Raw genomic sequence first — 55,301 nt, 5'->3', positions numbered from 1 at the left:
AATTAAACTATACCAAAAGTTGAGGTGTTTTTCTTTTATTGTGATGTTGTCAAGGAACATAATTCAGCTGCCAATGAGTGATACTGCAGTTAAATTAAAGCCTATTTTTGATCTGCGAAAGTTGAGTAATTAAAAATTTACTATCAATTTTAGGCCTGATTTGTGCATAACCAGATGAAAAAACATAATTGGTGTGGGTTAAGGAAAACCTATAATTATTTTTTTGATAAGGACGTACTGTCTGGTAAAAAATATCCCCATGTTTTGCAAGCCTTTGTGCTCTAGAAGGTGCTGATAGTCTAGTTACGGTTCTATAACTAATAAGTTCCGTTCCAATTACTGACTCAAGATCAACATATTTAAAAACATCAGGTAACACACTTGGAGGATTTATATCAGCAATTTCATTCAGCTTTTTTATTTTCCATTCTTCATTAAAGCCATAGAACCTTCTCTTTGGCACTAACTTCTTTTCTTCCATCACTCTGTCACCACCAGTTCAGAAAGCATTTTTTCAAATTGTCTTTCGAGTGATTGACTTTCTTTTTCAATCGTCTCTAAAGTATCCGAATATTTTACTTTTAATTCTTTTAGTGTATCTAATTCATTTTTAAGTGGAATCTCTATCAACCCGGTTATATCGTCCGTTAAATTACCAAACCATTTTTTATACATGAGTTGATTAATTTCTTCATCCGTTAAATTTTCAATTCTATCCTCTACTTGGTCGTTTAACGTTTTTTCTTTTGCTTTAATATCTTTATTTAACGCAGATTTTTCTTCAAGTGACTTTTTAACTTTATTCAATAGTTCATATTCACTGGAATCTTTTTCAACATTTTTTATTTCTGCTTTAACTGCTGTAAGTGTAAAATCATCTTCTCTTGCATTTAAAGTGTCACCTAATGCTACCTCTTCATCGCTTTCTTCTACTTTTGCTGCTTCGATAAGTTCAGTCATTTCATCAGTAATGGATGCTAAAGCCTCTTTTTTCGCTTCAACTTCTTTTAATTCATCTGCGTATAGCTCTTTTAAAATAAGGTCATTCGGTACAATCGAACCGATCCAACCATGTTGTTCTGTCCGTTTTGTTTTTCCTGAACCTTTTGTCACCATATTCGGTTCACGTGTTCTAGCAACTGTATAGAAATCACTAATTGCAATTTTCTCCGTATCTTCCGCAAGCTTATTTTCCCATAACTCTGCAACAATCTGATAGCCAGCATATGTGCTTACATGATTAAACTCTTTTAATAACTGCTTAATTTCGGTTAACATCGCCTCTTTCAATGTACCGATGTCGTTCACATCATGAACAGTTGTTAATTTACCCCAATGCGTATGCATATAAGTTAGTAAAGCTTCTTTTAGAGATTCCATTTGTTTTTGAACCGTTTCATCGGCTAACACATCTTCGGTAAAATCATCGATGGATTTCGTTAACGTTACATAACCAGGACGCACTTCCTGAAAAGCCTCGTATAAAACGTCTTTTGTTATATCCTGCAACACAGTCAGTTGTTCAATTTGATGCAACGGTATGCCACCGTATAGATGCGCATCAACATCTTGGGCGAATTCTTCATCCAAGGCCTCGATATAACGCGGAATATTTAAATTATATTCATTTTCTTTGATTTCTTTTTGTGATGCTTGATGACTGTATCCTTTTTCATCTGTTCGTTCGATATATGTATCCACGATTTTGGCAATATCTTTTTCTTGAAGCACATTTTGCTTACCTTCTTTGACGAAAGATTTTGAAGCATCAATCATCAAAACAGGTTCATCTAATGCACGGTTTTTCTTTAAAATAATAACCGTTACAGGAATTCCTGTATTTGTAAATAATTTATCGGGTAGGCCAATCACTGCATCAATATAGTTTTTGTCTAATAAACGTTTACGAATCTCACCTTCTGCACCTCCACGGAATAACACGCCATGTGGAAGCACGATCGCCATTGTCCCTTCTTGACCTAAGTGGAATAACCCATGTAGAAGAAAGGCGTAATCACCTTTGGAATCAGGTGGTAATACACCCGCGATTTCAAAACGAGGATCGGTCACTTTTAAGCCTTCTTGATTCCAATTTTTAACCGAATAAGGCGGATTCATGACCACCGCATCAAATTGAACCCCTTCATTTGGTCGTTCAGGATCTTCTGGCCAGTCTTGCGCCAATGTATCGCCATTCTTTACCGTCATTTTCTCTGGACGGACACCATGTAGTAATAAGTTCATGCGTGTTAAATTATAGGTTGCTGTGTTTTTTTCTTGTCCATAATAATGAAGATCTTTCCTTCCATCTTCATTCAAATGTTTTCCTACCGTTAATAGTAAAGAACCCGATCCGACTGCAGGGTCATAAATGGAATCTACCTTGGTCGTCTTTGCGACAATTTGTGCCATCACTTCACTCACTTGACGTGGGGTGTAGAACTCGCCGGCTTTCTTCCCTGACTCCATAGCAAACTGGCCGATTAAATATTCATACGCATCGCCTAACACATCACCTTTTTGGAGTGCAATCATATTTAGATCAGCAAATAACTCGATTAATTGACGAATATTTTTACTGCGCGTATTTAAGTTACTTCCTAGAGCGGTATCAGTTAAGTCGATGGTTGAGCTTGAAAATAAACCTTTAAAGTCATCAATATCTCCTGTTGTCGCAACCGTTCGTTCAAAGCTTTGCAGGCTCTCCGAAACCTTTTCCAATTCAAATGAACCCTCACGAATATCCTTTAGCCATGTTTGGTATAGATGATGGGGCAAGACATAATAGCCAAGCACATTTTGAATCATTTTAATTAAATTATCGCCATAACTTTCATAAGCTTTCTGGTAGGCTTGAACAATTTCCGCCTCCGTACCTTTCGTACCACTCGTTTTTACAAACGTTTCCAGTGTTTTATCACTCAAGAATTTATAGAACATCAAACCGAGCATATAATCTTTGTATTGACTTGCATCCATGGAACCTCTAAGATTATTTGCACCGTCCCATAGCCTTCTTTTTATCTCATCTGATGTAATCATTTATATCCCCCTACCAGATTCATTTGTCTCTAAGTCTCTTTGTAAAACTCTTTACTTACATTAACATTCCTATTGTGTAAATCCTTTAAATATAAGTTTACCAAAAAACCCATACAAAAACATGACCATCGCCGAACAAATCACTAAAAATCCGATATTTTTCAGAATTCCACTTGACCTCTTACTGTATCTAAAAGATATATTTCATAATGATATGTGATCGATCATATGCTGGTGACTTCTGCGATTAGGACCGATAAAAAGCGGTTCAGGACAAGTATATGGCAATTGCACGTTATAATATTTCACTCTGCAGCCGAATCTAAATAATCATAAAATTTGAAGGGATGAATTCGTTCTATATTTCCTATTTTTGCAGGGAATCGTCTGCTGTTAGCGGTGACTATGTAATCACATTCTTCCTGAATGGCTGTTACCCACACATGAAAATCTTCTTGATCAAAGCGATAAAGTGGTTCACTCATTCCCAAAGAAGAGGTTATATGTTCCGCCATTTCATTACTGCAACCACTTAGTTCAGTTAGTACCGCTCCAATCGGACGATTTTCTATCATAATCGTTTCCACGCTATAACGGCCAACAAAATTGTTAACAGGAAGCTCCGCATAATGCGCTGTTATTGGACTTAGGAATTCGTTCAAAAAGAATTCAATCTCATGACCACCATATTTTAGCATACGATTGCCTTTTCCAAGTCCGTTTGAAGCATTTCGGATAAATTCAAACAAACACACTTTTGAAATGATAGGTCGGTAAAAATGGGGAAATTGCGCAGCTCTGAGGATTTTGCGGTTGATACCATCTTTTCGTAAAGCTCCACACAACACCGTGGTATCCAGAAAAACCCTCGGGGGGGGGGGGACTATTTCGCTTAGAGGTCGAACTTATCTACATCCCCCGCTTCTTTATTTTTTCTATCTATTTGTTCAAATAATTCATCAACTATTTTATCCTGTTGCTTTGATGTTATGAAGTTATCTTCAGGAATCCGCCAATGTCCACCTCCTGAACGATAAGCACCTTCAAACTTCCCATTTTCACACATTCTCCGTATTGTTTGATCACTAAGTCCTAATTTACGGGCTGCCTCACTGGTTGTATAGAATTGCTGATTTCTTTCTTTGTTCGTCTCTACTGCAGCTGATTTATCCAATGGTGCGTAAGCTCTTTTACTAACGCGGGCAGTTTCTTTTGTCTTTTTTTCAAGAATTGATGCCAACATTTTCTTGTTCGTTTCTTGAGGTTTTTGTGTCATTTTGCTGATCATATCGATATAATCCAGTACTTCTTCAAATGTTTGTTCAGACTGATATGTTTCCATTTTCCCCCGTATAGCTGCATCCAATTGTTTCAAATCCTCCAAATCGTTTTCACCTGGAATTGAGAAATGTAATTGTAATACTACAGGTGTATAAACATTCATCAGTCTCAATGATTTTTCAATCGTTGTTTTTAAAAGGATTTCAGCTTTTTCTTTATCGTGTAATTTGTTTAAAAATTTCACCGTATCCCATAATGTTTCTTGTTCACGGTCCATCGTAGTTGTCATTTGAATGCCCTCCCTCCTACTTATAGTTTACTATTTAATCTCAACATATTCAACAAAATCAACGTTATGGTTGTCATTTCACGAATAAGTTTACCAAAAAACCAATACATTGCCCATCTGGAAACATACAAACAAAAACTGCAGGATCGCTACCAGACGTACGAGGCGATTGAAGAAATGATCACTTCGCATGTACAGAACCAAGATGATGTACCTTATTGGCTGTTTACCCTGAATTATGGAAAACAGATGACTACAGCTGCGATTGAGTGGTGCAGCGATACCCTCCGTGAAATAAAGGATTGGGAGGAATAATCATGGGGAAGAACATTTATGAAGGTCGGTATACGACGGAAAATGATCGGGATCTTGTTGTGTTTCTGATTGGTATGCGGATTAATAAGCGGCTTGCCGTCCGGAAATGGCTGCCGGTGTTTACTGCGATGCCGGGAATGATAAGGGAACTGTGTGAGAATCAGGAGGAGCTTGGTTTTCTGTCGATTGAAAATTACTTCGGACTCCGCACAACGGTTATGATCACATACTGGCGGTCGGAAGAGGATCTGCTTGCCTATTCAAAAGGACAGAAACATCTAAAAGCCTGGAAAAATTTCAACCGAAAAATTGGCGATACCGAGGCGGTTGGGATTTATCATGAAACCTATGTCGTGCCAGCGGGAAGGTATGAGGCGATTTATGGGAATATGCCGGTTTATGGGCTTGCTAACGCTGCTGGGCATACACCGGTGACTGCTGCGAAGAGGTATGCGAAGAAGCGATTGCGAACAGGGACAGAATAATTGTATGGCAAGTATTTTCATATATTGCGGAGGGAGAACTTTTCCATATCCGCTAGGTAAATCAAGCAAAAGGACGGGGATCCCCGTCCTTTCACTATACCTGTTTTAATGCATCTTCAATTTGCGTATTGCCTGATACCATTTCAAATGCCTTGTGAAATGTGTTTGGTTCCTGTATTGCGGCAATCATGGTTTTGGCTACATCTTCACGCGGGATGTTTTCAAATTCCACTTCGTCCGCGACCTTAATTTTGCTTGTGCCGGGATCATGGGTTAGGCCGCCCGGGCGAACTATTGTGTAATCCAGTTCTGTCTGCATCAGGTATTCATCAGCTTCTTTTTTCATTTGCAAGTAATGTTTCATGTTTGGATTGTCTGTTGCCATCACTTCCGGGTCGCGTCCGGCACCAATACTGCTCATCATAATGAACTTTTTGATGCCAAAATTTTCAGTAGCTTTCACCAAATTGATCGCACCATCGCGGTCAACATCTGTTGTCTTGTCGGGGCCGGTGTTGCTTCCCGAGCCAGCAGCAAAAATCACAGCATTCATTCCTTTTGCTGCATGCCCGACATCCCCCTCTAAATCCGCCAATACAGGGGTGCCACCCAATTCGGATATCTTCTGTTTTTGTTCCTCTTTGCGAACCATGCCATAAGCTTCATATCCTGCTTCATGCAAAAATTGTATCAGCAAACGGCCGGTATTTCCGTTTGCTCCTGCGACTAGTACGTTCATTTTTTCATCGACTCCTTTATAATCATCATCGTGTGATATGACTATTGCCATGTGCGAGATGAGTTAAACATAGAAAAAGGGATGGCGACAACCACACCTATTGTAAAACGGCGCAAAAACAACTTGTCCCCTTGATTCTTTGGAATGAATTCAACAACCATGCCAAATGAATTAAGGATCTAGTTATGATATGTTAAAGTAAATGAAATAGGACAAGGAGGATTTTTACATGGATGTCAGATTTCCAATTGGTACATTACAAGTTCCGGAAAACGTAACCTTGGAGAATATTGGAGAATGGCTGAAGGAAATCGAGACTTATACGATTCGATTAAGAGAAACGGTTGACTCACTAAGTGATGAAGAATTAAGCAGAACATATCGTGATGGCAGCTGGACAGTACGTGAGCTTGTTCATCACATTGCAGATTCTCAGTTGAACATGTATCAACGTTTAAAGCTTGCTTTAACAGATGATAATCCAACAGTACCAGCTTTCGACCAGGATAAATGGGCCGTTCAGCCGGATACAAAACTCCCTGTCAAAAGTTCTATTAAACTGCTGGAAGGGATTAATGAGCGCATCGTATCTTTAGGAAATAGTTTAACAGAAGAGCAATTAACACGATCGTTTACGCTCCAGAATAGCGGTGAAATAACGGTTTCGACAAAAGTGGCAAAACTAGCTTGGCACGAGGAGCACCACCTCGCCCATATAAAAATCGCATTATCACAATAAAAAATATAGGAAGCCAACGGTTTAAGATGACTCAAGGATGGAGGAATGCAGTATGATAAACGATACCGATTTAAAACATTTGAGGCGTTGTGTTGAGCTTGCGAAACATGCCTTGGATACTGGTGATGAGCCATTTGGTTCTGTTCTTGTCGCAGCCGATGGTGAGGTGCTGGCAGAAGACCATAACCGCGTATCCAGTGGCGATCATACCCGGCACCCTGAGTTTGCTTTGGCGCGCTGGTCGGCTGAAAACATGACATCCGAAGAACGGAGCAAAGCGACAGTATATACCTCTGGTGAACATTGCCCAATGTGTGCTGCTGCTCACGGTTGGGTAGGATTGGGTCGAATTGTTTATGCCAGTTCATCCAAACAGCTGGCACAATGGCTGAGTGAATTAGGTGTCCCTGCATCGCGTGTCCGGAATCTTCCTATTCAGGATGTTGTTCGTGATATTCAAGTGGATGGACCTGCTCCCGAACTATCTGAGCAAGTTCGGGAGCTTCATCAGCAGCTTCACGGGGAGTGACGAGCGATGCCTGTCACTTCTCGGCATTCCTCGGATTTTGTCATATAATTTCCATATGAGGTTACACAGAAACGGACCCCGTGTAATCTATTTTTTAGAGAGCAGTTCCGCCTTTGCCAAACTTAACGTTTATTACTTGTTGGATGCGTGTATTCCGCATGATATAGCTATCTTCTAAAATCAGTAAAGGTCGTGAGGAAAATGGAGAATACATTAAAGATAAAAAACGAGATAAACGATCAGGAAGTTATTTTTAATGTTATGGTGAATGGCACAAATGACTATGTTATAAAAACAAACGAATCCGGTGATGAAATCATTGTTAGGGAACTATCAAGGGAACGCAATGCTATAACGTTTTTTAGACCCCGCCATATAGCTGGAATAATGGTTAAAGAAATTGGGATTACTGATGAGCAACTAAACACCATTGAACAAATCGAAAAAGACTTTAAACAAAAAGCCATTGACCGCGAAGCAAAACGAAAAGAGAATATCATTAATGGCGTTTCAACCATCAATGTCAGTTATCGCAATGGAAAAGCATTAAGCGGGTATATCATTTTTGGCCATGAAGCTGATTTACTAAGAGATCTGGGGGTAGCTAAAAGAGTCGGTGGATGGCGGACAGTCGTTGATGAAGCATTGATTGAAGCGTTGGGTGAGGAATTTACATACGAGCAAGCATCCGCTTATGCAAAACCGTTACTGGAGAGGCAACAGCAGCAGCAAGCGGAAAAGGAAGCCAAAATGAAAGAAGCAAAACAAACTGGTGAAAAGGTCGCCATCAGATACTGGCAAGAGGATTGTAACAACTCGAGGAAAAACTGTAATGTGGATCATATGACTGAGTATGCATTGCCTGATGGAAGAACAAAAATTGAAAGAAGGCATACAGAGTTAAAGGAGTAAGTGGGCCATAGAGGCAGTCCCTGGTTCATGAGTGGTTGTTGAAGCGTCCAAGCATGCACCAACTAAACGGAGGAGTTATTATGAAATTAATCTCCCTCCCCCAGCCTTTCAGCATTAAACAAGTGCCCCAAAACCATCACGGCTCCGGGACACTTGTTTCTTCCTCATATATTACTTTTCCATCAGCTCATTGAAATTCAATTTCTTGTTCAGCATGATCATAACCGGAATCCCGATAGCCATAATGCCGAATTCACCCACTGCTGTCGTCAACCAGGTCAGCAGAAATGGCAAGTCGGCAGCCATATACAGCTGAAACGCTATAATAAACATATTGAACGAAAATACAATCGTATTGATGACGAGCAGGGTTAATCGGTGTTTAATAAATATCGCCAGAAATATGACAAATCCAAGCGATAATACCGAATGCGCTACGCCGAATGTCAAGTCGTACATTCCGGTTGGTGAAAATAAATTGGTTAAAAAGACACCCAGCACAATCCCGTAAAAGTACTTTGTGTTAAAGATAACAAGGTGGTTAAAGATCTCCGGGATCCGAAACTGAATGTTCGAAAATGCGATCGGGGCAGCGATTAATGACAGCGCGACATAAGCAGCAGCTATAATCGCATTAACGGTAAGTGTTTTAATATTCAATGATACCACTCCTTAGTTTTTTTTCGTGGGATGGTTTCGAACCACGGTTTGGGTCTCGGTCCCCAAACAAATTCATTATACTCGGAAATGGATCATAAAGAAAGAGATTTTAGTTCACAAAAATAACCTGGTTGAATACATTTGACGAATGCCGGAAAATGGTAGATTACTGCTGTTACGATTTTAGGGATATATTGAGTGGGGGAATTTTTATGAAGGAAGTGCAGGATGGCAACAATACAATAGACGGATGTCTTGTTAACATGCAATGAGCCGCCTCGCGAATCATAAGCGAGGCGGCTCTTGTTTTTATCTTCAGTACCGTATTTACCGTTACCGGCTTTGTCTGTTAACGTTCGTCACTTTCCATCCCTCTTGGTCAACCCACTGAAGATTGACGACATACATCCAGCTTTGTTCGCCTTCAGGACTCACCTTTCCAACAGCTTTTTGCGGGCCTCCCCCGCTTTGCAGGCGCCAGAGTGTCATGCCGTCACCCATTCCTGTTGCCATTTGAATTGCTTTTATTTTTTCATTCCAGTCTACTGAACCTTTTTCATAGCTGGATGTATGCTCGCCGTTTTGCGAAGTACCGATGGGTTCGCCAATATTGTCCTCGTTTGGACCTTTCTCGCTCTCGTCGGATTCATTTTCTTTCTGATCTTCCTGTGAGTCGTCGTCGTTTTCATTGCTTTCGGATTGATTGTCATCTTTAACTTCCAGACGGTCAATTGCGTCCTCATTTTGGCTGGATTCACTTTCATCCTGATTGTCGCTGTCTTCCTGGTCAGAACTTGCTGCCTGTGATTGTTCCTTACCATTACCACTCTCAGTGATTTTAACTTCTTCCTGGCTGTTTTCTCCACCGCTGTTTGCATTACTGTTTTGATCATCTTCAGCTGTATCGCTGCCGCCAAATACAATGTTTGCTCCAACGATTACTATAAGCGCAAAGACTACAATAATAATCGTATTAAGGATAATATCACGTTTATTCTTCCGCTTACGCAGGTTCATGTCGGTTCTTCTGTTCATATTGAGCTCCTTTCCAACCCCCGAAGGACATTTCGAGTACCAAGTACCGTGCTGGAGAATTTTATTGTCGATTCCCTCATAGCATATATGCCAAACTACTACTTGAAGATATAACCTTAAAAAATGACTGCACTTATTTTGCAATTCAGCAATCATTTTCAGATTGATAGCTCCTTCAACCATAGTCTATTCGTAATATGAGTCACTTTTTCCGGGGTTGAACCTCAAGCTGCCAGTCGATTGGTGTACGACCTGCTTGTTTCAAAAAATCATTCGCACGTGAAAACGGCCGGCTGCCAAAGAATCCTTTATGTGCGGAAAATGGACTAGGGTGTGGCGATTTAATAATCAGGTGCTGTGGTTCCGTAATCAGCGATTCTTTTGCCTGAGCATGCCGTCCCCAAAGTAAGAACACAACTGGATCTTGTTTGGCATTCACCTGCCGGATCACTTCATTCGTAAAGTTTTCCCACCCTTTTCCTCTATGTGATGCTGGTTGTCCTGCTCTCACTGTCAGAACGGTGTTTAACAGGAGGACACCTTGTTTGGCCCAGTCCACCAGGTACCCATGATCAGGAACGGGAACACCAAGATCTTCATGCAGTTCTTTGTAGATATTTTGCAAAGAAGGCGGTGTGCTGACTTCTGGTCTAACGGAAAAACTCAAGCCGTGTGCCTGATTTGCTCCATGATACGGATCCTGCCCAAGTATGACTACTTTGGTCGTTTCATAGTCCGTATAGTGAAGTGCATTAAAAATATCATACATTCCCGGATAAACCGTTACACTGCCATATTCCTGTTTCAAAAATGTGCGTAGCTGCAAATAGTAGTCTTTTTGAAATTCCTTCTCTATGACTGGCAACCAGTCGTTCGTTAATATCGCCACATTCTCAGCTCCCAACATGCCAATAGATTCATATAAATTATCATATCATGCAAGCCCAGAACTGAAAACGGCTGTATGCTTACTTGGTTAAATAGCTCATAATCGCCTTTCCAATGCGGGCGATGGTCTGTTGGATAGCTATGTGGTCCGTGATCCTATCCGTCATCACGGCAGCTAAAACCGTTTTGTCCTGATACTTAAAAATACCCACGTCATGCTGGGCAATCGCAAGTTCACCGGTTTTATTGGCTATCACCACATCATTAGCTGTATGATAGGCGGGCAATTTTGATGTCAGCTGCTGGCCCGTCATGATGTCAAAAATGTGACCGGCAGATTTTTTCGTTAAGAGTTTGGGTGAAGCAATCTCCTCAAGAAATTTGACCATATCACCCGCTGTTGTCGTATTTTCAAAGCCGGACTCAGCTGCTTTCATATCCATGAAATAGCGCTGGACTTCGGTATGATGGCATTCAAGGTCCCGGCAAAGATTATTCACATTTTCAATGCCCGTCTGTTCAAGTGCCAGATTAGACGCTGTGTTATCTGACACGATGATCATCAGCGTCAAAAAGTCGAGTAGTGACATTGAAACCCGTTCGGACAGGAACTGCAAAACGCCAGAGCCGCCAACTATAGCATCAGTCGGGATCTCCATATTCTGCGACAAGTCCAGTAAGCCATTCTCTGCCTGCCGGAATGCTTCCATCATAATCGGTATCTTGATTACACTGGCAGCGGGCATTGGTACGTCTTCATTGATATTGATCGTGTCGTTACCCTCTTTGATGACCAGACCGACTGGTGAATCAAAATCTAACATAAGGCTGTGCACATCAGCTTCCAATTGTTCGATGGTCATCTGCATACCCCCTCATCTTCGGTAGGTTTTTAATTATCAGTGAAAAAAAGCAGCCTCTCAGACTGCAACGCTATTCATTCTATGCCTGTGGTGTTTTTTCACCCAATAGGGATCCCTTTTCATTGTTCCATGTTTTCTTCACCAGCAGATCCACACTTCCTGCACTCGATCTATTTTTTCATCCATTTGATCAAACCGTTTATCAACCCGTGCAAATCCACCGTTCATCTGATTCTGCAATTCCCTGATGGCTTGCAGTATTTCATCAGTGGATACATCACTCATGGGAGAACCCCGTCCTTTTTGATTCTATTAAAACTATTATAAAACATCACTTCAATGGCGTCTATAATTTATGCTATTTAAGTTCCACAGGAATCACAACCAATTCTTGAAAAAGAAAGGCTCATTCCTGTATTTGACCCCAAAGCAGAAAAAGCAGCCTATCAACCTAATAATAAACCGAATCCACCACCGTTCGTTTAAAAACAAACCCTTCTTTTGTTTTACCACTGATATCGATCGTTATATTATAAACCGTATCCGCCTGATCGAGCTGCATTGCCTGAGTCATATTAGCGCTTCCATTAACGGAAAAGGTTTTTGTGCTGGATTGATTTTTCGTATCTGTCACATGAAATACCGCGCTTAAAGAATCATTTGCTATTTGCGCCGAATCGACATCTAAATGATAAATGAGCTGATTTTTTTGTATGTCTTTTTGCACATGGTAAAGTTTTGGTTTTGTCTGGAAATCAGCTATTAGCAAATAGGCGTCGTCCTGTTCGGCCGAGATATGCAGCTTCCACTGACCGGGATTCGGATGATCAATAACAAGCCCTTTACTGTTAGCACCAGCAAAATATGCCTCTGTCTCTTTATGGTTTTTAAATTCCGGGTTGAGTACTTTTCCGGACGGATCTGTTAACTTAATCATTGAAAGCTGATCTGCAGTTAGCAATTGCAATTGCACCTTTTCGACGTTTTCCTCAACAGATAAACTTATCGTTTTCTCCTTTTCGTCGGTTAGTGGACCGCCATTAACCCAGTGATTGAAGGTGGACGAATTCTTACTCACCGAATCCTGTTTCAGCGCTAAATCACGCTGAACTCTTGTATCCGAAATATAGTCTTCAAATGTGCGGAAAGTTTCGCCTGTCCTTATGGTCGTATGATCCCAGTCACCTATCATAATCTCATGACCGCCGGGGAGACTGCTGCTAGTTGTTGTCACGACACCATCATTTTCACCAAATTGCGATAAATACGTCCCGCCAAACCAGGTGGAGGAAAATAATGATCCCCAACCCGTTCCGCCGAGTGTAAAATAGTCATTATGATATGCAAGTGGTTGAGCGTCTATCTTAGCACGAAAATTTTCCATATGACCCATTTGCATCGCATAAGTACCTTCTCCCTGCGAACCTATCAAATCTGCCAGCCAACCAGCCCATGCGCTGTACGCCAAATCAGCCAGCTGCGAACCATGATGCGGGCTTGATAATGTAATAACATTCTCGACGTAGTCCTCGGCACCATAATACGTCAGTGCTGACTGCGCATCCACACCACCTTTGCTGTGGCCGATAATAGTAATCGGCAAGGCATCAAAATGTGCGGAGATTTCCCGGATCTTTTCTGCAAGTAATTCTCCGTTGTCCCACATATCGGCAGATGCTCCCCCGGCGTCATGCAGTTGGACAAAAGCCGTTTGATAACCGGCATCATATGCTGTTTGGTACATATCATTATCTTCCCAAAAAACCTGAGCGATATTATTCAATCCGGGAACAAAAAGCAAAACAGGCGCGTTCGGAACCAAATTCGGCGGCTCAGCGCCAGCATACCACTCTCCGGGAGTTTCACTGTTTCCGTTACCTGCTTTTCCTGTTATCGTAACATCGCTTTTTTGTTCATCAACCAATATTGGTTCTGGGGTCTGGGGTTTTTCAGCAGAAGCCGCAACGACATGCGGAATACTAAAGGCAGCCATAAGGATCCCTCCGAAACAGAAAAATAACAAACGTTTCAAACTATCTTTCATTCTATACCCTCCATTAAAGAATTTTGCTCATAAGATTTTATTCTTATTGCAAGGGTATGATGAGGTCAGCGATAGGGTTTGGGTAATGATCATCTACACTTTTAATATTTTCAAATAGATCTGCGTCATGAATGTTCAGAGGCTCCTGTCCAACATTATTAATAAAAAAGGGAATGGCTGCAACCACCCCTTTTCATCCTTACTGTCGTTTTTTCGTTTTCTGATTGTTGGCCTTTTCCATTTCAGTTAATGGTTCATTGGCAAATTCATGGTCATATTTTCTCGTGAGGTTCTTCCGGATTGCCTGCTCATCACTGACATCATTCTTTTCTTTTTTGTCCTTAGCCATTTGATACACCTCCACGCGGTAGTTTGACCCAAATGGTGTTGATTAAACAATCATGCTGTTATTGACTATTCTGGCGCAGGAAACCTAATCGTTCAAGGAAGGACGAATATGACAAATGACTTTTCGGTGATACATTCCACCATAATTTATTAGTTTTTCAATAATTTGGATGATTTAACTTGTGCTCGCTGTGATAACAGCCTATATATCAATCCTTTATATTGAATATCAGCTGCAGCGGCAAGCAAAATAATCATAAAAAATAAAGCCATTTGGTTGTTATGGTTGGAACTTCGCATCATTATTAAACCTCCATCTCTATTGCAATAATTTAGCCCATCTTAATCCTCTAGTATATCATGCTCGGAAACACGGAAATTGTATTTGGGCACCAGCAAAACCGGATTCCTCGTATTTTTCAAGATACAGGTGGTACAATAGGGAATGCATTTTAATACTATTTTTGGAGGTAACATGCTTACATTTGACGAAAAACTCGCTATTATTGAATCATTTCCTGAACTTGTGCGAAGGGACATATCCCTTGGCCGTGTGAATTTTCACTTTGAAGAAAGTATCATGGATAAGAAAATCGTAGTATATCGCCTGCACCCAAACGGGAACGGGTTTGTATATGCTGAACAAATAGATGATAACTATGAAACTGATCAAAAAGGGATGGTGAACATCCGTGACTTTACGGAAGATGAACTTCGTAAAGTGGTTCAACAATCCATTGACTCCCTGTCCGAACCTGAACCGTTTGAAGAAACATGGATAAATGCGGAAAACGAAACACTTCAACTGGTTTATGATTTTGACTTATGGAATATTTATGCTGGAGATATGCTGGATGCAACCTATCCAACTTATAATGGTGCAGCAGACTATCTTCAACAGGAAGGGTTCAGACGTTTACAATGATTACGTTTATAAGCACGTACCACTAATGTCATCTTTTTTCCGAGTGATTGTCACAAGATTTACCAATGGGATAATATAATATTGAATGATAAAAGCAAAGACTTCATTCCTCCTTATTTATGCGAGCAATTAGGTCTTTGTTTTTCAACAGTCGCTCCCGGTTGAAAAGACCACCTTTTTGTTAATTTCTCCGCCTGCGTTAATGAACACTCGTTATCTTCCTATCTGCTCCCGACTTTATTCCGGTCACAATCAAAATAACACCTGTTATGCCCACTACCGCAATTGGGAAAATCCAAGCAGCTGTCACGTCGTGCATAAAACCTAATAAAACCGGCCCAATTGCAGCTATCAAATAGCCAAACGACTGGGCCATGCCGGATATGTTGGAAGCTTCGTGTCCATCGTTTGACCGCAGACTGAAAAACATCATCGACAGACTGAAGGCCGCTCCACAAGCACCACCGATACAAATAACAGCAACAATTATCATGAGGACAGTCCCCGTCAGAAGCCCGGCAGCACCGACCATGACCAAGATGCCCGTAATGGCTGCCAGTAACTTTTGATTCGACAATCTTTCAGCAATAACTGGAGTAATAAATGTGAATGGAATAAAGGCCAATTGCATCAGCGAAAGCATCCAGCCTGCAACGTCAGATGAATACCCGCTATTTTTCAAAATATCCGGGAGCCATGAAACCATCGCAAAAAAGACCATGGATTGTGTACCCATGTAAACGGTAATATTCCAGGCTAGAGGGGATTTCCAAATATTATTTTTTGCTGTGCCGGCTGCACCGTCCCTTTTTTGCACTTCGGCTTTTTTCCTGAGTTGTGGCAGCCACACAATTAGAGCCACAATCGACAGTATCGCCAGGGAGGCCAGTGAGCCCTGCCATCCCCAGCCGGAAATCCGTGACAGCGGTAGACTAACGCCTGATGCCAACGCGCCAAAGATATTCATAAATACTGCATACAGGCCTGTGAGCAATCCGATTTTTAACGGAAATTTCATCTTGATGACAGCCGGCAATAGAACATTTCCAAATGCGATAGCCAACCCGACAATGGTTGTCCCAATAAGTAAGAGTGTCACGCCGAATAACGTCCGTACAATTATGCCAAGCGTCAGTAGAATGAATGAATAAAAAATCGTCCGCTCCATACCGATACGCCTGGCCACAGCAGTAGCAAACGGCGAAACGACTGCAAAGGCCAATAGCGGTAATGTGGTCAGGCTCCCCGCCACAGTATTGCTGATTCCCAAGTCTTCACGAATATAAGGCAACAGCGACCCTACTGCCGTTATGGGAGCTCTCAAGTTAGAGGCGACTAACAGGACGCCGATCAAGAGCCCCCACCTGGCAATTTTACGTTGCTTCTCCACTGTCATTGTTCCTTGTTCCAAACACTCACCCCGATCTTAGTCTGCCCATGTTACTCAGGTCCACCCCACGTTTCTTTCTTGTACTGAATGATCATTTGACATTCCATTATATCAGACATGATTTGATTTAAAATGTCTTTTGCCTGTGTAAGGCATATCCAGCCAGGTGTTCCGGGAAAATGGTTGACTTATTCAACTGAGTGGTATATCTTAACATTAAGGGTATGATAACTGCCCTTTCCTCCTTGAGAAAGGGGGTGATAATAGTGAATCAGATTGGACTTCTGTCGGTTGTCATAAGTCTCGTTACGGCATTCGTTGGTTTTGTTACAGCAATCGTGACAACGTATCGGGATTTATACATCCGAAAAGAAAAGAATCCTTCTCCGCACCAACCGGAGAAAGATTCAAAAAACAACCAAAGAGGACAAGGGGTTAAACTCCCCTTTCCTCACCCACTATTATATGCTTATCATACCCTTAACATTCCATACCTGTCAAGGTGTTTATCCAATGCTGACGACTGCTTTCATTTGTTTCGATGCTTATCAGCCTGGCAGCACTCGTTACATTGTACAAAGGCAGACGGTGAAAGTTTGAATAAATTATGCGACCCGAGGTGTTGTAAATGGCGTCAAAAGAACCGGTCCAATACTACGGGCTGAAAGAAATGGCAGACCTTGCCAAAGAAGAAGGCATTCAGTACACAACGCGGCAGCTGTCCGTATATAAAGGGAGAGGTTTACTTCCCGAGCCAACCGTTATGATTGGTGACAAAGCCGGATGGACCAAAGACCAAATCGACGAATGGCTCGAACAGGCCAAAATGAAAAAAGGGCGTCATAAGTAAATGACAGGGGGGGCATCTAAAGCAGTATCGTATCCTGCATTTGGATATCCCCTCAAATCCTTTTCACCATATTATAACTTGCCGCTTCATAGCCCATTTTTTGATAAAGTGCGAGAGCACGTTTATTATGCGCAAACACATGCAGGCCGATTTGGCTGACGCCTTCAGCCCTGACAGATTCCTCAAGCCTTGTCATCGTCGCTTTTCCATACCCTTTGCCTTGCTGATTGTCATCTAACTCAATATCGTATATAAATGCCTGCTTATCACGATTGTTTGACTTGATATACACCCACAACATCCCGATAACCTCATGATCATCCATGATAGACCATAACTTATGGTCCTTCGTTTTCAGGCCATTAGGCAGCATTTTCCAGCGCATTCTCTTCGCTCCAGTTCCCTGCTTTGACATGTTCATGGGCGTATTCCTGTAGTTTTGTTTCATAATACCGGTTAAATTGTTCTTCACTCAAAGGTACAAATGTTATCTGCATGCTCCCCCTCCTTTACTTTGCTGTTAAAAATTCACTGCCTAATAATTGCTGAACAACTTGCAAATCGCTCATTTCACACCATTGTTCTGCAATCTTCCCGCCTTCAATCCGGAAAATGATGATCCTTGTTTTTTTAGGGTGGCTAAACACCTGCCTTCCTCAACCGTTTTTTCCTATGCTGGTCTTTATAACAGCTGACGCTGGCCTCTAACAGCTACATCCGGCCAGAGCGTATGATAATGACGACCATTAGAATAAACATCAGTAAGGCAATCACCGCGCCTATTTCAATGATTGGCAGCTCCCAGATGACGGTATTTTGACCAACAACAGCTAATCCGATAATCAGGCCGGCCATGATGATGCTAAACGCCAGCATTAGGATACTGAACGCAATCCGGTTGCTGATCCTATCCATCCGGCGCATAATTTCGTCGACGTGATTCACGTTGATATCTAAGCCTACCCTGCCTTTTTTCACGACGGACATGATTTCTTTTATATCTTTCGGCAAATCAGTCAAAATGTCAAGATTGTCCCCGATTCCCTGCAATGAGTTCCGAATAATCTCCCGGGGATGATAACGCCTCAGCAGTAATTTCCGGGCAAACGGTTCAGCGGCGCGTGATAAGCTGAATTCCGGGTCAAGTTTGCCGAGCACGCCTTCAAGCGTCAGGATGGTCTTGCTGATAATGACCAATTCAGTCGGAACCTTAATATGGTGTTGGTAAACAACATTGAAAATACCAATAATAATCCGTCCGAGACTAAGGTCTTTCATCTTCACATTTTCATACTGCTGATGGAGTTTATCAAGATCACGCTTCAGTTTCTCTAAATCGGTCTCTTCCTCAATCAGGTCCATCCTTGAAAAGGTTTTAATCATTGCTCTGGTATCACCTTGGTGCAAGTTGACAATGATTGAGGCGAAATGGCGTTTCAGATTGTCACTGATATGACCCGTTTCGCCAAAATCCAGAAACGCAATCGTATTTTTTGGCAAAATATGAATGTTCCCTGAGTGTGGATCCGCATGAAAAAAACCATTGTCAAGAATCTGCCGTAGCATAGCATCCGCCAGACGCCTGGCTATGATTGCCCGGTCATAGCCTGCTTCGTCAAGCTTCTCGCTATTGGAGACCTTAATACCGTTGATTTTTTCCATTGTAAGGACTTTCCGGGTCGTCTGTTCCCAGTAAATGTCCGGGAATTTAATAAAAGCCTCACTGTCAAGTTGCTGCGCGACCTGCTCTCCACTACGGCCTTCCATTATGTAATCCAGTTCATTCCTCAGTGTGTCGGAAACCTCATCGGTTATGTCGCCAAGCCGGTAACGCTGCGCCCAGAGTGTCCGCTCTTCCAGCATATGCCCAATACCATGAAGTATTTCCAGATCTGTTTCCATCTTGGGTTTAAGCCCTGGACGCTGCACTTTGACCACGACCTCTTCCCCGCTCAATAGACTTGCGGCATGCACCTGTCCAATTGAAGCTGTTGCCAGAGGATCGCGATTTACATGGGCAAATAAATTTTCAAGGGTATCATCCAATTCCGTCTCAATCGTATTCTGAACGTGATCAAAATCAAGAACGGGTGCATCATCCTGTAGTTTTTCCAGCTCTTCCGTAATCTCCGGCGGCAATGTATCATGGCGCGTACTTGCAATTTGCCCCAATTTAATAGCTGTGGGCCCCAATTCCTGCAAGGCGTGACGCAGCCGCTTACCCACACTTTTCATACTTGTATTGACGTCTGTGGATTCCTTGTTCCTTGCCAGCCCCCGGTCGATTAAACCGGCGCGAAACAGAAAGTGACTGAAACCATTCTTTACGAGTACATTCAGAATTTCCTGGTATCGTTTCGTATGCCTGATTCGTTTCCCAAGCATTCATTCGTCACCCCCTGTCTTATCGTATGGTTAAAATGTTCCACAGATTATTCGTTGTTCCTTTTCTTTTTTATGGTTAAACATAGATGTGCTTTGCCGAAGCATTTGCAAGGTGTCATTGTTTTAACTATAATAGTTAAAACTTCTGCTGACAAATTTATAGGTGGGTTTTCCAGCATCGGCTGGAAGTCAGGACAATGAAATTTTATACAATCGGACATTTATTCGGACATTTATTGTCGAGCTGTCATCTCTTTCAAGCTCTCCCCCCATCCCGATCAAAGAAGCGACTGCCTTATTTTGCAGTCGCTTCCATTAGTACAATAAAGTTCCTGGAGTTGCACACACTATATAGTCTCGTAGCTATTTGAGAAGGGCAAAAGGTTAAAGCCTCTACTCCAATTTATTAAACAAAGAAACTTATGATCAATGACACGCCGAATCCGACAAGTGCAATGATGGTTTCCATTACGGTCCAGGTTTTCAATGTGTCTTTTTCTGACAATCCCAAGAAACGGTTAACCAACCAGAATCCTGAATCGTTAACATGAGATGCAATCGTCGCACCTGATGCAATTGTAATAACAAGCAAGGCCAACATTGGTCCTTCAATTCCAAGTGTACCAATGACCGGTGTAATCAGACTTGCCGCAGTAACCATCGCAACCGTTGCCGAACCTTGTGCAATTCGGACGGCTGAAGCAACAAGAAACGCAAAAACAAGAATCGGCATATTCAAATTCGTCATTGTATCAGCTATAACGTCACCAATTCCAGTAGCGACCAGCACCTCACCGAACACACCACCGGCACCGGTGATCAAAATAATAATACCAGCAGGCTCCAATGCCTTTGTAGCAATTTCCTGTATATCTTCTTTCGAAAAACCGCGACGCGTACCCAAAAAGTAAAACGTCAGCAAAGCTGTAATTGTTAATGCCACACCTGGGTTACCAATAAAAGTTAAGATGCTTCTAGCCGTACTTTCCTCACCGAATATCGCACTCGAAAATGTATTTAGCAAAATCAGGAATAAAGGTAACAAAATCAGCGATGCAATCATTTTAAAGCTGGGAAGTTCCTTATCATATTCCTTGCCCCTGGCTTCTTCTGCCATGTTTTTAAGCATCTCTTTTGGCACTTCAACATGAATTTTCTTTGAAATATACGTCCCAAAAACCGGCCCGGCAATAATTGCCGCAGGAACACCTGCTAACAGTCCAAACAGGATAACCCATCCTAGATTGGCATCCAATAAGGAAGCAACAGCGATCGGCCCTGGGGTTGGCGGTACAAAACTATGTGTTACAGCTAAGCCTGCCAACAGTGGGATAGCAAAATACAGCAATGATTTCTTGGTCTTTTGAGCCAGACTATATAAAATAGGTATTAAAATGACGAATGCAACATCCAAAAACACCGGTATTGAAATGATAAATCCAGTGAGCATGAGAGCCCAGTTAACACGCTTTTCACCGAACTTATCCATTAGTGTCATAGCCAGACGTTCAGCACCGCCGGAAGCCTTCAGTATTTCTCCAAACATTGCCCCAACACCTATGATAACGGCTACTTCAGCCACCGTTCCGCCCATACCGTCATTGACAGCCTGTAGAACTTCCGATGGGCTCATTCCTGATAAAAGACCGATAATATAACTGACTACCAGTAATGCAAGAAACGCCTGAAGCTTTGTTCTGATAACCAGAAATAGCAGTAAAGCTACACCAAATGCGGCAAGTAAAATCAATCCTACAGTAGACATTTACAATTCTCCCTCCACTTATTTAAATCGTTATTCCCTTTGCTCTACAAAACTCTTACACTACCATTCAGCAAATGTGCCATCTTTATTGCGCCAGATGGGATTTTTCCACTGATGGCTCACTTTTGCCGCTTCGATTACACGTGCTTCATCGATTTCTACGCCAAGTCCCACACCCTTAGGGATTTTTACAGTTCCATCGGCATATTCGAATATTTGCGGATTCTGAAGATAGTCCAAAAGGTCACTGCCCTGGTTGTAGTGAATGCCGAGGCTCTGCTCCTGGATGATACAGTTTGGTGTACACGCATCAAGCTGAAGTGACGCAGCCAGATTAATCGGCCCAAGCGGCGCATGAGGAGCGACCGCTACGTCAAACGTTTCCGCCATCGCAGCAATCTTTTTACCTTCCAAAATGCCACCTGAGTGGGAGAGATCCGGCTGAATAATATCGACCACACCATCCGTCAACATTTTTTTGAATCCCCAGCGAGTATAGTTCCGCTCGCCAGCAGCAATCGGTGTTGCCGTATGATTTGCGATCTTCTGAAACGCTTCTATATTTTCCACAAGGACCGGTTCCTCGATAAACATCGGTCGGTATGGCTCCAATTCTTTGACCAAAATTTTGGCCATTGCTTTATGAACACGCCCATGAAAGTCAATTCCAATGCCAAAATCATTTCCAACCGTTTCACGAATAGCTGCTACCCTTTCAACAGCAGCATCCACTTTCGAATAACTATCGATATAGTCCATTTCCTCCGTGCCATTCATTTTGATGGCCGTAAATCCGGCATCAGCTTTTTCCTTCGCTGTAGCACCGACTTCCTGTGGCCGGTCACCGCCGATCCACGAATAAACCCGAATGTTATCACGGGCAGCTCCGCCCAGCATTTCATAAACCGGCATATTGTAGTATTTGCCTTTAATATCCCAAAGCACCTGTTCGATCCCGGAAATGGCACTCATCAGGATTGGACCGCCACGATAAAAGCCTCCGCGGTATAACACCTGAAAATGATCTTCAATGTTACGAGGATCCTTGCCAATAAGATAATCCATCAATTCGGTAACGCCGGTACTAACCGTATGAGCTCTGCCTTCAACAACCGGCTCACCCCACCCACTGATTCCTTCATCCGTTTCAATTTTTAAAAACAGCCAACGCGGTGGTATCTGATACAGTTTAAAATCCGTAATTTTCATATTTACACACCTTCAATCGCATCGATAAATCGTTTCGCGTTTGCCGTGATTGCTTGCAAATCAGCATCTGCTCCTGGTGAACCGGTCCTGACGAGCGCACCACCAAGTCCTGCTGCAACCGCACCTTTTTCAAAGTACTCCCGAACGTTTGAGAGGTCCACACCCCCGGTTGGCATTAATGGAATATATGGCAACGGTCCATGGACGTCTTTGATATAGCTTGGCCCCATCGTGCCTGCAGGGAATACTTTCACCAGGTCTGCACCATGTTCATATGCCGTTAAAATTTCAGTTGGCGTCATCGCACCAGGAATACTGACCACGCCATACCGTTTCGTCATCTTAATCGTTTCGGTGTTGACGGTCGGTGAAAAAATGAATTTCGCGCCTGCCATAATCGCATTTCTGGCTGATTCTACATCCAAAACCGTTCCAGCGCCAACAATCATTTCTCCATCAAAAGCGTTATTCAGTTCACTGATTACCGTTTCAACACGCGGTGTGTCCATCGTTATTTCCATAATGCGTATACCACCGGCATAAAGTGCCTCAGCTATTGGCATCACATCATCAGGGTTTGCCCCGCGTACAATCGCAACCAGCTTATAATCCATAATTTTTTGCAATGTATTGATCACGAAAATACTCTCCTTATCGTTTGACATCTCCCTGGACCTGATTATGCATAAAATCCAGGAGCCTATCTTTTTCCGGCAATCCTTCGACATCACCAGCTGCCATCGTCACCATCGCTCCAATGGCGTTTCCTCTTTGCACCGATTCTCTGAGCTCCAAGCCATCAAGTAATCCCGAAAGTACTCCGGCTGAAAATCCGTCCCCGGCACCAACCGGATCGACAACTTCCCAACCCTTAAACCCTTCCACATATCCTTCTGAATCGTTGGCTAAATAATACGCGCCTTTCTTGCCCAGTTTCATGATAACGGCTGATGAGCCCTGTTCATGAAACTGTCTTGCGAGTTCTTCTGGTGATCCACTACCAAACAAAAATTCCGCTTCATCAATTCCCGGAAGCACGATATCAGCTTTCGATGCCAGTTCAATCAAAACCTTCCTGGCCTTATCCTCCGACCATAGTTTGCGCCTTAGATTCGGGTCAAAAACCACTTTTACATGATGCTTTTTCGCGTACTCTATTGCGGTTAAAACGGTTTCATAGCAATCATCACTCAAAGCCGGCGTAATCCCCGTCACATGCAAAAATCTCGCGTCGGAGATATAGGATTCCTTGACATCCCCTGGTTTCATTCTGCTTGCTGCAGAGTCTTTCCGATAGTATTTCACCCGCCATTCCCCTGGCGCCAGCTTTTCTTTAAAAAAAAGACCGGTATCAGCTGTTTCATCGAGGATTATCTGGCTCGTATCAATGCCTTCACCACGAATAAACGCACGAATTTTTTTACCGAATTCATCATTACCAAGCCGACTTATCCACCCGGCATAATGCCCGAGACGTGCAAGGCCAATTGCCACGTTCGATTCAGCACCGGCAATCCGGGCTGAGAAACGGTCAGTGTACCGCATCGGTCCGGAGTTTTCCGGGGCGAAAAGCACCATGGTTTCGCCAAGTGTTACAACATCCATCCCCATCACCTCTTTCACTGGAATCGGGCGATCATCAATCCTGCCCTAAATGTTTTTGCTGAAAAGCTGATATGTTTTCATATTCGTCGGTCAACAACCGAGAAAGCCGGATATAAATTGGCAGCAATTCCCGGTAAACATTCGTTGTTTTCTCGTCCGGATAATGAGTGTTCGTCTGGCCGACCATATCCGAGACGGTGCTGAAGTCGTCAATTTCACCGGTCGCATACATGCCAAGTACCACGGCTCCGAGACAGGAACTTTCAAAGCTTTCCGGAACAATGACGGGCTTGTCGAATATATCCGCCATCATTTGCCGCCACGTTTCAGACCGGGCAAAACCGCCTGTAGCCTGAATACTTTTCGGCTCACCGGTCAATTCCTCAAGCGCTAAGAGCACCGAGTAAAGGTTGTAAAGCGTTCCTTCCAGTACCGCCCGAACCATATGCTCTTTCTTATGATGAATGCTCAACCCGAAAAACGATCCACGCGCATTGGCATCCCAGATTGGAGCACGCTCTCCTTTTAAGTATGGATGGAAAATCAAACCATCTGAGCCGGGACTAACACCGGAGGCAATCTTGGTCAATACATCATACGGGTCAATCGATAACCGTTTGGCCGTTTCCACTTCTGAGGCAGCGAACTCATCCCGAAGCCATCGTAAAATAATGCCGCCATTGTTGACCGGACCGCCAATCACCCAATGTTTTTCCGTCAGCGCATAGCAGAAAATCCGTCCTTTTGGATCCGTTTTTGGCTGATTATAAACGGTCCGGATGGCACCGCTCGTCCCAATGGTGACCGCAATGACTCCTTCTTCAATCGCGTTTACACCAAGATTTGACAGAACACCGTCACTTGCGCCGATAACAATCGGAACATTCGCATCAATCCCCATGTACGTCATATGTTCTTCGTTAACGCCATTCATCTGATGTGTCGTCGGAACAATTTCAGACAGTTGATCACGTGAAATGCCTGCCAATTTCAGTGCTTCTTCATCCCAATCAAGCGTTTTCAGGTTGAACAAACCGGTTGCAGACGCGATTGAGTAGTCGATAACATATGTCCCAAAAAGCTTATGAAAGATATACTCTTTTATAGAGATGAATTTTTCCGCCTTATTGAAGATATCCGGCTTTTCCGCTTTCATCCAAACCAGTTTCACTAATGGAGACATCGGATGAATCGGTGTTCCCGTTCGTAAATAGATGTCATGACCGTTATGTTCCTCTTTGATTTTCCGCGCATATTCAGCAGCCCGTGTGTCAGCCCACGTTACACTGTTTGTCAATAACCTGCCGTCAACATCCACAGCAATCAGACTGTGCATAGCGGAACTGAATGATATCAAACGGAGTTGATCTGACGAAATGTTACTTTTGCACACGGCCTCTCGGATAGCCGTGAGTACGGCATTAAAGATTTTTTTCGGATCCTGTTCCGCCACTAATGTATTTGGTGTATACAAGGGATAATGAACGGTATGATCTGCTTTTACTTCACCATTTTTTTGATAAAGTACTGCCTTTGTACTTGTTGTACCAATATCAACTCCCAGATAGAATCCCTGCTGATCCATCGTCCTTCCTCCTAATTTAAACAACTACTTCTTCACAACATCGTGGCCGCCAAATTCATTCCTTAGTGCTGCCACAACTTTGCCGGCAAACGTATCATCTTCCTGTGAGCGGTAGCGCATCATCAGTGACAATGCAATCACCGGAGCAGCTGCCTGCAAGTCCAGTGCCGTCTCTACCGTCCACTTTCCTTCACCGGAAGAGTTCATCACACCACGGATATCATCGAGATTGGCATCTTTTGCAAATGCAGCTTCAACCAATTCCATCAGCCAGGAGCGGATAACCGATCCATTGTTAAAAACTCTGGCAACCTGTTCATAGTCATAGTCAAATTCACTTTTTTCAAGGATATCGAACCCTTCTCCAATTGCCTGCATCATTCCATATTCCATACCATTATGGACCATTTTCAGAAAGTGTCCGCTTCCACATTTCCCGGTGTAAAGGTAACCATTATCGACTGAGACATCCTTAAACAGCTGCTCAATCTCCTTGAATTTAGCCCTGTCGCCGCCAATCATTGTACAAGCACCTGATCTGGCACCATCCACACCACCGCTCGTACCGCAATCAAAGAAATAAATTCCGTTCTCCTTCAATTTGTCGGCATGCTTAAGAGTATCTTTATAATTGGAATTACCACCATCAATTAATATATCTCCGGCATCGAGGAGCGGTGTCAATTCATCGATGACAGCTGTCGTAATCTCTCCTGCCGGGACCATCAGCCAAATTTTTCTCGGAACTGGCAAACTTTCCACTAAATCCGTAACTGATGCTGCTAGGTGAAAGTCACTACTGGTAACGCTTTCAGTTGAAGCAATATTTTTATCAAACCCGATCACCCTATGCTGATGATCCAATAAATTCAATGTTAAATTAAGACCCATCTTGCCGAGGCCTATCAACCCTATTTCCATGATGTCCTCCTAATTTTGTGAAATGAATTTCCGTCTCACAGTTATTATATCAAAAAAAATTCCGCATGCAATGTTTTTGAAAAAAATATTTTTCATTTATAATAGAACTACAGAAAATATAAGGAGAATTTCGAATGGACAATAACCAGCACTGTCTTGCCAGTATACGAAGTAACTATGGAAGGTTTAGCGTTAAAGAAAAATCGATCGCCGACTTAATTTTAGAGAATCCTCAAAGTATTATTCACCATACCATTAATCAGGTATCTGAAGAATTAGGGTTAGCCGAATCTACCGTATTCCGCTTTTGCCAACGTATCGGCTTTAAGGGTTTTCAGGCGATGAAAATTGCACTTGCTGCTGAGGTCGTCACCCCGATTAAAGATATTCATGAAAAAATAAATGAGGAAGACAGCATCGGGACTGTTTCGGAAAAAGTTTTCCGTTCCAATATCAAAACGATTGAAGACACCCTGCATGTCCAAGATGAGCATATTATCGAAGACGCAGTAGATGCGATTTTGAAAGCAAAAAAGGTTCAGTTTTTCGGAAGTGGCGGATCCGCTCTTGTGGCAATGGATGCCTACCACAAATTTATCCGCAGCGGGATTGACGTCAGTGCCAACCTTGATTCACATATGCAGATTATGTCCGCTTCTCAAATGACGAGTGATGACCTTGCTGTTCTTATTTCACACAGCGGTTCAACAAAAGATTTGCTTGATATTCTGGCAGTTTTAAAGGAAAATAAAGTCAAAACCATCGCTGTCACAAATTTTGCTAAATCACCGCTGACCAAAGAAGCAGATGTCTCGCTATACACTGTCGCTGAAGAAACGGATTTCCGATCAGAAGCCCTATCTTCCAGGATTGGCCAACTGTCAATTATTGACGCGCTTTACACAAATGTCATGATTATCAATAACGAGTCCGGTCAGGAAGCATTGCAGAAAATGCGGAAGAGCATCAGTCTGAAGCGGCTATAATATAAAAATTCATATCTTAACGTGCAGGTTGGCATATACATGGCGGGCAATAAAACGCATCCCGAGAAATAACTCCGAATGCGTCGAATCTTTAATATAGGGACCTATTAACTTTTACTGGAAGATCCTGATCCGGAAGACGATTTGGATTTTGGCTCTGAAATCTTCCCGAGGAAAAAGCTGAAATATCTCCAAGTTCATGGTTCATTTGCAGCTGCACCAATTTTTTGAATTGTCGTTTTATACGAATTTTACAATTATTTCAATTAGATTAAGTGATAATAACATTGGCCGAAACAGCTCCATTGTCCCCAATTTCTTTCAATTGTTCGCATAAAAAACGCACTCCGGTTAACCCAGAATGCGTTCATTTGTTGAATGCTATTAACTTTTACTGAGAAAAGCACAGGACACCCCGTCGTTTACATTGGATCCTCTAGTTCTGTCGCTTTTCTGTCTGAAGTTTTCTCTTCTCACTCGCATCAACAACAACACTTGCAGCGGCATCACCTGTCACATTAATAGATGTTCGCATCATATCCAATATACGGTCAATTCCGCCAACCAATGCGATGCCGGCCAGTGGCAGGTTAACTGCACTCAGTGCCATTGTCAACATAATGAGGCCTGCGCCGGGTACGCCGGCTGTCCCGATCGATGCGAGTGTACCGATCAGCACAACCGTCGCCATCTGTGAGAACGATAAATCTGTTCCAAAGTATTGGGCAACAAACATCGTACAAAGGCCGACATATAACGCCGTACCATCCATATTAATGGTCGCACCCAAGGGCAACACAAATGTGCTTGTGTCTTTGGATACGTCAAGGTTTTCCTGCGCACTTTTAATCGTCACCGGCAATGTCCCAGAACTGCTACTCGTACTGAAAGCAACGGCAGAGGCTGGAAAAACGCCTTTGAAAAAGCGGATCGGGCTCATTTTCCCGAGGGATTTGACAATCAGCGCGTAAACGACGAAAAGTTGAATAATACAGCCGACCACCATAGCCAGGATCAGCTTGATTAATGGAAGCAATACATCAATGCCGTATTCTCCTACCACGGGAGCAAGCAAGCCAAATACACCAATCGGAACAATGGTCATGACCATGCCGGTTATTTTGTACATTACTTCCGCAAATCCATCGAAAAACTGCTTTACGGGTTTTGCCTTTTCTCCCACAAGGGTAATCGCAATTCCGATTGCCAGTGCAAAAAAGATAATTTGCAAAATGTTGCCCGAGGATAGTGCTTCAAACGGGTTTGTCGGTATGATATTTAAGATAGTCTGCACAACACCCTCTGTCTCATTCGCTTCAGGAGCTTCTTTTCCTTCCAGTGAGACATCAATACCACTGCCCGGCGAGAAAGTTTTCCCGGCAATGATCCCGAGCGTGATTGCGAACATACTCGTAATTAGATAAAATCCTACTGTTTTTCCGCCCAGTCTTCCAAGTTTTTTTACATCACTTGTACTGGCAACGCCAACAACAAGGGTGGCAAGTACTAAGGGAGCGATAATGAATTTGATCAGACGCAGAAACAAATCTCCCAGCGGTTGAACAACTTGCGCTTTTTCACCAAAAATGACACCGATTACAATGGCTAAGATAAACGCAACGATCAACTGCCATATCAAACTTTTCTTCATACCAAAGGCTCCTATCCTATATGTATCTGTCTTCATTGGACAGTATCTCGTAAACTATTATATTTTAATAAAAGCGTACAAGCAACTGAATGATTTCTTTAAGAAAAGCGCGGGGCGCCTTGTTCACCCCCGAAAAGGTTAACAAGAATTTGCAGTGGTGGCAGTGGCAGGATTTGCCGTGTAAAATGATTCCTTAAGACCTCGAGGGGGAGGCGCCGGCCGGCTAAGATTCGGCACGTCCTGTGCCAGCGCCGGCACTAGTACGTCCTGTACGTCGAAGCTGGACATGGCTACATTGCTGACAAAGAACTTCATGTAGCCAAAAATTTTATACTTTCTATCTTTGAACAAACACCATCTAGGGTTATTGTGCAGTGGCATTCTCCAATTTACCTTTCTGCTTTTCGTCCAGAATTTCCCTTATCATCTCCCCACCTTTCCTGCAATTGCTTTATCTCGTCCTTATGCGAAATCTCCTCTTTGGGCGTTTCCAGAATAAACGGTATATCCCTTAATGGAGGTGTGTGCAGCAATTGATCAAATTGGTCTGTGGTTATATAGCCATGATCAAAAATATTGGCATGACGGTCCTTACCTGACTCTGGGGAATACTTGGAATTGTTGAAGTGGATGGCTAATAAATGGTCAAAATATCCTAATTCTATCCCGTTGTCCAACACTTCATTCCAGTTATTACCGTTCCATAAACCACTCGCAAACGCGTGACACGTGTCCAAACAAAACCCAATTTTCTCCGGGTGTTCACATAAGTTGCGCACTTGAATGAGCTCTTCCAGCGTCGTTCCAATCGTACCGGGCTTTCCTGCAGTATTTTCCAGCAGTATTTTGCAATTTCCTTTCCATTCACGTAGAACGTCGTTAAGCATGTCTATCATGAGCCGATAACTTGCCAGCGGATCGTCAGGGCTAATCTGCTTTCCGAAGTGTACCACAATACCAAGCGATCCACACGCATTGGCAATTTCCAAATCATTATGCAGCGAATCAACAACAGTCTCCCTTTTCGGAGCAGTTTTAGGTGTCAAGGTTGTCGGATATGGCGTATGTGCAATCGATTCAAGACCATTTCCGGCGCAATAATGTTTACATGCTGCTGCATCATCCCTGTTGAAATCTTTAATGGATAAACTTCTAGGGTTCTTCGGAAAATATTGAAAAGCTGACGCATTCATGGACGCTGCTAATTTTGCTGCTCCTGAATAGCCATCTCTTATCGATACATGACTGCCAAATTTCATATGATCTCCACCTACTGTTGACATTCTGAGCAATAAAACGTCTTCCGGGATAACAGGTATTCCTTGCGCCACATCGCTTGCATGTTTCGCCTTCACGGTCGTAAACATATGTATTCCCAATATAGCCGCCTGTTTTCGTATCTCCTGGAAACGTCGCCGCCCCGTCATATTTGAAATGCTTCCGGTTTTCTATTAATTGACTTTTCCCGATTAATCACTGCTTCGGTTATCGTTTGTCCGCCCATCTTTTATGTCAGTAACTGTTTATAGATTTCCACTCCTGACAATTCCGGCATGTGTGCTCCTCCGCAAAAATGATTTGTCCTTATTGTTACCGGTTTTAGTGGTTTGTATCAAAAGGTGAGAAATACGAATAGAACGCTCATGTCCTAAACAAAAAATCGCATTCACACTTCGAATACGATTTTCGTTAACAAGCAGTGTTCAATCCTGCAAATGCTCTTCTTTAGCCCCCTCTTTCACACGAATGTCCCCCTTCAGAAATGACCTTACCTCTTCAACACTTAATCCCAGTTCCCTTGCTTCCTTGATAAGAGTAATCCATTCTTCATCATGTCTCAAACGAGGTTACCCAATCATACGTTCTCCCATCTGGTACGATACGTACCGCAGGCAGTCCAGCCGTCATCATGTTGCCATGGAAGACCTGTGACTTTGCGCCCCCACCTTTCGATGAGTTTGCCTTTTCTGACCATATGGTTGTTTTGTTGACACGCGCAATCGTTGCATCGTTATTCTTTATATAGAACATTAGCAAAATCTTCATTACTGATCCATTACAGATTGAAAAAGATGGCATTTTTTAAAAGATATCGTCTATCCACTGATCAAGCGCCTTTCCAATGCATCAAGTCGCTCAATTAAATGCGGGTCATCACTGTAATAATCGATTGCCAACTTCATAAAATCGAGGCACTTATGGTCGTCATGTTGTTTTTCATAATTATCTGCCAGGAACAGAGCCATTGTTCCTAAGTCTTTTTCCAGGTGTTCGCGCAAATCCAGAAACCATTCTTCATACAACCCTGGAAGCGGATTTGTCGGTACATTCCGTATTAATTGCTCATATGCAACAGCTCTTAATTCATCGCTTTCCTGTTGATGGGCAAGCGCAATCTCTTTCATAAAGTCCTGCAAATCAGACTTGGTCTCACCTTGTAAAAAGACAAATTCCTTATCACCGTAGAGGATAGGTGTTTTGCTTACCTCTGCAAATATTTTCTTCAAATGGTGCAATGCGACGCGCAGGCTGTTTTTGGCACTTTTTAGATCCGTATCCGGCCAGAATGCGTCACACAGTTCCTCACGAGTTGCTGACTGTTGTAAAGTCAGGTAGATGAGCAGCTGCTTTGCTTTTCGTTTGCCCCACAAGCCGTGCACCCGCTGACCATTCAGATAAACACTAAAACCGTCCAGAATTGTCACATCAAGTTTGGTCACCTTATTCTGCCGGCTCAACTCATACATCTCGGTATACATTTCGGTGTTCAATGCTTGTCGGTACGTGTCATTGGTGTATCCAGGCTGAGCGGTACTTTTTCCGATAAATTGATGAATCCAGTCCGCTGTCAGCTTCGGCTGGTCCATCTGCATCATAAACGATGCATTCGGGATTGTATAATGTCTGGCATTCCGATAAAACTGCAAACTGGCACCGAAAAGTTCCGGCGGGTATACATCATCTTCAGCCCCCGATAAAAGCAGGGTTGGCACCTGGATACGATTTAATTGCTCTGCCGCGTTGTCTGCAAAGTGGTTCCGAAACAATTCAAAGTAGACTTGCGTCGAAACCTGATTGTACGCATGAAACAGGATGGAAGCCTTCTCTTCGGTGAGCGGATAACAGTTTTGTTTAATAATCTGGTTGGCCAACGGGTAAAACGATCCTTCCCTCTCCACAAATTCCTTCCGTTCCTGAATAACTTTATTCCCAAGCTGCTTCGGAAAATAAACGGGCGCCGTCATGAGTGTCAATGTTAGGAGATTGTCGTCATGATGGTCCGTGGCATGCTTCACCCCGATAAATCCTGAAAAACCCTGTGCAATCACATGATAGTTTCCGATGTTCAGTTCCTGTATGAGAAAGGCTAAATCTTCGGTCAGCAGAGACAGTGTCACCTTCTCTTCACCGGCATGGCTTTCCCCAAACCCGCGAAGATCATACAATAACACATGATAATTCTGCCGAAAAAATGGAAGGGCAAAATTCCAGCTGTTCATATCAGGTCCCAGCCCATGCAAAAGGATGAGTGTATCCGTCACCGCCGGGTTATCCGAATCGATGAAGCGGTAATGAATCGATGCATCATCACGTCTCATGTACGGAATAGGAATCACCTCCAGAGCAAACGTTTTGTCATTTAAACAGTGCAATGGGAAATAATCAAATCAACTTCCATTTCATTATAAAATATAGGGAGGACAAATAATTGCGTACCATCGGCTATTGTTAGAGAAAACCATAAATTTATACGATTGGGTCTATGTACTTATATTAACAGAATTTTTTGAAATATTTTTGTTCGATAAAGGGGACACGGGGTCTGACCCCGTGTCCCACTCACGTCACAAATTCCGTCCTGCTCGATCCTTCTTTTGTTTTCACAACGTCCAGTCTTGCCGGGAGCATCGCTTTCAGATCCTGCACATGGGAGATAACACCGATCATACGGCCCGATTGCTGTAAATCAATTAATGTATCGACCGACTTATTCAATGTTTCCTCGTCCAGTGACCCGAATCCTTCATCGATGAACATCGTGTCAATTGAGATATTCCCTTGAAAGCTCTGAATCACGTCAGACATGCCAAGAGCCAGGCACAATGAGGCGTTAAATTTTTCACCACCCGATAATGTCTTCACATCGCGTGTCTGGCCAGTGTAGGCATCGTATACATCGAGGGCAAGGCCACTCTGTCTGCCGTGCGACTCCTGACGGTCACTGCGCATTAAGTAAAATTGACCATTGGACAGATCTTTCAGGCGTCCATTGGCTGCCTCAATGATCCGCTCCAAATATTCAATCTGTAAATAGCGTTCAAAAGAAATTTTTTGATCGTTCTGGCCGCGTAAAACATCATACAAATCCGTAATGGTTGCCAGCTCTTTTTCAAGCACAACGACCCGCTCGTTTGTCTCCATTATATTGACTTTTAAATCGGACGCATCCTGATGATATTCTTTCGACAGGTTTAATTGTTTCAATGCCTGTTCATAGGCTTGTTTTAATTGGTCGAGCTGTGTTTGGATGGCGGTCAGGTCCATTTTTTGTTTGTCGTTTAATGCTGCTCGTAAATCGGTCACGACCTGGGTCAATGCTGAACGGCTTTCATTGAATTGCTGAATCGACGCTTTCAGTCTATCCCGTTCGGATGGAGGCGTTTTGGCCTGTTGGTAGGCTTCTTCTGATTCAAATCCTGCCTGTTCAAGGGCTGTTTTAAACGTGGTCTCCGATTTTTCCCGTTTGTTGCTTGTTTCTGCCAATTGTTTTTCCGCATTTGCCTTTTCAGCAGTTGCTTTGGCCTGCTCTTCTTTCGCCTGTTGCAGCTTCACCTGAGCGTCTTCCCACGCTTTTTCCAGCTGGGACTTTTGCTCTGTCGTTTGTTTAATTTGCTTTTCCAATTCTGCTAATACGCGCACTTCTTCGGGAATGTTACGCAGACGTTCGTCGTAAACGGCCTTGGCTTTTTCATACGATGTATGCTGGTCCTGATATGTTTTATTGAGCCGGTCTTTGGCTGTTTCCAATTGTTTTAATGCTTCTGTAGCTTGTACATGCGCTTCCTTGGTCTTTTTAAGGTCCTCACTCTGTTTCTTCAAGGTCTCAACATCTTCATTCAACTGTTTTCCTTTTTGGGTGAGTTGTTCCTTAAGAGTTTCCGCATCCTCAGACTGAATTTGATACTGCATGAGTTCTTCCTTTTTCTCTTCCAGCTGCGAAGCGTTTGATTTCTGAGTGGCAGCAGCATCCCGGTAACGACGATCTTTTACATCCAATTCTTTTTTGCATGCTTCAAGCTGCTCTTTTGTCAGATCCTTTTCGTGGTCACCGGCCTTGTGCGGATGTTCAAAGCTACCGCATACCGGGCAACGTTCACCGTCATGCAAGTGAGCAGCCAAAACACTTGCCTGATTGTGCATCCAGTCTTGTTCCAATTCATCATATTTTCGTTTTGCATCCAGAAAGGCCGTTTCGTTTGTTTGCAGATCCTGGTCAACTTGTGTCTGTTTCTGCTTCAATTCAAGAAACTTCATCAACACTCGCACCTGTTCTCGCATATCATTCAGTGCTTGCTGTTTTTCAGGCAATTGACTAACCGCCTGATCCATTGTATTCATCTGCTTATTAAGGTTATCCGCCGCTTCACTTTTCTCACGCAGTTGAACGGTTGCTTTTTCCAGGTCATGGTGCGCTTGACTCGTCTGTTGTTTTAATTTATCCAAGTAGCGCTTTCGTTCCTCGATATCTTTGACGGTTGGCAGAAATTCCTGCAGCCGGTCCAGTTGTTTGCTTGTCTCATCTCGTTTGCCCTGGTTGCTTTCTTCCTGCTTATAGGTTGACTGCGCATTTTCCAATTTGGTCGCAGCTTGTTGGCTGGCAGTTTGTGCTTGCTTAAGGTTACTGGCTTTTGTTTGTTCTTCCTTCCGCCAGTCGGCTGCCTGACTTTCATAGACATCCATTTTGCTTGCCCGTTCTGCTGCTTCCAGCTGTTTTTCCTTTTGCGTAAAGGCCGGAACCTGTTTCTGCAGCTTTTTCAGCTGCTTTTCTTTCTGTTCCAACTCCTGAAAACGGTCATTCAATGCTTTTGCCTCGTGAAATTCGGATTGTTTTTGGCCATGTTTGTTATACGCTTGTTCATAGGTTTGCTGATCAGCGGCGATTTGATCATGGTAAAACTGAATTTCATCATCCAGTCCGGTGATAACCTGATGGACATTATAATACGCCTCATCCAGAATCTGAAACAGTGGAGACTCTTCACGTTTCGGCAATGTGGCAAAAATCGTTTGAATGTAATGGTCACGCATTTGTGCTTCGCGGTCAAACTTCTTCCGGACATCATCTTTCTTTTGTTTCAGCAGCTCATTCAACTGCTTATACGATTCTGTTTTAAAAATCCGTCTTAAAATCGCTTCTTTATTTTCCGTTTCTGACGTTAATAGTTTGCGAAACTCGCCCTGAGGCAACATAACAATCTGCTTAAACTGATCCTGCGTGAGACCAATGAGCGCCTCTGCCTTTTTATTAATCTCAGAAACCATTTGCCTGTCAACACAAGGGATATCTTTCCCATCCACTTCTTCATAAAACTCATAACGTTCGCCGGTCTTGGTTTTGTTTCCCTGCTTTACATGCCCCAGCTGACGGAAAACACGGTAAAAATGCCCATTCAGTTCAAATTCCAGTTCAACCGATGTATGGGTATCATCATCGGCAAAATCACTGCGCAGCATCCGATTATCCTCTCGATCCGTTCCACTGGCACTTCCATACAATGCAAAACAGATGCCATCAAAGATCGTTGTTTTTCCCGCCCCCGTATTGCCGGAAATGACAAACAGTTTATTCCCTTCAAGTTCTGTGAAGTCTATTATTTCGGTATTTTTATACGGGCCAAATGCCGTCATCGTCAATTTAAGAGGTTTCAAGGTATTTTCTCTCCTTTCTTCCCTGGCGTGTTATTTCGATACCGCTTTTTCTTCTCCGGAATCAACCGTTTCCTGTTCATCCTTTAAACGTTTATCGAGAACCTCTTTGAAAATTGCTTCCGTTTCCTCCGAGGCATCGGTCCCCTTGACTTCCTTGTAAAAAGCTTTAAAAAGATCCAAATCACTCATGCTGCTACGGTCCACTTTTGGTTTATCCCTGGTCGGCCCTGTGAAAAATCCGGGCGTTTCGCGTTCGACATGCATCGCATTTGGATAGACCGACCGGATCCGTTCCATTGGTGACAAAACAGGTGCATCATCAAGCAGCCGGACAAATACATAATCATCACACACCGGATGGGGCAATAAATCTTCCATTGTCGCTTCAACCGTTCGCATATCTCTTATTGGCGTCAATGCGCGTTTCTCAATCGAGACATCCCCGCTGGCATCCATCTCGACAACAGAAAAGCCTTTTTGATGGTGTTCCTCGGAAATGGAATATTTAAGGATAGATCCTGAGTACCGGACCGTTTCGTTGCTGACATGGTGTGGCTGATGCAAGTGTCCCAATGCGGTATAGTGGAATGGCGCGAAATGATGCGCATCAACATATTCTGCTCCGCCAATGGAAAGCGGCCGCTCCGAATCACTCGTATTCTCCTCTTCCTCGCCAAACGGCGTCACAAAAGCATGACCGATGTAGATATGGCGGGCCTCCGGATCCATTTGCCGGTAAAGATGCTCCACAACTTTTCCCGCTGCTTCATTGTGACTGCGGATGTCTTCATCTTCCAATGTTGTCCGCACAACACTTGGATCACAATAGGGCACAAGATGAAAATGGACGGGACCATGTTCATCATTTAGGACTACCGGCTGCAGGTTATCGCTGAAATTTCCCACGATATGAAAACCGTTTTGTTTCATAATATTACTGCCAAAATTGAGACGGCCGGGGCTGTCATGATTCCCCGCCACCGCAAGCACCGGCGTTTTCAATTCAAGCACGATCCTGCTCAAGACCTCGTCCAACAGGTGTACCGCTTCCGTCGGCGGCACCGCGCGATCATACAAATCCCCGGCAATGATCACTGCATCCGGTTTTTCCTCTTCAACGGCTTTCGTGAATTGTTCCAGCACATAACGCTGATCCTCCGTCATATATACGCCCTGAACGAGTTTTCCCAAATGCCAGTCCGCTGTATGAAATAATTTCATGGGCTTGTCTCCTTTCCGTTCCATTCTATTTATCTATTATAATACAAAACAAGTCTACCGTGTGAAGATGGTCGAGAAAAAGGATAATATTCGCCCTTCTGCTGATTCTTTCGCTCTTCTGCTGATATTTCCGCTCTTCTGCCGATATTTCCGCTCTTCTGCCGATTCTTTCGCTCTTCTGCCGATATTTCCGCTCTTCTGCCGATATTTCCGCTCTTCTGCCGATATTTCCGCTCTTCTGCTGATATTTCCGTTCTTCTGCCGATTCTTTCGCTCTTCTGCCGATTCTTTTGCTCTTCTGCCGATTCTTTTGCTCTTCTGCCGATTCTTTATCTACCAACAGATAATTCAAATAAACCCACATTCCCCATTCAAAAAGCTGCAAACCTCCTTCAAGGCTTACAGCTCGTACTGCCCTTTCAATCCCATTCAAACGGTGTCGCCTGATAAACATAATAATTCAGCCAGTTGGAAAATAACAGATGACTGTGTGAACGCCATCTGTGCGGTGGCTCCCTATTGACATCGTCGTTTGGAAAATAGTTTTCCGGAACCGCGGTTGCCACCCCTCTGCTGTGGTCACGTTCATATTCCTCAGCAAGAGTGCCGGCGTCGTATTCCATATGGCCGGTAATCATGATGTTTTTGCCATCGCCCGACATAATGATAAACGGTGCACCCTGTTCAGAAACCGACAACAGCGTTAAATCCGGATTGGCATCGATTGCTTCCCTCGACACGCTAGTATACCGTGAGTGCGGGGCATGGAAAACATCATCAAAGCCGTGCACAAGTTTGACGGTCGGGTCGGAAATGTGATGTTCATAGATGCCGAAGTACTTTTCAGGAAGCTCATATTTATCCACACCATAATGATAATACAAGCCTGCCTGTGCTCCCCAGCAAATGTGCAAAGTCGAGGTGACATTCGCGGCAGCCCAGTCCATAATTTCCGTCAGCTCATCCCAATAAGTGACATCCTCAAAGTCCAGATGTTCAATTGGGGCCCCCGTGATAATCAGCCCGTCAAAGCGGCGGTTTTTGGCCTCTTCAAAGGTTGTATAAAAATTATCCAGATGGTGGGGGCTGACATGTGACGGCCGGTGTGTCGCGGTCCTGAGAAAACTGATATTCACCTGCAGCGGTGTGTTTCCAAGCAGGCGCAGCAGTTGCAATTCTGTACGTTCTTTTTCCGGCATCAGATTCAAGATTAATATATTAAGAGGCCGGATATCCTGCGTCCGGGCCCTGTCCTCATCCATGACGAAGATTTTTTCCTGCTTTAAGGCATCACTGGCAGGCAATTCTTTAGGTACATTAATTGGCAACTGACACCACTCCTTTTTTGATTGATAAAGTGAAACTTCAATCAGTGGGACGCTTTTTCCCCACTGAAAAATAGGAACGCAGACTAAGACCGCCACATCCTGTGACAACGTCTGCGTGACGTGCATCCTGCAGCCCGAAAGAATCGGACATTTAGGGACAGTTAGCCGCCGTTTTTTAGCGGTTTACTGTCCATTACATGCGGGATAACTACCATTATAGAACGCAGTCTGATGCATGGCAACCACCTTGCAGAAAATTTCGTTATCAACCAAAAATTTCACGTCAGCACGATCGCGTGGTAACCTATTACATGAGAAAATATTCAGGGAGTGTGTGACATATGGAGAAGGCCATCCGAATGCTGCAAAGTAACGACTACCCATATTTGGAAGCGATGGATACTGGAATTGAATTTGATTATATTACAAGTATATTTGATAGACTTGTAGCAGGAAATAACCGTTTATATGGATTATTTCTTGATGGCCAACTCGTTAGTATGTGCGGATACTCGATTTATGCGGACAGTTACGCCATGCTCGGCCGGTTAAGAAGCGATCGGCGTTTTGTAGGCAGTGGTTTTGCAACGGAATTGGTGTCTTATGTAATGAATGAAGTTTTTCAGCTTAATGGTATTCAATGGGTGGGGGCCAATACACAGGAACATAACATTTCTGCACAGCGGGTCCTGAAGAAAATAGGCCTCACCCCATACATTACCCTGCACGGGGCATTAACAAAAGATACGTCCACACTTGAATCAGGCGCAAAGCCATGGCAGCCTGTTACAGACCTGAAGCGCAAAAAAGAATGGGTCAACAAGAAGTATATCCAAACAGGCGCCATTTTTCCATATGAATGCTATTACCCATTTCCGGCTTCAGCGGATTTATTTCAGGAACCCGATCTCGAGACGTGGTCTTTTTTTGAAAACGACGATCAAACGCGATTCCTGATCACAAAGTACGATCAAAAAAAGCATCATTATTTGCATGCTGTCTATCCATGGCATGACATAACATCGCAGCCAGGCCTATGGGAGACAATTGCAAATAATTATCGGAAATTGAGGCGACAGACTGACGGTGAGACATACATATGGATGGATTTAACCAGGGAAGAAGCTCAAATGCTTCCAGCTGATCATCAATTTGAACTGCCTTCCCCATGGATTTTATATGGAACGGACAAATCAAGGTAACCGAAGATTGGATATGGAAGAATACTCAGGTTTTTCGTTAAACATCTAAATTCCGGGGGGCCTGTCTAACGATTCATTGCGTTTAATTTTCTTTTATATTCGTCGTACAGCTCAATAAGCTCTTTCATATCCATTTCTTCAAAATTCGTGTTATTTTTAGCAGGAGGGATCGAATTTGACCTTTTTACTACCTCTGACCTATAGTGTTTCTTTTGCTTTTTTACAGGGGATCCCATAGTATTAGACATATTGGCTCCTCCTTTAATCTACTTTTCATACATTCTTCCCTTCCATTCACATAATTCCTGCAACCCAGAAAAGCAGGCTATCGAAAGCTTTTTAAACATAGCAATCCGGTTCACCAGGTATCTCCCCCGCATGGTGGCGGCCACTCCCCTGTCATGCGGCGGATTAATGCTACCTGTCAGATATGATAACTGTTATGCATGATCAGCGTACTTAACAATTCTTCACGGGTACTGCACTGACCAGAAAATTTTGGTTCCTTCCAATCATTATTGGCTTCCTTCTCACCCGCCTTTAATCCACTGAAATATGTGTTCCCCCCCTGTTTAATTCATTTTACACTCCCTGACTTTGCAGGAAATAACGTATACGACCACGAATACAAAAAGTCAGCCGCGAAGGCAATTCCCCAAACCATCCCAATGCCATATACCGTTTCATTCGCATATGGTGAATCAGCTGCAGTGCCTGATTCAATCCACGACAAATCCGTCACATAACCTATCATGTCTTCAATACTGTCCGTTCCGTAAGACCAAAAAATACCCTGTACGACGATAAACACCAGTAAATGCGCAATCGAACTCCAGCGATACTTTTTAGCAATAAATTTGGGATCCTTATTCTTTTTCATGATGCGATAATCTTTGTCAGTCATCAGCTCCACACCGCGCCACCGGCCAATTGTTTTCCGCATCCATCGGTCAAGTTTCATAAAATCAAAGATTCCAAACGTACAAGCATAAACCACAAAAACCGTGATGATAATCTGGAAGGTCGAAATCTCCCCCGTTTCCTGATAAATCAGGATCGCCAGGAAAGCCTCGGCTGCCAGTAAAATAAGAAATGCCAGCAGAAACATTAAACTGGACGTGCGCTTCCCCAGTAAATAACGGACGACCCCAAAAAGCAGCAGAGCCGCCATTGAAAGCACTTCAGCCGTGACAAAAATCTCCCACTGGTAATCAACGATCCATTCCATCCGTTCAACCCCTAAAAGTCATCTACACTCAGTGTCTATATATTCATGATGAAAGTCAATACAATTTTTGGGTACGGGAAATTTCCCGCAAAAAAACCCGAATCATGGATAATCACCATGACCCGGGGCACACAAATCCGTTCGCTCTATTCCGTCAGCAGCGGATAATAGCCTTCTTCATTGTGCGTTTCTTTTCCAACGAGCGGCGGATTGAACACACATACCATGCGCATCTGCGTTTTCGCCCGCAAAGTGTGCTTGTCATGATCATTTAACAGATACATCGTACCGGCCTTGATGTCATACACATCACCGGTTTCCACCTTTTCGATGGTCCCTTCCCCTTCGATGCAGTATACAGCTTCGATGTGGTTTTTATACCAGAAATAATTTTCGGTTCCGGCCTTGATAATCGTATCGTTCATACTAAAGCCAACGCCGTCCTTTTTCAGAATGAATCGGCGGCTTGACCAATTTTCTTCATATGTTTCGTCCTCTGTTCCAACTAAATCTTCAAGTGATTTGACAATCATTTGCTGTCCCCTCTTTCATTTTTTACTACTATTTTTCTTGCATGTTATTGACGCGTCTTGTTCATCGTTCGTTTTTATTTTTCAAGGACGGTCTTAATGCTTTCATCCAATATCGCAAGCCCCTCGTTGATACCTTCTTTATCTATAATAAGTGGAGGGAGAAATTTGACAACTTCATCCTCGGGACCGGATGTTTCCACAATCAGACCGCGCTGGAATGCTTCCGAACAAATGGCATCTGTCAGTTCCGGTTTCGCGGTTGCGATTCCCTGCATCAATCCCCTGCCGCGATGGTGTGCATCAAATTCGGGATATTTCGTGACCAGGGCTTCAATACCTTCTCGCAAAACAACACCTTTTTCCTGAATGGATTTGCTGAAGTCATCATTTTCCCAATAGCTCAGAGCTTCAGCTGCACCAATGAACGCCAGATTGTTACCGCGGAAAGTCCCGTTATGTTCACCCGGACCCCACTGGTCGTATTCAGGTTTGATCAATGTCAGGGCCATTGGCAATCCGGCACCGCCGATTGATTTTGACAGGCAGACAATATCCGGATCAATTCCCGCCGGCTCAAAGCTGAAGAATGTACCAGTCCGGCCGCATCCTGCCTGGACATCATCGACAATCAACAAAATGTCCCAGCGCTTGCAAAGGTCAGCCACTTTTTTCAGCCATTCCATACTGGCCGCGTTAATGCCGCCTTCACCCTGAACCGTTTCCAGGATGATCGCGGCCGGCAAGGCAACACCGCTTCCTCTGTCTTCCAAAAATCTTTCGAGATAAGCGAGCGTATTCTGACCTTCCACATAATCATCAAATGGCATTGACACGGAGTGGTGCAATGGAACGCCCGCACCATGCCGTTTAAAGGAATTAGCTGTTACGGAAAGTGAACCGATTGTCATGCCATGAAATGCATTTGTGAAACTGATGACCGTATCACGTCCGGTTACTTTTCGGGCAATTTTCAGGGCACTTTCTACCGAATTCGTTCCGGTCGGTCCCGGAAACATGACTTTATAATCAAGATCCCGAGGCTCAAGGATAACCTCCTTAAACCGTTCAAGAAACATTTTCCTCGATGTTGTTCCCATATCAAGACTATGAAGGATGCCATTATTTTGGATGTAATCAATCATTTTTTCCTGCATGGTGTCGTCATTATGGCCATAATTCAGAGCACCGGCACCTGCAAAGAAATCAATATATTCGTTTCCGTCTGTATCCCAGATTTTATATCCTTTTGCCTTTTCGAAAACGGTCGGCCAGCCACGGCTGTAACTTCTCACGGTTGATTCCAGTTCCTCAAATGTTTTCATTTTGTCAACTTCAATTACGGTTGTTGTCAAAATTTCACCCTTCCACTAAAATTTTTTCTTTTTGAATAGGACCGATCTTAAACAATAGTTCGTCCTCATGACCTTCTTTCGGAAAGTCATTGGAAGTAAAATAGTCATGGATAACACATTTTGTACGCAGTTTTTTCGCAAGTCCTTTAAACAATTGCTGTGATGCTGTATTTGATGGGGAAACGGTCGCCTCCACATGATTCACTTCCCCGCAGCCCTCGCGTTTCAGCAAATGATAGAGCATCCTGGTTGCGAGCCCACTTCCGCGTTCTGACTCGTTGACAGCCACCTGCCAGATAAATAATGTCTCCGGCTGATCAGGATGGATAAATCCCGAAATGAAACCTACTGTATTCCCCTCTCGTTCAACCACGATGGACGTTTCGGAAAATATTTCACACCACATAAGGTAGCTATAGGATGAGTTAAGATCCAGGACGCCGGTATGCTTAATCAATTCCCATACTTCTGCTCCATCATCTTTTGTCGGCTTGCTAAACCTTAGTTCCCCTTCTTGCTCCTTTGTTTTCGTCATGACACCATTACTGCTGTTTAAGATGATTCCACCTCCCAGAGTTCTTAAAAAAACATTCTTTATAGAAGTTGTTCAAAAAAGTCCGGTAAAAATGACGCATCGAATTTCTTCGTTGGCTTGTTTTTGCGCTACTCATGTATCTAAATGCATACATTCCGTTGCTCAAAACTACACCGCCTCGAACTTCTCGGTCCTTTTCATCCTCCTTTTTGAACACGCACTTATAAGAATAAATAGAAAAATCATTTTAGTCAAAACGGATTAAATGGCATTTCGTATCGTTAAACATGCTTAATCACGTTCTGCTCATAATGAACCGGGATATATTAAAAAAAGCTTCCAAATAAGTGGAAATTGATGGACATTCACAAATAAAGGGGGATGAACCAGCTTGATTTTTGACCTTAAAGAGGTTATTTAAAAATACCACAGTGAACGACACCGTGGTATGCCTCAGACTATATACTTTCCTGCCTATTCAAAAAGACAGGCTGAATACGCCTGCCTCCTTGCAATGTAAAATGAGTACTATAAAATTTTATTCAAAAATTCTTTCGTCCGCTCTGATTGCGGATTGGAAAAAATTTGATCCGGAACACCTTCTTCAACGATCACGCCTTCATCCATAAACAGAACCCGGTCACCGACCTCACGGGCAAAGCCCATCTCATGTGTGACCACAAACATCGTCATCCCTTCATTGGCCAGTTGTTTCATGACTTCCAGCACTTCGCCAACGAGTTCAGGGTCCAATGCAGACGTCGGCTCGTCAAACAGCATCATCTTCGGTTCCATTGCCAGCGCACGGGCAATCGCTACCCGCTGTTGCTGTCCGCCCGACAATGATTGAGGGTACTGATCGGCTTTATCAGCCAAGCCGACCTTTTCCAACAATTTCAGACAACGTTCGTGCGCTTCATCATCCGAAATTTTGCGTACTTTTTGCGGTGCAAGCATCAAATTTTCGATTACTTTCTTATGTGGAAACAGATTAAACTGCTGGAAAACCATTCCTACTTCTGTCCGCACCATATTAATATCCGTCTTTGGGTCATTCAGATTATACCCATCAACAATGACTTCACCGCCCGTGACCGGTTCCAGCATGTTTAAACAGCGAAGGAATGTGCTTTTCCCGGAGCCGCTTGGACCGATAACACAGACCACTTCAGACGGTTCAATCTCACAGTCAATTCCTTTCAAAACCTCATTATCGCCAAACGTTTTGTGCAAATCCTTAACGGTAATCATCAGGTTTCCAGTCTCCTTTCCATTCGCTGCAGAACAAAGGATAACGTCAGTGTTATAGCGAGATAGAAAACAGCAACCGTCGTGTAGATTTCAACGGCATTAAAATGATTGGCTGCAATCAGACGTCCCTGGAAAATGAGCTCCGGAACAAGTATAACGGATAACAGTGACGTATCCTTAATGCTAATGATAAACTGGTTGCCGAGCGGCGGGATCATCCGTTTGAATGCCTGTGGCCAAATAATATAGCGCATAGTCTGTCCATGATTAAGTCCGAGCGAACGGCCTGCTTCCATCTGGCCCTTGTCAATTGATTGGACGGCGCCCCGCACGATCTCCGCAATGTATGCGCCTGAGTTCAGGGCAATCACAATGATCCCGGCTGTGACTGATCCCAGCTCAGTTCCAATGATAAGCGGGAGCGCATAATAGATCCAGATGGCCTGCACCAGGACGGGCGTACCGCGGATGATTTCAATATACACAACAGAAATACTGCTAATCACTTTACTTTGAGCAATACGTCCCAATCCAAAGATTCCGCCAAGGATAAAGCCAATCACAAGTCCGACAATAGATATCAATAATGTATAGTATAAACCAGTCATTAATTGCGGCAAAAAGTCAATAACTCCTGCCCAATTAAATCGTCCTATCATCCAATCACTCCATGAACCAAAAAAACTAAGACCTATCAATACTAATGGCGATAAAGTGAAACTTCAATCAGTGGGGAGCTCTTTACTTCCCACTGAAAGTAAGGAACAAAGGCTAAAAACGCCACATCCTGTGGCAACACCTTTGTGACCTGCATCGTGCAGGCCCAAACAGAAGCGGGCATTTACTGACAGTTTGATCCCCGTCTGTCCTATCTGGTTTTACCTCTTAGTCCTGAAACGGTGGTCTTACTGTCAGTTAGATGCGGGATAAGCCTTAGTTCTTCCAGGTTTTTGATTTTCATACATGCTGCCCGTTATGACTATTCAGGTTTTTTACCGAACCACTCTTCATAGATTTCGTCATATGTGCCATTTTCCTTCAATGTTGCTAAAGCATCGTCAATGGCTGTCACCAATTCATCCTGGCCCTTGGAGATGGCAATACCGTAATCCTCGGCCTGATAGAGATCACCAACCACTTTCAGGTTGTCACCAGTAGTCTGGATATAATAGTTAACGTTCGGTGCATCATACAAGACAGCATCCGTGCTGCCATTTTCCACTGACAAATAAGCCTGGTCGAGCTGCTCATACTGATTAGCCTCAGCATTCTCGATATTTTCATCGATAAAGGCTGCACTTGTTGAACCAAGTCTGGTGGCAATTGTCTTGCCTTCGAGATCCTCGATGTCTTTAATTTCGTCATTATCCTTTTGAACCCCAATTGCCAAACCGGATTCATAATAAGGTTCACTATAATCAATCTTCTTCGCCCGTTCTTCAGTTATACTAATTCCGGCTAGCGCAATATCAAATGAACCTGTCTGTAAACCTGGTATAATACCGTCAAAATTGGTGACTTCGAGTTCAATGTCAAACCCGACTTCATCTGCAATAGCATTGATCAGATCGATATCAAACCCGACATACTCACCATCTTCCTTGAATTCAAATGGTACAAAAGATGAGTCAGTGGCAACCGTATAGGTGTCTTTCAGATTGCTTCCTTCTTCTGAACCGCTTTCTGAATCACCCGAAGTCTCTGCATCTCCCCCGGATCCGCAAGCAGCCAGCAAGCTAATCAAACTAAAAAAAATTAAAAAAGCACTCCATTGTTTCCATTTTTGGCGAATCACACAAATCCCCTCCCAAAGTTTCTACTATTCTACCATAAGACAATGTTACCAGTAAACGCACTTTTTCGAAAATTGATTATCCACTGATATTCAGGCCGCAGTTTTAAATTAGGCCGTTTACAGGCGGTTATACAAGCGTATAATAAGAATTACGGCGAAATGCTGGGGATTTGTTACTCCCAACGCGTCCATTAAGCACCTGGTTTTCCTACCCTAACAGGTCCGATTGATAATATATTATCCTTTTTAAATGTTCTTATTTGCCTGCGCGTGAAACAATACGCTGTCACTGTATGCGCATTAACCCCCGTCACACGAATCACTCGATAGCTCGTTTGATTATCGGCACTAAGGTATATCATTTCAAGCTTCCGCCGGGTCTGTATCGACCTGAAAAGCAAACGATCCATACCAAACACCACCATTCGGAACTTTTGTTCGCATTATACCACATCAACCCACGAAAAGAAACTGGTGTTCGTTTTTGTGGGATAAAAAAACCGCGCCCCCTTACGCAGGTTTGCGGCTTCTCGACTCTTTCCTATGATTCATCAGCATCCGTATCAAGAAGAATCTTCCCGATATTTTGATTATCCTCCATATGTTGGTGGGCTTCGGTTACCTGTTCAAGCGGATACACGCTGTCAATAATCGGCCGAATTGTTCCGTCATTCATATGCGGCAGAACGACCCCCGCAAATTCATTGCTCAAGTCTGCTTTATAGGCATCACTTCTTGGGGTCAATAATGTGCCGGTCAGCTGAATGTATTTGGCCATGATCGCCATCAGGTTTACGTCCGATACTTCACCACCACCGAGTACACCAATCAACACCCAGCGCCCGCCTTGTGTAATGCTGGCAAGATTTTTATCCCAGTAATCCGCACCGATAAAATCAAGGATCAGGTCAACCCCTCTATCGTCAGTCGCTTTTAACACCTCTTCATCGAATGATTGCTCTTTATAGTTAATCAGAACATCAGCCCCAAGCTCCTGACAGAAATTGAGTTTTCTTTCTGATCCGGCAGTTACAATCACTTTGGCATCTGAAAGCTGTTTAGCCATTTGAATAGCAGCCGTTCCGACGCCACTGGCACCGGCATGAATTAAGACGGTCTCCTGTTTTTGCAGTTTGCCGAGCCAATAGAGTGTCTGATAGGCTGTCAGAAAAACTTCAGGAATGGCAGCCGCTTCTGCAAACGACAAATTTTCCGGAATACGCATCGCGCGCTCAGCCGGCATAATCGCATACTCAGCATACCCGCCACCATTGACGAGCCCCATAACCCTGTCACCGGCTGAAAAAGTTCCGCTGCCATTTGCATCAACAACAGTGCCGGCCACTTCAATTCCTATGACCGGACTCTTGGCATAGCCTGACTTGCCTTCCCTTGTCATGATATCTGTCCGGTTCACGGCGGCGTTATGAACCTTTATGAGCAAATCCCCCTGTTCGGATTCTGGAGCGATTAGTTCAGTCACATGCAACTGTTCCGGACCGCCTGGCTGTTCAACGATAACACCTTTCATGAACACGTCCCCCTTCATAAATCAACCGTTTTTCAATTATTAAGCATGTCATAATCTCATGCGGTCAGCAATCTACTTGTTTTTATCGATTATTCCTCAGTATTGGTATTATCCTCTTCTTCCTCCTCTGTTTCAACATCATCAAGGTCAAGCCAGGAAAGCATTTCGTGTACGACGGTATTGATTTTTTCATCGACTATATCACTGCCATACTTTCGTTTAGCACGTTCAATATTTTCAAGGACCCCCGTGTCAAACTGAATAACCGGTTTATCTTCCTCAAGATTATTGAATAAATCAAGAATTTCATCCAGCGCTTTGTCAAACCGCTTTGTTTCCATTTCGCTTGCTTTCATCGTTGCATCACCTGTTCATAGCGTGTCCAAAAACCGGTAAACAAATGACACCTTTTCTGCAATCAACTCATGGCCACTAAATGGTAAGCCGGTTAACAATTCGAAAAATTGCTGACCACAGGAAAGCCGCCAGTTTTTATTTAGCTGACGGCTGCAAAGTCCTCATCCGTTTGACTTATTCACATACTGCCGTTTATGCGCGGTCACACCTGCAAGACAGATTTCTGCCGGGTCATTTTTGACGTCCAGTTCGACTCTGGCTCCGTCCGTTGGCAGTGTTTCTTCAAAAATAGCCTCATATTCTTCAACCGTTACTTCTCTTCTTGATGCAAACAACGCACTATGCTGTTTGATGCACAGATAGTTCCGATAGTCATTTTGCAGAATGCCTGTAAAGAATTCGCCCACTGCTCCAGAACCATAACTGAACATACCAATCCGCGCACTCGCCTGCAGGTCATCTTTTTGTTCAAGCAGCGAAAGCAGGCTTAAATAAAGTGAACCGGTATAAATATTGCCGACATTCCGGTTATAGCCGGTACTGATTTGATAATTCGATTTCAGCCGTTCCTGCACGTCTTCTGTCGTTTCATCCAAAACGGGGTTAAGAGCCTTTTTGCCCATTTTCGTATACGGCAGATGGAACGTCATCGCTTCAAAGTCTTCAAAACCCAGACCGGATTTCGCCTTGTATTGTTCCCAGACTTTGGAAAAAAACGCGATATACTGCTCGTTGGAAAGCTTGCCGTCTGCAAAAGCTTTATCGGAATAGACCGGACGCCAGAAATCCATCACGTCAGCGGTGAAATAAACGCTTTGATCTTCTAGGGCCATAATATGCGGATCCGCACTGATCAATAAAGCAACCGCTCCTGCTCCTTGTGTTGCCTCACCGGATGTATGCAGACCATAGCGGGCAATGTCCGAACCCAGTACAAGCACCTTGCTGTCCGTGTTCATGGCGATATGCGCTTTTGCCATTTGAATGCCTGCTGTCGCCCCATAGCATGCTTGTTTCACTTCGATCGCCCGGGCATATGGATTCAAGCCAAGCAGCTCATGCACATAAACCGCCGCCGACTTGGAACTGTCGACCCCTGTCTCAGTACCGAATATGACAAAGTCAATCGCCTGTTTATCAGCATCGTCAAGAATGTCTGATGCAGCATTGGCTGCCATCGTGACAGCGTCTTGTGTGATTGGAGCGACTGCCATCTTATCCTGTCCGATGCCGATTGTAAATTTATCCGGATCCACGCCCCTCTTCTCAGCCAGTTCGATCATATCTACATATAAATGTGGTGCATAAAAACCTATTTTATCAATTCCTATTTTCAAGATACTTCTCCTTTTCCTTAACAAATTCATCATTTTCACCGTAAATCATGCAGTTTTTAAAGATGTTTTTTCAAACAATGGTTCATTCAGTAAAAATTTCTCCTGAAAATAATCATCTTCCATCGCTAGGCAGTCTGTATAGGTATAGATTTTACTATCCGGCATAACCGCAAAATTACCTCATTCATGATTCACGCTTGAAAAAGATTTTGAGTGTTTTATCGTTTGAATATCATCCATCACATTATAACATAAACTTACTTTTCTCCATTAACATAGAATGAATTTGTATTCGTTTTAAGTAGATGCATTGGCTATATGGATAGCAAAAGCGTTATAATAGGGTTTAGAGGATATTTCCTGTTGCCCTGATATGGAAGCAGGTGAGGGCATTTGTCATTTATCATTGAACAAACGGGGTAACAAGCGAAAATATCCAGCATGTACAAAAGATAAACATCCACGGCAAAACAAATGATAGGAGTGAGATTTTGCCGAAAATCAGAACGATTCTTTTGTTAATACTTGTTGCCGGCCTGTTATGGTTCGTCTATGCCGATGATTATAAACAGGATGGTGCAAGCGGTGTATGGGATGAAATGAAGCAGGATGTTCATGACATACGTAACAGCGAATCCGTTGATACGCTAATCACATATATTGGTCATTCAATCGAATACGTCGCAGGTTTCATTTCTGACCAGTTTGAAGGCGCTGAAGAAAGTCCATCTGTCCCATCCCCTGAATTAGCTGAACCAACAGAACAATCCTTTTCCATCCATAATATTGAAGTGACAGATGAAAAAAAAGATGTAGAATCAGTGCTCGGTGAACCAGCCAGAGTTACGCCAAATGAATACCATACAGAATGGCATACGTACCATGACCATTACCAAAACTTTGTAATGGTGGCCTTTAATAACAATGATCAAGTCACTGGTTTGTATACAAATCAGGATCTGCTTCGTTCAAAAGGAGGCATCACACTTGATAATACGAAGCAAGAGGTAAGAAAGGCTTATGGTGAGCCGATTCAATCGATTCAGAAAGGGCTGACCCGTTATCAGATCAACAATAACCAGGAACAGGATACGTTCAAGCTGGATGGCAATTATATCACCTTCTTTTATGATGAACATCGAAATGAGCAGATCGCGGCCATTCAAATTATATCTGAAGAAATGGAAAAGCAGAAAGAAGCATTTTTTGCAGAGCCAAGCGATCAATTGAGACAGGGATTGGAATACCAATTATTTGATCTAACCAACGCTGCCCGGGCAAAGTTCGAACAACCGATTCTCGATTGGCATGATCCAGCCCAGTCAACTGCGCTCAACCACAGTCAGGATATGGCCGAGCAAAATTATTTCAGTCATACAAATCCGGAGGGCGAATCACCGTTCGACCGCCTGGAAGCTGATGGCGTTCAATTTCGAATGGCTGGCGAAAATTTAGCTGCTGGTCAGCCAAGCAGCATCTATGCGCATCAAGGGCTGATGAATTCAAAAGGGCACCGGAAAAACATTTTGCATGATGATTTTCGACTAATGGCGGTTGGTGTGGCACTGCAGGATGATGGACAGCCTTTTTATACGGAGACTTATTTGACACAATGATCGAATTTTGTCGATGATTCAGCGCATAACCCGAATCATTTGTACCATCCATATCCGTTGACACTAATTTAATCATGTAGGCTCCTCCTCCACCTCTTATTACTTATCCGATTTTAAGTAAAAATGAAGTCATAAAATAGGAGGCGCCCTAAATTTATTTTAGGACGCCTCTATATATGGAATTACGTTTTTAGTTCAAAGTTCCGGCCACTTCATCTGCAACGGTAACACCAGCAGCTTCCAATTCCGCAATTTTCCCCGCAAACTGTGGTAAATATTTCTTATGGGCAATTAACAGTTCATCCAATACGCGTTTTGCCGTTTCACCACTTGGGATTAACGGATTGATGGTAAATGCTTGTAAAGCCAAACCGTAATCACCGGTTACTGCTGCTTCTTCCACACACAGTTCCATGTTCTTCATTAATTGCAACCAACCTCTTTCAGCCGATTGAAAAGAACCGAAAGCAATTGGCCTTGCACCTGTAGCCCCGATATAGGCAGAAACTTCGACAACATCATCCGGAGCAAGATCAGGAACAGCACCATTATTCTTGGTTGAAACGACAATGTGGGTATTTTTATTTGCATAGATGGAAGCAATGGTTTCACAAGCGGCATCCGAGTAATGGGCACCACCGCGTTTTGCTAATTGTTCCGGTTTATAATTTAAATCGGGATTTTTATACAACTCAAACAATTCCGCTTCCGTCTGTTTCACTTGTTGGGCCCTTGTACCAACATTCGGATCATTGTATTCCTCGAGCATGTACTGCAGCATTTCTTCAGTTCGGTAATAATAACGATGATAACCGCACGGAATCATATTCATCTGTTTCAGCTGTTCGATAAAGAATGGTATATCATGGATATTTGCTGGTATTCCCGAATCGTTACTGTACATTTTATCGATGATTTCGGAAGTCACATCATTCCCTTGTAAATCTTTGACACGATGCCAATGGAAATGGTTTATACCGGCAAAAGCATAAACGAGTTCATCCTGGGATTTTCCAATTAATTCCGATTCAGCCATCATGGCACCAACCGGAACATTGCACAAACCAAGAACTTTTTCCCATTCACCATAGCGTATAATGGCGTCCGTAACCATTCCAGCCGGGTTCGTGAAGTTGATTAACCAGGCATTCGGGCATAATTCTTTCATATCTTCCACAATGCTTAAAATAACCGGAATCGTTCTGAACGCTTTGAAAATTCCCCCGGCTCCATTGGTTTCCTGTCCCACCATACCATGGGACAAAGGGATTCGTTCGTCTTTTACCCGGGCATCTAATAAACCAACCCTGAATTGCGTTGTTACAAAGTCAGCATCTTTCAATGCCTCACGTCGGTCTAATGTTAAATGGACTTTTACATCATAAGGGGAGGCATCCCACATTCTTTGGGCCATTTTGCCAACTTTTTCAAGTTTTTCCTTGCCATCTTCAATATCAACAAGCCAAATTTCGCTTATTGGAAGTTCTTCATATCTGTTAATAAATCCTTCCATCAATTCCGGAGTATAGCTGCTTCCTCCGCCAATGGTTGCAATCTTTACACCTTTTGACATACATCATTCCTCCTCTACTTCTATTGTAAAACAACAGAAGCAACAAACAAGGGAACGGAGCCATTATCATTTACTGTTTACAAATCATTTACAAAAAAACGTTATTTTTGTAAATGCGATTTACAACGGATATACTATAGGTGGTGATTGATATGTTATTAACGGAAAAAATGAAAGACGATATGTTCTCTCCATCTGAAAAAGCAATCATTCATTATATGTTTGATGAGCGGGAGAATATTAAAGATAAAACAGCCAAACAAATAGCTGAGCAGACGTACACCCATCCCTCTACGCTAATACGAATTGCCAAAAAACTTGGCTATCATGGCTGGATTGAGCTAAAAAATATATTTTTGGAGGAAATTGACTATCTAAACAGTCACTTTAATGATATCGATGCGAATTTCCCATTTAATGAACGCGACAATGAAATAACCATTGCGAACAAAATGGCTTTATTGAATCAAATGACCATTAGTGACACATTATCTCTCATAAACAATGATGAATTACAAAAGGCAACAGACCTTCTGAATCAGGCAGAAGAAATAAAAATATTTTCTTTGAACAACAACCTGCTCATCTGTCATGATTTTAAATCACAGATGATTCGAATTGGCAAAAAGGTCAATCTCGTTTCGGTTGATCCTGGACATGAAGCGGCCAACTGCAATTCAAATACATGTGCGATTGTTATCTCCTATACCGGGGAAACATCAACCATTACTAGCTTATTACCAATGTTAAAGAAAAGAAAAACGCCGATCATTGCTTTAACAAGTATTGGAAACAATACCTTAACAAAACATGCCGACTGTATTTTTAGAATAACCACTCGGGAAAAATTGTTTTCAAAAATAGGCAGTTTCAGCTCGAATGGTTCGATCTCTTTCCTGTTGGATGTACTCTATGCAACTGTATTTTCCAAAGACTATAAAAATAATCTCGAATATAAAATCCGCATTTCCCAATATTACGATCACCGAACTAGCTCTAATAAAGTGATGGAAGAAGGCGGTCACGATAACGTATAAACGGTTATAAAATGTGGCTAACTAAGAATTAACATTCGGTTGATATGTCCACTTATCCCACCAAAACAGCCCATCACAGATTCCAATAATCCGATTGAACCTCAATCGCCCACTGAACAGCTTCCGTTTGGTGGCGGATAAATCGGCCCTTCATGGAATCCCAGATCAAACGGGTCTTCCACAGCACTGTGCTTCTCGCGCAATGCTTCAATCACCCGTAGTGTGCAAAACGGCACATAAGCTGTGCTGTATCCACCTTCATGACAGGCGACCAATCGGCCGTTGCAATGTTTGTCGGCATATTTGGTTGATATTTAATAATGTATATGTCACTTACGTATACCCTTCAGTTGTATATTTGTTTTACGTATACAATTAATCGTTTCGTTCCCATCAAGAGTTAATTCCCACCCGTAAGAAACAATCTTTTCTGAAACAAATGCCCCCAAACCCGACTTTCTTTCGATTATAGGGTAAAGAGACATCGTTCTATTTTCAAAAAATAAGGTGTCTCACTATTATAATCGAAAGAAATGATCGTTTGGGGGCGTATGAGGGTGAAATTTTTGAAGACCGTATGACAAAAAATATGACACCACTTCTGAACAAGTGATGTCATACCTGGTAGGATGATTCCGAGTGGGCTCGAACCACCGACCTCATGCCTGTCAAGCAAAAGCATAAGATTAATTTATTATCATGAAGTGATGAAAACATTGATTTAACAAGGTTTTTGTTTTGTGATAACTCATGATAACTAATAATAAATATTTTTGATGTGGTCAAATTGTGGTCAAATTGTGGTCAAAGTGGTCAATATTTCTTGACCACTTTTTATTATAGAAGTTAAAGAGAAACGTATCCAGTTTCCATGATTCCGTAACCACTATGATGTTGTCCGTTCCATTGATTACGGTCAACAAAATGTACCACTAGTGACATGTTATTTACCACCGAATGACAAGAAATGTACCATCAAATGACAAATAAATGTACCACTTACGCGATACCTTCTATATAATTAATGAGCACGC

54 protein-coding genes and 2 riboswitches are annotated in these 55,301 nt (G+C 43.1%); of the genes, 11 read left to right on the top strand and 43 right to left on the bottom strand.

The genetic code is table 11. The features are described from left to right. Positions 1 to 94: 94 nt before the first annotated feature. The 4 genes from E4U82_RS11995 to E4U82_RS11980 form a co-directional block, all read right to left on the bottom strand. Entirely contained in the window at positions 95 to 484 is a 390-nt protein-coding gene (locus E4U82_RS11995; RefSeq protein WP_135110424.1) for a hypothetical protein, read from the bottom strand. Next, positions 481 to 3,042, bottom strand: coding sequence for a type I restriction-modification system subunit M (locus E4U82_RS11990; RefSeq protein ID WP_135110423.1), 2,562 nt, complete (start codon positions 3,040 to 3,042; stop codon positions 481 to 483). The genes E4U82_RS11995 and E4U82_RS11990 overlap by 4 nt, the downstream gene beginning before the upstream one ends. 305 nt (positions 3,043 to 3,347) lie before the next feature. After that, the gene (locus tag E4U82_RS11985; protein WP_245183568.1) at positions 3,348 to 3,890 is read right to left on the bottom strand and encodes a PIN domain-containing protein; all 543 of its coding nucleotides are present in this window, start codon (positions 3,888 to 3,890) and stop codon (positions 3,348 to 3,350) included. Positions 3,891 to 3,934: 44 nt separating this feature from the next. Further along, a complete protein-coding gene (locus E4U82_RS11980) occupies positions 3,935 to 4,612 on the bottom strand; it encodes a helix-turn-helix domain-containing protein (protein WP_135110421.1) in 678 nt (225 codons plus the stop codon). Between the two features lie 66 nt (positions 4,613 to 4,678). Here E4U82_RS11980 and E4U82_RS11975 point away from each other — a divergent pair, with 66 nt between their 5' ends. Together E4U82_RS11975 and E4U82_RS11970 are read left to right on the top strand one after the other, a co-directional pair. Next, on the top strand, positions 4,679 to 4,927 hold the full coding sequence (locus tag E4U82_RS11975) for a virulence activator alpha C-terminal domain-containing protein (protein WP_135110420.1): 249 nt from the start codon (positions 4,679 to 4,681) through the stop codon (positions 4,925 to 4,927). 2 nt (positions 4,928 to 4,929) lie between these two features. Next, the gene (locus tag E4U82_RS11970; RefSeq protein WP_135110419.1) at positions 4,930 to 5,412 is read left to right on the top strand and encodes a DUF4188 domain-containing protein; all 483 of its coding nucleotides are present in this window, start codon (positions 4,930 to 4,932) and stop codon (positions 5,410 to 5,412) included. 94 nt (positions 5,413 to 5,506) lie between these two features. On the opposite strand, the gene E4U82_RS11965 is transcribed toward E4U82_RS11970, so the two are convergent. Then, positions 5,507 to 6,151, bottom strand: a complete 645-nt coding sequence (locus E4U82_RS11965; protein WP_135110418.1) for an SDR family oxidoreductase — start codon at positions 6,149 to 6,151, stop codon at positions 5,507 to 5,509. Between the two features lie 229 nt (positions 6,152 to 6,380). On the opposite strand from E4U82_RS11965, the gene E4U82_RS11960 reads away from it, so the two are divergent. The 3 genes from E4U82_RS11960 to E4U82_RS11950 all read left to right on the top strand — a co-directional run bounded on the left by E4U82_RS11960 (position 6,381) and on the right by E4U82_RS11950 (position 8,331). Continuing rightward, positions 6,381 to 6,890 carry a YfiT family bacillithiol transferase gene (locus E4U82_RS11960; protein ID WP_135110417.1) on the top strand — a complete coding sequence of 170 codons (510 nt, stop codon included), beginning with the start codon at positions 6,381 to 6,383 and terminating at the stop codon, positions 6,888 to 6,890. Positions 6,891 to 6,942: 52 nt separating this feature from the next. Next, positions 6,943 to 7,419 (top strand): nucleoside deaminase, encoded by a 477-nt coding sequence (locus E4U82_RS11955; RefSeq protein ID WP_135110416.1) that lies wholly within the window; start codon positions 6,943 to 6,945, stop codon positions 7,417 to 7,419. 201 nt (positions 7,420 to 7,620) lie between these two features. After that, a complete protein-coding gene (locus tag E4U82_RS11950) occupies positions 7,621 to 8,331 on the top strand; it encodes a hypothetical protein (RefSeq protein WP_135110415.1) in 711 nt (236 codons plus the stop codon). A gap of 171 nt (positions 8,332 to 8,502) precedes the next feature. On the opposite strand, the gene E4U82_RS11945 is transcribed toward E4U82_RS11950, so the two are convergent. From E4U82_RS11945 to E4U82_RS19900, 8 genes are all read right to left on the bottom strand, one after another. Continuing rightward, the gene (locus tag E4U82_RS11945) at positions 8,503 to 8,991 is read right to left on the bottom strand and encodes a QueT transporter family protein (RefSeq protein WP_135110414.1); all 489 of its coding nucleotides are present in this window, start codon (positions 8,989 to 8,991) and stop codon (positions 8,503 to 8,505) included. Positions 8,992 to 8,997: 6 nt separating this feature from the next. Continuing rightward, a riboswitch (PreQ1 riboswitch) is annotated at positions 8,998 to 9,042 on the bottom strand. Between the two features lie 282 nt (positions 9,043 to 9,324). Further along, complete coding sequence (locus E4U82_RS11940) at positions 9,325 to 10,026, bottom strand: YrrS family protein (protein WP_167751400.1); 702 nt, start codon at positions 10,024 to 10,026, stop codon at positions 9,325 to 9,327. A 202-nt stretch (positions 10,027 to 10,228) separates the two neighbouring features. Further along, positions 10,229 to 10,915 carry a uracil-DNA glycosylase gene (locus E4U82_RS11935; protein WP_135110412.1) on the bottom strand — a complete coding sequence of 229 codons (687 nt, stop codon included), beginning with the start codon at positions 10,913 to 10,915 and terminating at the stop codon, positions 10,229 to 10,231. 79 nt (positions 10,916 to 10,994) lie between these two features. Next, the gene (locus E4U82_RS11930) at positions 10,995 to 11,777 is read right to left on the bottom strand and encodes a serine hydrolase (protein ID WP_167751399.1); all 783 of its coding nucleotides are present in this window, start codon (positions 11,775 to 11,777) and stop codon (positions 10,995 to 10,997) included. A 138-nt stretch (positions 11,778 to 11,915) separates the two neighbouring features. After that, positions 11,916 to 12,062 carry a hypothetical protein gene (locus E4U82_RS19905; protein ID WP_167751398.1) on the bottom strand — a complete coding sequence of 49 codons (147 nt, stop codon included), beginning with the start codon at positions 12,060 to 12,062 and terminating at the stop codon, positions 11,916 to 11,918. A gap of 166 nt (positions 12,063 to 12,228) precedes the next feature. Next, on the bottom strand, positions 12,229 to 13,821 hold the full coding sequence (locus E4U82_RS11925) for an esterase/lipase family protein (RefSeq protein ID WP_135110410.1): 1,593 nt from the start codon (positions 13,819 to 13,821) through the stop codon (positions 12,229 to 12,231). Between the two features lie 199 nt (positions 13,822 to 14,020). Then, positions 14,021 to 14,170: a small acid-soluble spore protein O gene (gene sspO, locus E4U82_RS11920; protein ID WP_135110409.1), complete on the bottom strand. Its 150-nt coding sequence runs from the start codon at positions 14,168 to 14,170 to the stop codon at positions 14,021 to 14,023. A 149-nt stretch (positions 14,171 to 14,319) separates the two neighbouring features. After that, on the bottom strand, positions 14,320 to 14,472 hold the full coding sequence (locus tag E4U82_RS19900) for a hypothetical protein (protein WP_167751397.1): 153 nt from the start codon (positions 14,470 to 14,472) through the stop codon (positions 14,320 to 14,322). 172 nt (positions 14,473 to 14,644) lie between these two features. Between E4U82_RS19900 and E4U82_RS11915 the strand changes: the two genes are divergently transcribed. Continuing rightward, the gene (locus tag E4U82_RS11915; protein ID WP_135110427.1) at positions 14,645 to 15,094 is read left to right on the top strand and encodes a hypothetical protein; all 450 of its coding nucleotides are present in this window, start codon (positions 14,645 to 14,647) and stop codon (positions 15,092 to 15,094) included. Positions 15,095 to 15,293: 199 nt separating this feature from the next. On the opposite strand, the gene E4U82_RS11910 is transcribed toward E4U82_RS11915, so the two are convergent. Beyond that, a complete protein-coding gene (locus E4U82_RS11910) occupies positions 15,294 to 16,505 on the bottom strand; it encodes a CynX/NimT family MFS transporter (protein ID WP_245183567.1) in 1,212 nt (403 codons plus the stop codon). 607 nt (positions 16,506 to 17,112) lie between these two features. On the opposite strand from E4U82_RS11910, the gene E4U82_RS11905 reads away from it, so the two are divergent. Next, entirely contained in the window at positions 17,113 to 17,334 is a 222-nt protein-coding gene (locus tag E4U82_RS11905; RefSeq protein WP_135110408.1) for a hypothetical protein, read from the top strand. 52 nt (positions 17,335 to 17,386) lie between these two features. Here the strand turns inward: E4U82_RS11905 and E4U82_RS11900 are convergent, their stop codons facing one another. The 9 genes from E4U82_RS11900 to gnd all read right to left on the bottom strand — a co-directional run bounded on the left by E4U82_RS11900 (position 17,387) and on the right by gnd (position 26,804). Beyond that, a complete protein-coding gene (locus E4U82_RS11900; RefSeq protein WP_167751396.1) occupies positions 17,387 to 17,719 on the bottom strand; it encodes a GNAT family N-acetyltransferase in 333 nt (110 codons plus the stop codon). After that, positions 17,697 to 17,831, bottom strand: coding sequence for a hypothetical protein (locus tag E4U82_RS20470; RefSeq protein ID WP_280688975.1), 135 nt, complete (start codon positions 17,829 to 17,831; stop codon positions 17,697 to 17,699). Before E4U82_RS20470 ends, E4U82_RS11900 begins: the two co-directional genes overlap by 23 nt. Positions 17,832 to 18,045: 214 nt before the next feature. Further along, the gene (locus E4U82_RS11895; protein WP_135110406.1) at positions 18,046 to 19,719 is read right to left on the bottom strand and encodes an ABC1 kinase family protein; all 1,674 of its coding nucleotides are present in this window, start codon (positions 19,717 to 19,719) and stop codon (positions 18,046 to 18,048) included. A gap of 406 nt (positions 19,720 to 20,125) precedes the next feature. Next, complete coding sequence (locus E4U82_RS11890; protein WP_135110405.1) at positions 20,126 to 21,484, bottom strand: GntP family permease; 1,359 nt, start codon at positions 21,482 to 21,484, stop codon at positions 20,126 to 20,128. Positions 21,485 to 21,544: 60 nt separating this feature from the next. Then, positions 21,545 to 22,693 (bottom strand): galactonate dehydratase, encoded by a 1,149-nt coding sequence (gene dgoD / locus E4U82_RS11885; RefSeq protein ID WP_135110404.1) that lies wholly within the window; start codon positions 22,691 to 22,693, stop codon positions 21,545 to 21,547. Positions 22,694 to 22,695: 2 nt separating this feature from the next. After that, positions 22,696 to 23,328: a bifunctional 4-hydroxy-2-oxoglutarate aldolase/2-dehydro-3-deoxy-phosphogluconate aldolase gene (locus E4U82_RS11880; RefSeq protein WP_245183569.1), complete on the bottom strand. Its 633-nt coding sequence runs from the start codon at positions 23,326 to 23,328 to the stop codon at positions 22,696 to 22,698. A gap of 16 nt (positions 23,329 to 23,344) precedes the next feature. Beyond that, the gene (locus E4U82_RS11875) at positions 23,345 to 24,298 is read right to left on the bottom strand and encodes a sugar kinase (protein ID WP_135110402.1); all 954 of its coding nucleotides are present in this window, start codon (positions 24,296 to 24,298) and stop codon (positions 23,345 to 23,347) included. A 34-nt stretch (positions 24,299 to 24,332) separates the two neighbouring features. Then, positions 24,333 to 25,883 (bottom strand): gluconokinase, encoded by a 1,551-nt coding sequence (gene gntK, locus E4U82_RS11870; RefSeq protein ID WP_135110401.1) that lies wholly within the window; start codon positions 25,881 to 25,883, stop codon positions 24,333 to 24,335. 24 nt (positions 25,884 to 25,907) lie between these two features. After that, positions 25,908 to 26,804, bottom strand: coding sequence for a phosphogluconate dehydrogenase (NAD(+)-dependent, decarboxylating) (gene gnd / locus E4U82_RS11865; protein WP_135110400.1), 897 nt, complete (start codon positions 26,802 to 26,804; stop codon positions 25,908 to 25,910). A gap of 134 nt (positions 26,805 to 26,938) precedes the next feature. Here gnd and E4U82_RS11860 point away from each other — a divergent pair, with 134 nt between their 5' ends. Beyond that, positions 26,939 to 27,790, top strand: coding sequence for a MurR/RpiR family transcriptional regulator (locus tag E4U82_RS11860; RefSeq protein WP_135110399.1), 852 nt, complete (start codon positions 26,939 to 26,941; stop codon positions 27,788 to 27,790). Positions 27,791 to 28,226: 436 nt separating this feature from the next. Here the strand turns inward: E4U82_RS11860 and E4U82_RS11855 are convergent, their stop codons facing one another. From E4U82_RS11855 to metA, 8 genes are all read right to left on the bottom strand, one after another. After that, positions 28,227 to 29,441, bottom strand: a complete 1,215-nt coding sequence (locus E4U82_RS11855; RefSeq protein WP_135110398.1) for a dicarboxylate/amino acid:cation symporter — start codon at positions 29,439 to 29,441, stop codon at positions 28,227 to 28,229. A gap of 389 nt (positions 29,442 to 29,830) precedes the next feature. Next, a complete protein-coding gene (locus E4U82_RS11850; protein ID WP_135110397.1) occupies positions 29,831 to 30,700 on the bottom strand; it encodes a deoxyribonuclease IV in 870 nt (289 codons plus the stop codon). A 444-nt stretch (positions 30,701 to 31,144) separates the two neighbouring features. Then, positions 31,145 to 31,282, bottom strand: coding sequence for an anti-repressor SinI family protein (locus tag E4U82_RS11840; RefSeq protein WP_135110396.1), 138 nt, complete (start codon positions 31,280 to 31,282; stop codon positions 31,145 to 31,147). A 47-nt stretch (positions 31,283 to 31,329) separates the two neighbouring features. Then, positions 31,330 to 31,414: riboswitch (cyclic di-GMP riboswitch) on the bottom strand. Between the two features lie 123 nt (positions 31,415 to 31,537). Then, a complete protein-coding gene (locus E4U82_RS11835) occupies positions 31,538 to 33,040 on the bottom strand; it encodes an alpha/beta hydrolase (protein WP_135110395.1) in 1,503 nt (500 codons plus the stop codon). 241 nt (positions 33,041 to 33,281) lie between these two features. Further along, positions 33,282 to 36,371 (bottom strand): SbcC/MukB-like Walker B domain-containing protein, encoded by a 3,090-nt coding sequence (locus E4U82_RS11830; RefSeq protein WP_135110394.1) that lies wholly within the window; start codon positions 36,369 to 36,371, stop codon positions 33,282 to 33,284. Between the two features lie 30 nt (positions 36,372 to 36,401). Next, positions 36,402 to 37,592, bottom strand: a complete 1,191-nt coding sequence (locus E4U82_RS11825; protein WP_135110393.1) for an exonuclease SbcCD subunit D — start codon at positions 37,590 to 37,592, stop codon at positions 36,402 to 36,404. Positions 37,593 to 37,617: 25 nt separating this feature from the next. Beyond that, positions 37,618 to 37,977: a hypothetical protein gene (locus tag E4U82_RS11820; RefSeq protein WP_135110392.1), complete on the bottom strand. Its 360-nt coding sequence runs from the start codon at positions 37,975 to 37,977 to the stop codon at positions 37,618 to 37,620. 34 nt (positions 37,978 to 38,011) lie between these two features. Then, positions 38,012 to 38,920: a homoserine O-acetyltransferase MetA gene (metA, locus tag E4U82_RS11815; protein WP_135110391.1), complete on the bottom strand. Its 909-nt coding sequence runs from the start codon at positions 38,918 to 38,920 to the stop codon at positions 38,012 to 38,014. Positions 38,921 to 39,261: 341 nt separating this feature from the next. On the opposite strand from metA, the gene E4U82_RS11810 reads away from it, so the two are divergent. Further along, positions 39,262 to 40,122, top strand: coding sequence for a GNAT family N-acetyltransferase (locus tag E4U82_RS11810; protein ID WP_135110390.1), 861 nt, complete (start codon positions 39,262 to 39,264; stop codon positions 40,120 to 40,122). 65 nt (positions 40,123 to 40,187) lie between these two features. Here E4U82_RS11810 and E4U82_RS11805 read toward each other — a convergent pair whose 3' ends face one another. The 11 genes from E4U82_RS11805 to E4U82_RS11750 all read right to left on the bottom strand — a co-directional run bounded on the left by E4U82_RS11805 (position 40,188) and on the right by E4U82_RS11750 (position 50,041). After that, entirely contained in the window at positions 40,188 to 40,370 is a 183-nt protein-coding gene (locus E4U82_RS11805) for a hypothetical protein (RefSeq protein WP_135110389.1), read from the bottom strand. Between the two features lie 329 nt (positions 40,371 to 40,699). Continuing rightward, positions 40,700 to 41,350: a hypothetical protein gene (locus E4U82_RS11800; protein WP_135110388.1), complete on the bottom strand. Its 651-nt coding sequence runs from the start codon at positions 41,348 to 41,350 to the stop codon at positions 40,700 to 40,702. Positions 41,351 to 41,496: 146 nt separating this feature from the next. After that, positions 41,497 to 41,883 (bottom strand): ectoine synthase, encoded by a 387-nt coding sequence (locus E4U82_RS11795; RefSeq protein ID WP_135110387.1) that lies wholly within the window; start codon positions 41,881 to 41,883, stop codon positions 41,497 to 41,499. Positions 41,884 to 41,957: 74 nt separating this feature from the next. Then, a complete protein-coding gene (gene ectB, locus E4U82_RS11790) occupies positions 41,958 to 43,205 on the bottom strand; it encodes a diaminobutyrate--2-oxoglutarate transaminase (RefSeq protein WP_135110425.1) in 1,248 nt (415 codons plus the stop codon). 34 nt (positions 43,206 to 43,239) lie between these two features. After that, entirely contained in the window at positions 43,240 to 43,770 is a 531-nt protein-coding gene (gene ectA / locus E4U82_RS11785) for a diaminobutyrate acetyltransferase (protein WP_135110386.1), read from the bottom strand. A gap of 528 nt (positions 43,771 to 44,298) precedes the next feature. Then, complete coding sequence (locus E4U82_RS11780; RefSeq protein WP_135110385.1) at positions 44,299 to 45,021, bottom strand: amino acid ABC transporter ATP-binding protein; 723 nt, start codon at positions 45,019 to 45,021, stop codon at positions 44,299 to 44,301. Continuing rightward, positions 45,021 to 45,680, bottom strand: coding sequence for an amino acid ABC transporter permease (locus tag E4U82_RS11775; RefSeq protein WP_135110384.1), 660 nt, complete (start codon positions 45,678 to 45,680; stop codon positions 45,021 to 45,023). The genes E4U82_RS11780 and E4U82_RS11775 overlap by 1 nt, the downstream gene beginning before the upstream one ends. A 320-nt stretch (positions 45,681 to 46,000) precedes the next feature. Further along, positions 46,001 to 46,816, bottom strand: a complete 816-nt coding sequence (locus E4U82_RS11770; protein WP_135110383.1) for a transporter substrate-binding domain-containing protein — start codon at positions 46,814 to 46,816, stop codon at positions 46,001 to 46,003. Between the two features lie 541 nt (positions 46,817 to 47,357). Beyond that, entirely contained in the window at positions 47,358 to 48,347 is a 990-nt protein-coding gene (locus tag E4U82_RS11760; protein WP_135110381.1) for an NAD(P)H-quinone oxidoreductase, read from the bottom strand. An 89-nt stretch (positions 48,348 to 48,436) separates the two neighbouring features. Next, positions 48,437 to 48,703 (bottom strand): hypothetical protein, encoded by a 267-nt coding sequence (locus E4U82_RS11755; RefSeq protein WP_135110380.1) that lies wholly within the window; start codon positions 48,701 to 48,703, stop codon positions 48,437 to 48,439. A gap of 162 nt (positions 48,704 to 48,865) precedes the next feature. Beyond that, the gene (locus E4U82_RS11750) at positions 48,866 to 50,041 is read right to left on the bottom strand and encodes a hydroxymethylglutaryl-CoA synthase (protein ID WP_135110379.1); all 1,176 of its coding nucleotides are present in this window, start codon (positions 50,039 to 50,041) and stop codon (positions 48,866 to 48,868) included. Between the two features lie 491 nt (positions 50,042 to 50,532). Here E4U82_RS11750 and E4U82_RS11745 point away from each other — a divergent pair, with 491 nt between their 5' ends. Next, complete coding sequence (locus E4U82_RS11745) at positions 50,533 to 51,657, top strand: CAP domain-containing protein (protein ID WP_135110378.1); 1,125 nt, start codon at positions 50,533 to 50,535, stop codon at positions 51,655 to 51,657. A 190-nt stretch (positions 51,658 to 51,847) separates the two neighbouring features. On the opposite strand, the gene E4U82_RS11740 is transcribed toward E4U82_RS11745, so the two are convergent. Next, positions 51,848 to 53,230: a 6-phospho-beta-glucosidase gene (locus tag E4U82_RS11740; RefSeq protein ID WP_135110377.1), complete on the bottom strand. Its 1,383-nt coding sequence runs from the start codon at positions 53,228 to 53,230 to the stop codon at positions 51,848 to 51,850. A 152-nt stretch (positions 53,231 to 53,382) separates the two neighbouring features. Here E4U82_RS11740 and E4U82_RS11735 point away from each other — a divergent pair, with 152 nt between their 5' ends. Beyond that, a complete protein-coding gene (locus E4U82_RS11735; protein WP_135110376.1) occupies positions 53,383 to 54,267 on the top strand; it encodes a MurR/RpiR family transcriptional regulator in 885 nt (294 codons plus the stop codon). The last annotated feature ends 1,034 nt before the right edge of the window (positions 54,268 to 55,301 follow it).

The organism is Lentibacillus salicampi (assembly GCF_004565465.1).
Classification (GTDB): Bacteria; Bacillota; Bacilli; order Bacillales; family Amphibacillaceae; genus Lentibacillus; species Lentibacillus salicampi.
The sequence above is the reverse complement of the archived record's forward strand: the minus strand, read 5'-3'. Positions and strand labels throughout refer to the sequence as shown.

Coding starts and splice junctions, on each gene's coding strand:
- E4U82_RS11990 (WP_135110423.1), bottom strand. CDS start 3,042: ATGATTACATCAGATGAGATAAAAAGAAGGCTATGGGACGGTGCAAAT.
- E4U82_RS11980 (WP_135110421.1), bottom strand. CDS start 4,612: ATGACAACTACGATGGACCGTGAACAAGAAACATTATGGGATACGGTG.
- E4U82_RS11975 (WP_135110420.1), top strand. CDS start 4,679: ATGGTTGTCATTTCACGAATAAGTTTACCAAAAAACCAATACATTGCC.
- E4U82_RS11970 (WP_135110419.1), top strand. CDS start 4,930: ATGGGGAAGAACATTTATGAAGGTCGGTATACGACGGAAAATGATCGG.
- E4U82_RS11965 (WP_135110418.1), bottom strand. CDS start 6,151: ATGAACGTACTAGTCGCAGGAGCAAACGGAAATACCGGCCGTTTGCTG.
- E4U82_RS11960 (WP_135110417.1), top strand. CDS start 6,381: ATGGATGTCAGATTTCCAATTGGTACATTACAAGTTCCGGAAAACGTA.
- E4U82_RS11955 (WP_135110416.1), top strand. CDS start 6,943: ATGATAAACGATACCGATTTAAAACATTTGAGGCGTTGTGTTGAGCTT.
- E4U82_RS11950 (WP_135110415.1), top strand. CDS start 7,621: ATGGAGAATACATTAAAGATAAAAAACGAGATAAACGATCAGGAAGTT.
- E4U82_RS11940 (WP_167751400.1), bottom strand. CDS start 10,026: ATGAACAGAAGAACCGACATGAACCTGCGTAAGCGGAAGAATAAACGT.
- E4U82_RS11930 (WP_167751399.1), bottom strand. CDS start 11,777: ATGACCATCGAACAATTGGAAGCTGATGTGCACAGCCTTATGTTAGAT.
- E4U82_RS19905 (WP_167751398.1), bottom strand. CDS start 12,062: ATGAGTGATGTATCCACTGATGAAATACTGCAAGCCATCAGGGAATTG.
- E4U82_RS11925 (WP_135110410.1), bottom strand. CDS start 13,821: ATGAAAGATAGTTTGAAACGTTTGTTATTTTTCTGTTTCGGAGGGATC.
- sspO (WP_135110409.1), bottom strand. CDS start 14,170: ATGGCTAAGGACAAAAAAGAAAAGAATGATGTCAGTGATGAGCAGGCA.
- E4U82_RS19900 (WP_167751397.1), bottom strand. CDS start 14,472: ATGATGCGAAGTTCCAACCATAACAACCAAATGGCTTTATTTTTTATG.
- E4U82_RS11915 (WP_135110427.1), top strand. CDS start 14,645: ATGCTTACATTTGACGAAAAACTCGCTATTATTGAATCATTTCCTGAA.
- E4U82_RS11905 (WP_135110408.1), top strand. CDS start 17,113: ATGGCGTCAAAAGAACCGGTCCAATACTACGGGCTGAAAGAAATGGCA.
- E4U82_RS11900 (WP_167751396.1), bottom strand. CDS start 17,719: ATGCGCTGGAAAATGCTGCCTAATGGCCTGAAAACGAAGGACCATAAG.
- E4U82_RS20470 (WP_280688975.1), bottom strand. CDS start 17,831: ATGCAGATAACATTTGTACCTTTGAGTGAAGAACAATTTAACCGGTAT.
- E4U82_RS11895 (WP_135110406.1), bottom strand. CDS start 19,719: ATGCTTGGGAAACGAATCAGGCATACGAAACGATACCAGGAAATTCTG.
- E4U82_RS11890 (WP_135110405.1), bottom strand. CDS start 21,484: ATGTCTACTGTAGGATTGATTTTACTTGCCGCATTTGGTGTAGCTTTA.
- dgoD (WP_135110404.1), bottom strand. CDS start 22,693: ATGAAAATTACGGATTTTAAACTGTATCAGATACCACCGCGTTGGCTG.
- E4U82_RS11875 (WP_135110402.1), bottom strand. CDS start 24,298: ATGGATGTTGTAACACTTGGCGAAACCATGGTGCTTTTCGCCCCGGAA.
- gntK (WP_135110401.1), bottom strand. CDS start 25,883: ATGGATCAGCAGGGATTCTATCTGGGAGTTGATATTGGTACAACAAGT.
- gnd (WP_135110400.1), bottom strand. CDS start 26,804: ATGGAAATAGGGTTGATAGGCCTCGGCAAGATGGGTCTTAATTTAACA.
- E4U82_RS11860 (WP_135110399.1), top strand. CDS start 26,939: ATGGACAATAACCAGCACTGTCTTGCCAGTATACGAAGTAACTATGGA.
- E4U82_RS11855 (WP_135110398.1), bottom strand. CDS start 29,441: ATGAAGAAAAGTTTGATATGGCAGTTGATCGTTGCGTTTATCTTAGCC.
- E4U82_RS11850 (WP_135110397.1), bottom strand. CDS start 30,700: ATGAAATTTGGCAGTCATGTATCGATAAGAGATGGCTATTCAGGAGCA.
- E4U82_RS11835 (WP_135110395.1), bottom strand. CDS start 33,040: ATGAGACGTGATGATGCATCGATTCATTACCGCTTCATCGATTCGGAT.
- E4U82_RS11825 (WP_135110393.1), bottom strand. CDS start 37,592: ATGAAATTATTTCATACAGCGGACTGGCATTTGGGAAAACTCGTTCAG.
- E4U82_RS11810 (WP_135110390.1), top strand. CDS start 39,262: ATGGAGAAGGCCATCCGAATGCTGCAAAGTAACGACTACCCATATTTG.
- E4U82_RS11805 (WP_135110389.1), bottom strand. CDS start 40,370: ATGTCTAATACTATGGGATCCCCTGTAAAAAAGCAAAAGAAACACTAT.
- E4U82_RS11800 (WP_135110388.1), bottom strand. CDS start 41,350: ATGGAATGGATCGTTGATTACCAGTGGGAGATTTTTGTCACGGCTGAA.
- E4U82_RS11795 (WP_135110387.1), bottom strand. CDS start 41,883: ATGATTGTCAAATCACTTGAAGATTTAGTTGGAACAGAGGACGAAACA.
- ectB (WP_135110425.1), bottom strand. CDS start 43,205: ATGAAAACATTTGAGGAACTGGAATCAACCGTGAGAAGTTACAGCCGT.
- ectA (WP_135110386.1), bottom strand. CDS start 43,770: ATGACGAAAACAAAGGAGCAAGAAGGGGAACTAAGGTTTAGCAAGCCG.
- E4U82_RS11780 (WP_135110385.1), bottom strand. CDS start 45,021: ATGATTACCGTTAAGGATTTGCACAAAACGTTTGGCGATAATGAGGTT.
- E4U82_RS11775 (WP_135110384.1), bottom strand. CDS start 45,680: ATGATAGGACGATTTAATTGGGCAGGAGTTATTGACTTTTTGCCGCAA.
- E4U82_RS11760 (WP_135110381.1), bottom strand. CDS start 48,347: ATGAAAGGTGTTATCGTTGAACAGCCAGGCGGTCCGGAACAGTTGCAT.
- E4U82_RS11755 (WP_135110380.1), bottom strand. CDS start 48,703: ATGAAAGCAAGCGAAATGGAAACAAAGCGGTTTGACAAAGCGCTGGAT.
- E4U82_RS11740 (WP_135110377.1), bottom strand. CDS start 53,230: ATGTCAAAAGGTGTAAAGATTGCAACCATTGGCGGAGGAAGCAGCTAT.
- E4U82_RS11735 (WP_135110376.1), top strand. CDS start 53,383: ATGTTATTAACGGAAAAAATGAAAGACGATATGTTCTCTCCATCTGAA.